General features: G+C 64.8%; 56 protein-coding genes and 1 pseudogene (1 of these 57 running past the window's edge). 29 read left to right on the top strand and 28 right to left on the bottom strand.

Going from position 1 to position 54,652, the window contains the following annotated elements; all coding sequences use genetic code 11:
• From AC1RQP_RS22010 to AC1RQP_RS21985, 6 genes are all read left to right on the top strand, one after another.
• Positions 1-629, top strand: the 3' end of a protein-coding gene (locus AC1RQP_RS22010; protein ID WP_492938731.1) for a DUF3300 domain-containing protein. Its footprint begins 1,030 nt before the window's first position; only the last 629 of its 1,659 coding nucleotides appear in the window; the start codon falls outside the window, past its left edge; the stop codon is at positions 627-629.
• A complete protein-coding gene (locus tag AC1RQP_RS22005; RefSeq protein ID WP_492938503.1) occupies positions 626-1,540 on the top strand; it encodes a DUF2950 domain-containing protein in 915 nt (304 codons plus the stop codon). Before AC1RQP_RS22010 ends, AC1RQP_RS22005 begins: the two co-directional genes overlap by 4 nt.
• Positions 1,524-1,991 (top strand): hypothetical protein, encoded by a 468-nt coding sequence (locus tag AC1RQP_RS22000; protein ID WP_492938502.1) that lies wholly within the window; start codon positions 1,524-1,526, stop codon positions 1,989-1,991. The genes AC1RQP_RS22005 and AC1RQP_RS22000 overlap by 17 nt, the downstream gene beginning before the upstream one ends.
• Before the next feature lie 392 nt (positions 1,992-2,383).
• Positions 2,384-4,138 (top strand): glycoside hydrolase family 17 protein, encoded by a 1,755-nt coding sequence (locus tag AC1RQP_RS21995; protein WP_492938501.1) that lies wholly within the window; start codon positions 2,384-2,386, stop codon positions 4,136-4,138.
• A 213-nt stretch (positions 4,139-4,351) separates the two neighbouring features.
• Positions 4,352-5,173, top strand: a complete 822-nt coding sequence (locus AC1RQP_RS21990; RefSeq protein WP_492938500.1) for a universal stress protein — start codon at positions 4,352-4,354, stop codon at positions 5,171-5,173.
• 25 nt (positions 5,174-5,198) lie between these two features.
• The gene (locus tag AC1RQP_RS21985; protein ID WP_492938499.1) at positions 5,199-5,381 is read left to right on the top strand and encodes a hypothetical protein; all 183 of its coding nucleotides are present in this window, start codon (positions 5,199-5,201) and stop codon (positions 5,379-5,381) included.
• Between the two features lie 96 nt (positions 5,382-5,477).
• On the opposite strand, the gene ppsA is transcribed toward AC1RQP_RS21985, so the two are convergent.
• The 3 genes from ppsA to AC1RQP_RS21970 all read right to left on the bottom strand — a co-directional run bounded on the left by ppsA (position 5,478) and on the right by AC1RQP_RS21970 (position 9,233).
• Positions 5,478-7,898: a phosphoenolpyruvate synthase gene (gene ppsA, locus AC1RQP_RS21980; RefSeq protein ID WP_492938498.1), complete on the bottom strand. Its 2,421-nt coding sequence runs from the start codon at positions 7,896-7,898 to the stop codon at positions 5,478-5,480.
• Positions 7,899-8,044: 146 nt separating this feature from the next.
• Positions 8,045-8,986, bottom strand: coding sequence for a 1-phosphofructokinase family hexose kinase (locus tag AC1RQP_RS21975; RefSeq protein WP_492938497.1), 942 nt, complete (start codon positions 8,984-8,986; stop codon positions 8,045-8,047).
• A gap of 4 nt (positions 8,987-8,990) precedes the next feature.
• Positions 8,991-9,233 carry a family 1 glycosylhydrolase gene (locus AC1RQP_RS21970; RefSeq protein ID WP_492938496.1) on the bottom strand — a complete coding sequence of 81 codons (243 nt, stop codon included), beginning with the start codon at positions 9,231-9,233 and terminating at the stop codon, positions 8,991-8,993.
• A 313-nt stretch (positions 9,234-9,546) separates the two neighbouring features.
• On the opposite strand from AC1RQP_RS21970, the gene AC1RQP_RS21965 reads away from it, so the two are divergent.
• Positions 9,547-10,305, top strand: a complete 759-nt coding sequence (locus AC1RQP_RS21965; protein WP_492938495.1) for a CBS domain-containing protein — start codon at positions 9,547-9,549, stop codon at positions 10,303-10,305.
• A gap of 50 nt (positions 10,306-10,355) precedes the next feature.
• Here AC1RQP_RS21965 and AC1RQP_RS21960 read toward each other — a convergent pair whose 3' ends face one another.
• The 5 genes from AC1RQP_RS21960 to AC1RQP_RS21940 all read right to left on the bottom strand — a co-directional run bounded on the left by AC1RQP_RS21960 (position 10,356) and on the right by AC1RQP_RS21940 (position 12,527).
• Positions 10,356-10,520 (bottom strand): hypothetical protein, encoded by a 165-nt coding sequence (locus AC1RQP_RS21960; protein ID WP_492938494.1) that lies wholly within the window; start codon positions 10,518-10,520, stop codon positions 10,356-10,358.
• A gap of 29 nt (positions 10,521-10,549) precedes the next feature.
• Positions 10,550-10,750 (bottom strand): hypothetical protein, encoded by a 201-nt coding sequence (locus AC1RQP_RS21955; RefSeq protein ID WP_197968401.1) that lies wholly within the window; start codon positions 10,748-10,750, stop codon positions 10,550-10,552.
• Positions 10,751-11,002: 252 nt separating this feature from the next.
• Positions 11,003-11,182: a hypothetical protein gene (locus AC1RQP_RS21950; protein ID WP_239622053.1), complete on the bottom strand. Its 180-nt coding sequence runs from the start codon at positions 11,180-11,182 to the stop codon at positions 11,003-11,005.
• A gap of 23 nt (positions 11,183-11,205) precedes the next feature.
• Positions 11,206-11,928 carry a CBS domain-containing protein gene (locus tag AC1RQP_RS21945; protein ID WP_492938493.1) on the bottom strand — a complete coding sequence of 241 codons (723 nt, stop codon included), beginning with the start codon at positions 11,926-11,928 and terminating at the stop codon, positions 11,206-11,208.
• Positions 11,929-12,005: 77 nt separating this feature from the next.
• Complete coding sequence (locus AC1RQP_RS21940; protein WP_492938492.1) at positions 12,006-12,527, bottom strand: Hsp20/alpha crystallin family protein; 522 nt, start codon at positions 12,525-12,527, stop codon at positions 12,006-12,008.
• A gap of 51 nt (positions 12,528-12,578) precedes the next feature.
• Between AC1RQP_RS21940 and AC1RQP_RS21935 the strand changes: the two genes are divergently transcribed.
• The 5 genes from AC1RQP_RS21935 (at position 12,579) to ftsH (ending at position 17,978) form a co-directional block, all read left to right on the top strand.
• Positions 12,579-12,734: a hypothetical protein gene (locus AC1RQP_RS21935; RefSeq protein ID WP_492938491.1), complete on the top strand. Its 156-nt coding sequence runs from the start codon at positions 12,579-12,581 to the stop codon at positions 12,732-12,734.
• A gap of 67 nt (positions 12,735-12,801) precedes the next feature.
• On the top strand, positions 12,802-14,076 hold the full coding sequence (locus AC1RQP_RS21930) for an efflux RND transporter periplasmic adaptor subunit (protein ID WP_492938490.1): 1,275 nt from the start codon (positions 12,802-12,804) through the stop codon (positions 14,074-14,076).
• Positions 14,073-15,299, top strand: coding sequence for an ABC transporter permease (locus tag AC1RQP_RS21925; RefSeq protein ID WP_239622057.1), 1,227 nt, complete (start codon positions 14,073-14,075; stop codon positions 15,297-15,299). Before AC1RQP_RS21930 ends, AC1RQP_RS21925 begins: the two co-directional genes overlap by 4 nt.
• Positions 15,292-15,978, top strand: coding sequence for an ABC transporter ATP-binding protein (locus AC1RQP_RS21920; protein ID WP_492938489.1), 687 nt, complete (start codon positions 15,292-15,294; stop codon positions 15,976-15,978). Before AC1RQP_RS21925 ends, AC1RQP_RS21920 begins: the two co-directional genes overlap by 8 nt.
• Before the next feature lie 155 nt (positions 15,979-16,133).
• Entirely contained in the window at positions 16,134-17,978 is a 1,845-nt protein-coding gene (gene ftsH / locus AC1RQP_RS21915) for an ATP-dependent zinc metalloprotease FtsH (protein WP_492938488.1), read from the top strand.
• A gap of 64 nt (positions 17,979-18,042) precedes the next feature.
• On the opposite strand, the gene AC1RQP_RS21910 is transcribed toward ftsH, so the two are convergent.
• Positions 18,043-18,381 (bottom strand): hypothetical protein, encoded by a 339-nt coding sequence (locus tag AC1RQP_RS21910; RefSeq protein ID WP_239622059.1) that lies wholly within the window; start codon positions 18,379-18,381, stop codon positions 18,043-18,045.
• 347 nt (positions 18,382-18,728) lie between these two features.
• Here AC1RQP_RS21910 and AC1RQP_RS21905 point away from each other — a divergent pair, with 347 nt between their 5' ends.
• Both AC1RQP_RS21905 and AC1RQP_RS21900 read left to right on the top strand, forming a co-directional pair.
• Positions 18,729-18,947, top strand: coding sequence for a DUF6894 family protein (locus AC1RQP_RS21905; protein WP_239622060.1), 219 nt, complete (start codon positions 18,729-18,731; stop codon positions 18,945-18,947).
• A gap of 201 nt (positions 18,948-19,148) precedes the next feature.
• Complete coding sequence (locus AC1RQP_RS21900; protein ID WP_239622061.1) at positions 19,149-19,346, top strand: hypothetical protein; 198 nt, start codon at positions 19,149-19,151, stop codon at positions 19,344-19,346.
• An 87-nt stretch (positions 19,347-19,433) separates the two neighbouring features.
• Here AC1RQP_RS21900 and mgtA read toward each other — a convergent pair whose 3' ends face one another.
• The 4 genes from mgtA to AC1RQP_RS21880 form a co-directional block, all read right to left on the bottom strand.
• Positions 19,434-21,974 carry a magnesium-translocating P-type ATPase gene (gene mgtA / locus AC1RQP_RS21895; RefSeq protein ID WP_492938487.1) on the bottom strand — a complete coding sequence of 847 codons (2,541 nt, stop codon included), beginning with the start codon at positions 21,972-21,974 and terminating at the stop codon, positions 19,434-19,436.
• A 190-nt stretch (positions 21,975-22,164) separates the two neighbouring features.
• Positions 22,165-22,371 carry a hypothetical protein gene (locus AC1RQP_RS21890; RefSeq protein WP_492938486.1) on the bottom strand — a complete coding sequence of 69 codons (207 nt, stop codon included), beginning with the start codon at positions 22,369-22,371 and terminating at the stop codon, positions 22,165-22,167.
• 144 nt (positions 22,372-22,515) lie between these two features.
• Positions 22,516-22,869: a hypothetical protein gene (locus AC1RQP_RS21885; RefSeq protein ID WP_492938485.1), complete on the bottom strand. Its 354-nt coding sequence runs from the start codon at positions 22,867-22,869 to the stop codon at positions 22,516-22,518.
• A gap of 584 nt (positions 22,870-23,453) precedes the next feature.
• On the bottom strand, positions 23,454-23,732 hold the full coding sequence (locus tag AC1RQP_RS21880; protein ID WP_239622065.1) for a hypothetical protein: 279 nt from the start codon (positions 23,730-23,732) through the stop codon (positions 23,454-23,456).
• Between the two features lie 975 nt (positions 23,733-24,707).
• Here AC1RQP_RS21880 and groEL point away from each other — a divergent pair.
• The 4 genes and pseudogenes from groEL to AC1RQP_RS21860 form a co-directional block, all read left to right on the top strand.
• A pseudogene (groEL, locus tag AC1RQP_RS21875) lies at positions 24,708-24,867 on the top strand (chaperonin GroEL); the annotation flags it as partial.
• 220 nt (positions 24,868-25,087) lie between these two features.
• Positions 25,088-25,450, top strand: a complete 363-nt coding sequence (locus AC1RQP_RS21870; RefSeq protein ID WP_061878327.1) for a copper resistance CopC family protein — start codon at positions 25,088-25,090, stop codon at positions 25,448-25,450.
• A gap of 7 nt (positions 25,451-25,457) precedes the next feature.
• Positions 25,458-27,113: a copper resistance D family protein gene (locus AC1RQP_RS21865; RefSeq protein ID WP_492938484.1), complete on the top strand. Its 1,656-nt coding sequence runs from the start codon at positions 25,458-25,460 to the stop codon at positions 27,111-27,113.
• Between the two features lie 67 nt (positions 27,114-27,180).
• Entirely contained in the window at positions 27,181-28,368 is a 1,188-nt protein-coding gene (locus AC1RQP_RS21860) for a CaiB/BaiF CoA transferase family protein (RefSeq protein WP_239622069.1), read from the top strand.
• 2 nt (positions 28,369-28,370) lie between these two features.
• On the opposite strand, the gene AC1RQP_RS21855 is transcribed toward AC1RQP_RS21860, so the two are convergent.
• The 5 genes from AC1RQP_RS21855 to AC1RQP_RS21835 all read right to left on the bottom strand — a co-directional run bounded on the left by AC1RQP_RS21855 (position 28,371) and on the right by AC1RQP_RS21835 (position 34,248).
• A complete protein-coding gene (locus tag AC1RQP_RS21855) occupies positions 28,371-29,093 on the bottom strand; it encodes a DUF72 domain-containing protein (protein WP_492938483.1) in 723 nt (240 codons plus the stop codon).
• Between the two features lie 99 nt (positions 29,094-29,192).
• Entirely contained in the window at positions 29,193-30,341 is a 1,149-nt protein-coding gene (locus AC1RQP_RS21850; protein WP_492938730.1) for an amidohydrolase, read from the bottom strand.
• 267 nt (positions 30,342-30,608) lie between these two features.
• Complete coding sequence (locus AC1RQP_RS21845) at positions 30,609-31,697, bottom strand: mandelate racemase/muconate lactonizing enzyme family protein (RefSeq protein WP_492938482.1); 1,089 nt, start codon at positions 31,695-31,697, stop codon at positions 30,609-30,611.
• A gap of 79 nt (positions 31,698-31,776) precedes the next feature.
• A complete protein-coding gene (locus AC1RQP_RS21840; protein WP_061878321.1) occupies positions 31,777-32,970 on the bottom strand; it encodes a M20/M25/M40 family metallo-hydrolase in 1,194 nt (397 codons plus the stop codon).
• 33 nt (positions 32,971-33,003) lie between these two features.
• On the bottom strand, positions 33,004-34,248 hold the full coding sequence (locus AC1RQP_RS21835; protein WP_492938481.1) for an MFS transporter: 1,245 nt from the start codon (positions 34,246-34,248) through the stop codon (positions 33,004-33,006).
• A 723-nt stretch (positions 34,249-34,971) separates the two neighbouring features.
• Here AC1RQP_RS21835 and AC1RQP_RS21830 point away from each other — a divergent pair.
• A complete protein-coding gene (locus tag AC1RQP_RS21830) occupies positions 34,972-35,154 on the top strand; it encodes a hypothetical protein (RefSeq protein ID WP_239622074.1) in 183 nt (60 codons plus the stop codon).
• A 60-nt stretch (positions 35,155-35,214) separates the two neighbouring features.
• Here the strand turns inward: AC1RQP_RS21830 and AC1RQP_RS21825 are convergent, their stop codons facing one another.
• Both AC1RQP_RS21825 and AC1RQP_RS21820 read right to left on the bottom strand, forming a co-directional pair.
• Positions 35,215-35,490 carry an HGGxSTG domain-containing protein gene (locus tag AC1RQP_RS21825; protein WP_492938480.1) on the bottom strand — a complete coding sequence of 92 codons (276 nt, stop codon included), beginning with the start codon at positions 35,488-35,490 and terminating at the stop codon, positions 35,215-35,217.
• Complete coding sequence (locus AC1RQP_RS21820) at positions 35,487-36,134, bottom strand: hypothetical protein (protein WP_492938479.1); 648 nt, start codon at positions 36,132-36,134, stop codon at positions 35,487-35,489. Before AC1RQP_RS21820 ends, AC1RQP_RS21825 begins: the two co-directional genes overlap by 4 nt.
• Positions 36,135-36,584: 450 nt before the next feature.
• On the opposite strand from AC1RQP_RS21820, the gene AC1RQP_RS21815 reads away from it, so the two are divergent.
• Entirely contained in the window at positions 36,585-37,568 is a 984-nt protein-coding gene (locus AC1RQP_RS21815; protein WP_492938478.1) for a Bug family tripartite tricarboxylate transporter substrate binding protein, read from the top strand.
• Positions 37,569-37,858: 290 nt separating this feature from the next.
• Here AC1RQP_RS21815 and AC1RQP_RS21810 read toward each other — a convergent pair whose 3' ends face one another.
• A complete protein-coding gene (locus AC1RQP_RS21810; protein ID WP_492938729.1) occupies positions 37,859-38,326 on the bottom strand; it encodes an NUDIX hydrolase in 468 nt (155 codons plus the stop codon).
• Positions 38,327-38,471: 145 nt separating this feature from the next.
• The gene (locus tag AC1RQP_RS21805) at positions 38,472-39,434 is read right to left on the bottom strand and encodes a lytic transglycosylase domain-containing protein (protein WP_492938477.1); all 963 of its coding nucleotides are present in this window, start codon (positions 39,432-39,434) and stop codon (positions 38,472-38,474) included.
• Between the two features lie 182 nt (positions 39,435-39,616).
• On the opposite strand from AC1RQP_RS21805, the gene AC1RQP_RS21800 reads away from it, so the two are divergent.
• On the top strand, positions 39,617-40,648 hold the full coding sequence (locus tag AC1RQP_RS21800; RefSeq protein ID WP_492938728.1) for a L,D-transpeptidase family protein: 1,032 nt from the start codon (positions 39,617-39,619) through the stop codon (positions 40,646-40,648).
• Here AC1RQP_RS21800 and AC1RQP_RS21795 read toward each other — a convergent pair.
• The 4 genes from AC1RQP_RS21795 to AC1RQP_RS21780 all read right to left on the bottom strand — a co-directional run bounded on the left by AC1RQP_RS21795 (position 40,645) and on the right by AC1RQP_RS21780 (position 43,457).
• Positions 40,645-40,920: a hypothetical protein gene (locus tag AC1RQP_RS21795; RefSeq protein ID WP_239622079.1), complete on the bottom strand. Its 276-nt coding sequence runs from the start codon at positions 40,918-40,920 to the stop codon at positions 40,645-40,647. The two genes, AC1RQP_RS21800 and AC1RQP_RS21795, sit on opposite strands and share 4 nt — an antisense overlap.
• Before the next feature lie 78 nt (positions 40,921-40,998).
• Positions 40,999-41,856, bottom strand: a complete 858-nt coding sequence (locus tag AC1RQP_RS21790) for a VOC family protein (RefSeq protein WP_492938476.1) — start codon at positions 41,854-41,856, stop codon at positions 40,999-41,001.
• A 149-nt stretch (positions 41,857-42,005) separates the two neighbouring features.
• The gene (locus tag AC1RQP_RS21785) at positions 42,006-43,208 is read right to left on the bottom strand and encodes a urate hydroxylase PuuD (RefSeq protein WP_492938475.1); all 1,203 of its coding nucleotides are present in this window, start codon (positions 43,206-43,208) and stop codon (positions 42,006-42,008) included.
• Positions 43,209-43,265: 57 nt separating this feature from the next.
• Positions 43,266-43,457 (bottom strand): hypothetical protein, encoded by a 192-nt coding sequence (locus AC1RQP_RS21780; RefSeq protein ID WP_492938474.1) that lies wholly within the window; start codon positions 43,455-43,457, stop codon positions 43,266-43,268.
• On the opposite strand from AC1RQP_RS21780, the gene AC1RQP_RS21775 reads away from it, so the two are divergent.
• Complete coding sequence (locus AC1RQP_RS21775) at positions 43,456-44,775, top strand: PQQ-dependent sugar dehydrogenase (RefSeq protein ID WP_492938473.1); 1,320 nt, start codon at positions 43,456-43,458, stop codon at positions 44,773-44,775. The two genes, AC1RQP_RS21780 and AC1RQP_RS21775, sit on opposite strands and share 2 nt — an antisense overlap.
• Before the next feature lie 242 nt (positions 44,776-45,017).
• On the opposite strand, the gene AC1RQP_RS21770 is transcribed toward AC1RQP_RS21775, so the two are convergent.
• Positions 45,018-45,818 (bottom strand): SDR family NAD(P)-dependent oxidoreductase, encoded by an 801-nt coding sequence (locus tag AC1RQP_RS21770; protein ID WP_492938472.1) that lies wholly within the window; start codon positions 45,816-45,818, stop codon positions 45,018-45,020.
• Between the two features lie 256 nt (positions 45,819-46,074).
• On the opposite strand from AC1RQP_RS21770, the gene AC1RQP_RS21765 reads away from it, so the two are divergent.
• From AC1RQP_RS21765 to cyoD, 4 genes are read left to right on the top strand one after another with little or no spacing between them, the layout of a single operon-like run.
• The gene (locus AC1RQP_RS21765; protein ID WP_492938471.1) at positions 46,075-46,908 is read left to right on the top strand and encodes a cytochrome ubiquinol oxidase subunit II family protein; all 834 of its coding nucleotides are present in this window, start codon (positions 46,075-46,077) and stop codon (positions 46,906-46,908) included.
• Positions 46,898-48,898 carry a cytochrome o ubiquinol oxidase subunit I gene (gene cyoB, locus AC1RQP_RS21760; RefSeq protein WP_492938727.1) on the top strand — a complete coding sequence of 667 codons (2,001 nt, stop codon included), beginning with the start codon at positions 46,898-46,900 and terminating at the stop codon, positions 48,896-48,898. Before AC1RQP_RS21765 ends, cyoB begins: the two co-directional genes overlap by 11 nt.
• Complete coding sequence (locus tag AC1RQP_RS21755; RefSeq protein WP_492938470.1) at positions 48,898-49,539, top strand: cytochrome (ubi)quinol oxidase subunit III; 642 nt, start codon at positions 48,898-48,900, stop codon at positions 49,537-49,539. Before cyoB ends, AC1RQP_RS21755 begins: the two co-directional genes overlap by 1 nt.
• Positions 49,536-49,922 (top strand): cytochrome o ubiquinol oxidase subunit IV, encoded by a 387-nt coding sequence (gene cyoD, locus AC1RQP_RS21750; protein WP_440638318.1) that lies wholly within the window; start codon positions 49,536-49,538, stop codon positions 49,920-49,922. The genes AC1RQP_RS21755 and cyoD overlap by 4 nt, the downstream gene beginning before the upstream one ends.
• A 319-nt stretch (positions 49,923-50,241) precedes the next feature.
• Here the strand turns inward: cyoD and AC1RQP_RS21745 are convergent, their stop codons facing one another.
• A complete protein-coding gene (locus AC1RQP_RS21745) occupies positions 50,242-51,030 on the bottom strand; it encodes a thermonuclease family protein (RefSeq protein ID WP_492938469.1) in 789 nt (262 codons plus the stop codon).
• A gap of 200 nt (positions 51,031-51,230) precedes the next feature.
• Here AC1RQP_RS21745 and AC1RQP_RS21740 point away from each other — a divergent pair, with 200 nt between their 5' ends.
• The 3 genes from AC1RQP_RS21740 (at position 51,231) to AC1RQP_RS21730 (ending at position 54,613) form a co-directional block, all read left to right on the top strand.
• Positions 51,231-52,829, top strand: a complete 1,599-nt coding sequence (locus AC1RQP_RS21740) for a GMC family oxidoreductase (RefSeq protein WP_492938468.1) — start codon at positions 51,231-51,233, stop codon at positions 52,827-52,829.
• A gap of 223 nt (positions 52,830-53,052) precedes the next feature.
• A complete protein-coding gene (locus AC1RQP_RS21735; protein WP_492938467.1) occupies positions 53,053-53,502 on the top strand; it encodes a hypothetical protein in 450 nt (149 codons plus the stop codon).
• A gap of 91 nt (positions 53,503-53,593) precedes the next feature.
• Positions 53,594-54,613 (top strand): S1C family serine protease, encoded by a 1,020-nt coding sequence (locus AC1RQP_RS21730; RefSeq protein ID WP_492938466.1) that lies wholly within the window; start codon positions 53,594-53,596, stop codon positions 54,611-54,613.
• Positions 54,614-54,652: the final 39 nt, after the last annotated feature.

Raw genomic sequence — 54,652 nt, 5'->3', positions numbered from 1 at the left:
GCGCCGGGGCCGGTACGCGAGATCGTCCCGGCGGCGGCGATCGCGCGGGCGCAAGCGATCGTGCCAAAGGTGCCGGCAATCGTGCCAAAGGTGGCGGCGATCGCGCCAAGGCGGCGAACCGCGCCGGTGGCGGTGCGGCAAACCGCGGCGGTGGTGGCAATCGTGGCGGCGCCATGAACGTCTCGTCGGGGCGGTCGGCGGCCGCGGCGTCAGCGCGCGGTCGATCCAGCATGGCGAGCATGCCGCGCGGCGGAGGCGGACCGAGCATGGCCGGCCGTGGTGGCGGCGGAATGTCGATGGGAGGTGGCGGCGGCTTCCGCGGCGGAGGCGGAGGAGGCGGCCGCGGTGGCGGCGGCGGCCGGCGCTCCGATGTCGCGCTAAAGCATGATGTCGTCCTGCTCGGCCATCTCGGCAATGGGCTCGGCTACTATCGCTTCAGCTATATCGGCAGCGACAAGGCATATGTCGGCGTCATGGCGCAGGAGGTCGAGCAGATCATGCCGAACGCCGTCATGCGCGGCAGCGACGGGTATCTGCGGGTCCATTACGAGAAGCTCGGCCTGAAATTCCGCACCTACCGCGATTGGCTCGCCGCCGGCGCAACGATCCCGGCGGAGGTGACGCCATGATCGGTCTGAAATCATGTCGTCGCGCTGTTCTGCCGAGCGTCATGGCGCTCGCGCTGATGTGCACCGCGGGCCTGGCACAGCAATCCTACCGGACGCCTGAGGAGGCGGGGTCCGCGCTCGCAGCCGCGATCAAGAGTGGTCCGCGTGAGATCCTGAAGGTCCTCGGCAGATCGGCGGCCGACATCGTCTCGTCCGGAGACGAGGTCGCCGATGCCGATATCCGTGCACGCTTCGTCTCCATGTATGACTCCAAGCATGCGATCAAGGCGGAGGGCAACAAGAAGGCCACGCTGATGCTCGGACCCGAGGACTTCCCGTTCCCGATTCCGCTCGTCAACACCAGAACGGGCTGGGAGTTCGACACCGACGAAGGACGCATCGAGGTGCTTCGTCGCCGTATCGGACGCAACGAGCTCGATGCGATCCAGACTTGTCTCGCCTATGTCGATGCCCAGAACGAATATGCCGACAAGGATCGCGGCGAGGGCGCAGGCGTCTACGCGCAACGCATTGTCTCCACGGCCGGCAAGAAGGATGGGTTGTTCTGGTGGGACGACAGCGACCCGAGCCCGCTTGGCGCGCTGGCGGCACAGGCCTCGGCCGAAGGCTACAAGCCTGGTGAGAGGCCGGCTCCGTATCACGGCTATTACTTCCGTATCCTCAAAGGGCAGGGGTCCGATGCGCCGGGCGGCGCGCTCAACTACGTGGTCAAGGGCAAGATGATCGGTGGCTTCGCGTTGATCGCCTGGCCCGCGGAGTACGGAAATTCCGGCGTCATGACCTTCCTGGTCAATCACGCCGGCACCGTCTACCAGAAGGACCTCGGCAGGCGGACAGAGTTCGTCGCGCAGCGCACCACGCTTTTCGATCCCGACCAGACCTGGAAGAAAGTCGATGCTGCCAAGCCTTGACCACATGCGCCCTTCACGGCAGGCGTTCGTCATTCGCCTGGCGGCGCTGGCGCTCCTGGCAGTTTCAGTGCCGGTGACGCCTTCGCTTGCCCAGGCATCCGGCCAGGTGCGCGTCAAGATCGTGAAGGCGGGCCTGCTGGTCGGTGGTGGCGCCGGCAGCGGCGTTCTGACCTATCGTGGCCGCAACTATCCGTTCCGCATGACTGGCGTCAGCCTGGGCATCACCGCTGGCGCGACGGTCGGTCGGCTCGATGGTTGGGCGTCAGGAATTCGCCACATCGGCGACTTCGCCGGCACCTACAGTTCTGTCGGTGGCGGCGCCGCTCTGGTCGGCGGCGTCAATGGCGTCCATCTCCGGAACGACAAGGGCGTCACGATGGTGCTGCAGGGACCCAAGGCTGGGGTGGAATTCGCCGCCAATCTCAGCCGCATCACGATCTCTCTGAGATGACGGGCGCGCATCGCAGCCCGGCAATCGTCATGTCTCATTTCGATCGGTCGTCCGTCGCGTGATCCGTGCCAGTTCAGGGGGCGGCATCTCCGCGGGGGTGATCGGCGGTTTTGCCGTTGGCATGCTGACAGGAGCCGCCGTGGGAGGGCCTTATTGGCGCCCATATCCATACTATCCGGCTCCGGTCTACTATCCTCGGGACCTTACTATGCGCCGTATGGGTTCATCCATTACGGGCCGTGCGGTCGCCGCACCGGAATTGGCCTGAATGAACCGGCTTGTGGAAATGCGAGCGATCCTATAATTCCTTCGGAAGCGACCGTCGAACAAGTTCAATTGCATGATCCCCTTGCTTCTCATGCAGTCGCGATCGCAGGCGCGCAACTGAAGCAATGCGGCGCGTCCGCGACATCGCGGCAGGTGAAAAGCGGCACCTCACGTGTGATCAGTTGGTCTATCCTCGGAAAGCAAGCTGGTTCTCCAGGCTGTTGCTCTCGCCAAGCGGGGAAGCCAGTCACGTCGCGCCTGCCGGAAGACCCCGGGATGCTGTGCGCGTTTCGCTCGCGCTCTTCCTGATATCGCTGGGCGCCATCGCCGTCGTGTGGTGGTGGTTGGGGACTCCGGTCCATCTGGTGCGCGCACCCATCGATCCGAACGACAAGGTCCAGTGCATCTCATACGCTCCATTCCGCAACCATCAGACGTCACTTTCGCCTGCGACGCAGGTATCGCGTGAGCAGATCGCGGAGGATCTTGCCCAGCTGGCGGAGATAACCGACTGCATCCGGACCTATGCGAACGATCTTGGTCTCGACCAGATCCCCGAACTTGCGGCCAGAGCGGGGCTGAAGGTCATCCAGGGCATTTTCCTCGACAAGGACAAGCAGAAGAACCGAACGCAGATATCGACGGCGATACGCCTCGCCAGGGAATATCCCGAGACCGTGATCGCACTCGTGGTCGGCAACGAGACGCTGCTGCGCAAGGACATAACTGTATCCGATCTCGCCGACACGATCCGCTCGGTGAAGGCGCAGGTCAGTGTCCCCGTGACCTATGCCGACGTCTGGGAATTCTGGCTGAGCAATCGTGAACTCTATGACGTCGTCGATTTCGTCACGATTCATATCCTGCCCTATTGGGAGAACGTGCCGATCCCGGCGGAATCCGCTGTTACGCACGCCGACGCAATACGCCGACAGGTCGCGGCGGCTTTTCCGGGCAAGGAAATCCTGATCGGAGAAATAGGTTGGCCGAGCCAGGGACGGATGCGGGAATCGGCGTTGCCGTCCCCTGTCAATCAGGCCCGGGTGGTCTCGGAGGTCCTCGACCTTGCCCGACGCGAGCATTTCCGCGTCAACCTGTTCGAAGCCTATGACGAGTCCTGGAAGCGAGAGATCGAGGGCACGGTCGGCGGATCATGGGGTCTGTTCGGAGGCGAGGAGCGCGTGCTCAAATATCCTGCCGGCATCCCCGTCAGCAACTTTCCGCTCTGGAAGCTGCAAATGTGCAGTGGAATTGCGCTGGCGACGCTGGTCTTCGGCGCGGCGTGGTTGACCTCGCGTCGTAAGCCCGGCAGCGCTGGCCTGGCTTCATGGTTTGGGGTCGCAATATCGGCGACGGCAGCCGGAATCCTGTTTGGCGTGGCCGCCCAAAAGGTGGTTCTTGAAAGTATCGGAATGGGTGGCTGGCTCCTGTGGAGCTCTCTGTTGGCGGCCGCCACGGTATCGCCGGTGCTCGGTGTCAACGCCCTGATGTCGGGGCGCCCACTGCCCAGTTGTCAGGAATTGCTCGGCCCCAAAGGCTACCGGACGGAGTCGATGCTCGTGACCATGCACGGGTTGGCCCTGATCGGAACGGTCGTGATCGGTACGGCCACCGCGCTCGGGCTTGTGTTCGACCCGCGCTTTATCGATTTTCCTTTTGCCGCGCTCACCATGGCAGCGTTACCTTTCGCGGCCGTCACATTGCTCAATCCACCCGGGAAGGGAAGCCGTCCTGTGGCGGAGACGCTGTTTGCGGGCGTGTTTGTCGGAGCGGCGGTCTATGTGGGGTTCAACGAAGGGCCGGCGAACTGGCAAGCGATGTGGACTTGCGCCGCCTATCTCCTGCTTGCCGCGACGCTGTGGCGGGTGCGCGCCTCCTGATCGCCATCAAGGTCGCCTCGGAGCCGGAGCACGCGATGATCGCACACGCTTGATCTGACACTCCTCGAGCGGGAGCTGGCTCTCGGCATCTTGCCGCCTTTCGTGCCGGCGGGATTGATCGGGACCAGGGAGCGGATGAACCGCTTGATTTGCGTCAACGGGACGATTGGGAAACGCGGGATAAAGGTTCCATTCGAGCAATGGAGCAATGACATGTCTCTTGCCAGCGTCATGGTCTACGTCGATGCCGAGCAGCAGGACGAAGGGCAGATCGCCGTTGCCGAGGCGGTCGCGAACGGCTTTGAAGCCGCCTTGCTCGGCGTCTCAGCCATCGCAATCGATCCACCGTTCGTCGCCGAAGGCGTGATCATCGAACAGACGAGTGCGGAGGATCTCGAGCGCATACGCGCAACGTTGTCGGACAAGGAGGCGTGGTTCAGGCGCATCGTTCGCCTGCCGAGTGAAAAGGTGGAATGGCGCTGGACGATCGGTTTCCCGACCGAGTTCCTGGTCGAGCAGTCCAGGGCGGCGGATCTCGTCGTGGTGAGGCGCAGCCAGCTGAAGCCGAATTACTCCCGTCACCTCGATGCGGCGGGAGCGATGTTGCGGCTGGGCCGTCCGATCCTCTCGGTGCCGGACGGCGTCACCCGATTTTCGGGCGATCGGATCGTGGTCGGCTGGAAGGATGCCCGGGAGTCGCGCCTGGCCGTTCGGGACGCGCTGCCATTTCTGACTCGGGCCTCGCAGGTCACGGTCGCCGAAATCTGCACGTCGAGCGAACAGGATGCGGCGCGAGACCGGGTGCGGGACGTGACCAGATATCTTCAGCGTCACGGCGTGAGCTGCCAGCACGAGGTGCGCGTGCATACGGCGGAGCCTGACGCGGGCTACCTCGTTCGGCTGGCCGCCGATGTCGGCGCCGACCTCATCGTGACCGGAGGCTACGGGCACAGCCGGTTGGGCGAGTGGGTTTTCGGCGGCATGACGCAGAGCCTTCTGCGGCACGCTCCGGTCTGCCTGCTGATGTCGCACTGACGTCCACGTCCCAGGAGAGTGTGCAATGGACAAGGATGGCCAGGCGGCGAAGAAGAGCGCGGCCGAGCGAAAGGCGGAGGTCCCCGCGCCGGATCGGAGCGCGCCGGTGCTGGAGACCAGGCCGGCCGACCGCGCGATCAGGGATGTCCTCGAGGACGACGAGGTGCGTGAGGCGCTTGGCGTACATCGCAGGAACAAGCGCCCCTGAAGCATGATCCCGAGAAGCGCGCGGCGGTTGTCCCGTCGCGACAAACGCGGAGCGCGTTTGCGCGGAGATCATGCTCAAACAACAACTCATCGCACTCTAGCCCACAGCCCGCCGGCCTTCCCCACTGTCGCGCTCTGCGGTGCGGACGATCTCGATGGTCCGCAACACGCTCGACGGATTCACGCTGATCGAGTCGATCCCGAGTTCAGCCAGATATCTCGCGATCTCCGGATAATTGGCGGGAGCCTCGCCACAGATGCCGACGTGGCGCCGGTTGCGCTTGGCGCCAAGCACGGCCATCGACAGCATCTGCAGCATGCCGGGATCGCGCTCGTCGAAGTCGAAGGCGACGATCTCGGAGTCCCGGTCGACGCCGAGCGTCAGCTGGGTGAGATCATTGGAGCCGATGGAGAAGCCGTCGAACAATTGCGCGAACTGGTCGATCAGGATGACGTTGTTCGGGATCTCGCACATCATGAATATCTCCAGGCCGCTCTCGCCTCGCTTGAGGCCATGACTTGCCATGGCTGCAATGACCTTGCGCGCCTCCTCGACACGCCGGCAGAACGGAATCATGATCTTGAGATTGGTGAGGCCCATCGCCTCGCGCACCCGCTTCAATGCGGCGCATTCCAGCGCAAAACCCTGCGCATAGGCGGGGTGCGCGTAGCGCGCGGCGCCCCGAAAGCCGAGCATCGGGTTCTCCTCGTGAGGTTCGAAATCGGCGCCGCCGAGGAGGTTCGCATATTCATTGGTCTTGAAGTCGGAGAGGCGCACGATCACCGGCCGGGGATAGAACGCGGCGGCGATGGTGCCGACGCCCTCCGAAAGCCGCTCGACGAAGAATTCGGACGGCTGTTTGTGACGTGCGGTCAGCAGCTTGATCTTCCGCCGGTCCCGCGCTGAGGTCACCTTGTCTGGGCAGGCGAGCGCCATCGGATGGATTCCGATATGCTGGTTGATGATGAATTCCATGCGGGCCAGGCCAACGCCATCGCTCGGCAGGGATGCGGTCTTGAACGCGACCTCGGGATTGCCGAGGTTCACCATGATTTCGGTGCGCGGCTTCTGCACGCTTTCGGCCGCGGTCCGTTCGACCTCGTATGGCAGGGTCCCCTCGAAGACGTGGCCGATATCACCTTCCGCGCAGGATACCGTCACCGCCACGCCCGTCTTGGCTCTCTTGCTGAAACCGCCTGTTCCGACCACCGCGGGCACCCCGAGCTCGCGTGCGATGATGGCGGCATGGCAGGTTCGGCCGCCATGATCGGTCACGATCGCGGCGGCGAGCTTCATGACGGGCTCCCAGTCCGGGCGCGTGGCCGTCGCGACAAGCACCTCGCCCGGACGGAATTTCTGGAGATCCCGCTCGTTCCTGATCAGTCGGATGCGTCCTGTCGCGATCTTTTCCCCGACGGCGCGGCCTTCGGCCAGCGCCGTACCGGACGATTTCAGGACATAGTTCTCGAGCGCCTCCGGCTTCCGCCGCGAGGCGACCGTCTCGGGCCGGGCCTGGATGATGTAGAGCGAGCCGTCCTTGCCGTCCTTGGCCCATTCCACGTCCATCGGGGTCGGCTTGCCGGATTTTTGCGAGTAGTGCTTCTCGACGAGCATCGCGCATTCGGCCAGCGTCAGGACTTCGTCGTCATTGATGCAGAATTGCCGGCGCGCATTCGCCGGCGTTGCCACGTTCCTGGTCGTATTGTGCCCGCGGCCGTAGACCATCCGCTTTGCCTTCGATCCCAGGCGGCGCGACAGAACCGCGCGGAAGCCGGCGTTGAACGTCGGCTTGTGAACGTAGAATTCATCGGGGTCGACGACACCCTGCACGATATTTTCACCGAGCCCGTAGACGCCGGTCACGAATACGACGTCGCGAAACCCGGTCTCGGTATCGAGCGTGAAGGTGACGCCGCTTGCCGCGAGATCCGAGCGGACCATCTTCATCACGGCAACCGACAGCGCGACCTTGAAGTGATCGAAACCATTGTCGATCCGATAGGAGATCGCACGATCCGTGAACAGGGAAGCAAAGCAGCGGCGGCAGGCCTCCATCAGCCCGTCTGCGCCCCGGATGTTGAGAAAGCTGTCGTGCTGACCGGCAAAGCTTGCGGTCGGAAGGTCCTCGGCCGTGGCCGAGCTGCGGACCGCGACCGCGACGTTGCGTCCGTATTCCTGCTCCAGCAGCCGATACGCCTGTCTGACCTGATGGCGCAGATCCTCCCGGTCGGTCGCCGCGTAAACGATCGCGCGCGCGGCGGCGGCGCGGCGGGCAAGATCGGCGATCCGCCGCTTGTCCAGCCCGGCGAGGAGCCGGCCGAGCTTGTCCCATGCGCCCGCCTCGGTCAGGGCGTCCCGATACGCGGCCGCGGTCAGCGCAAAGCCGTTCGGGACCTTGACGCCCTCCGGCGTCAGCGCCGAATACAATTCGCCCAGGGATGCCGTCTTGCCTCCGACCAGCGGCACGTCGGCGAGACGTATGTCCCTGAACCAGCGAATGTAGCTCGATGCGTCCATCGCGCATTCTCCCGCGCTGCAAATTGGGTCTGAATGGCGACAACTTTCGCGCATCTCCACGCCGTCGGCTTGCGAAAGATCAAGTGCGCAGCACATGCCGCTCTGCCGATTGGATGTCGTCGCTCCGGCGCTTCCGACTGGCTCGGTCAAATTGCCGTAGAGAGAATGACCTGCTCGGCGAGACGCTTGATGTCGTCGGGCCGGCAGAGTTCTGTGCCGGGATTGAGCAGGGCGGCGGCGCCGGCGGCGACCGCTTGTCGAAAGCAGTGTTCGAGGCTGGCTCCAGATGCCAGCCCGTAAACCAGCGCGCCGAGAAAACTGTCACCTGCACCAACGGCGCCGACGGGCACGATCGCCAGAGGTTTGGCGCGCCACACGCGGTCGCTCGTCACCAGCGCGGCGCCGAGATGTCCCATCGTAAGCGCGACCATCGCCGCTTTGCGGCTGCGCACCAGCGTTCCGGCGGCGGCTTCCCATTCGGCGGAATCAGACGGCTCGTGGCCGACCAGCTCGCGCATCTCCCGCAGGTTCGGCTTGACCAGTTCGACCCCTTCCGCCACCGCAGCAACAAGGGCCTGACCCGAGGTATCAAGGATCATCTTGGCGCCGCGCTGTTTGACGATCCTGGCGACCCTTGCATAGAAGTCGTCGGGCACCCCTGCCGGCAGGCTTCCGCTGGCAACCACGAAGCTGGGAAACGGCTGCAGCGCCGACAGCAGGGCAAGGCATCTCTGCCATTCGTCCTCGGCAAGAGGCGGCCCTGGCAGGATGAAGCGATAGGGCTGGCCCGTGCCGATCTCGCGGACGAAGAAGTCTTGCCGGGTCTCGCCCGCGATCGGAAAAGTCAGGCTTTCGACGCCCTCCTTGTCCAGCAGTTGACGCAGCAGGTCTCCCGTGAGGCCGCCCACCGGATACAGCGCGGTGGCATTGCCGCCGAGGCGCTTGACCACGCGCGCAACGTTGATGCCGCCGCCGCCGGGATCGCGACGCTGCCCGATGCCGCGCAGCTTGGCGACAGGAACGATCCTGTCCACCGCCGTCGACACGTCGACCGCCGGATTGGGCGTGATCGTGAGAATCCCGCTCATCGGCCTAGCTGGGGACCGTGGAGGCGGCCTTCGCGCCGGGCGTTTCCGTCACGTCGTCGAGCCCCGCACGGTCTGCGGCAATCTGCGATCTTCGCGCCGACCGGATGAGATCCGAATACCAGTTCGCCGACGCTTTCGGGGTTCGCTTCTGCGTGGCAAAATCGACATGAACGAGACCGAAGCGTTGCGGATTCGCTGCCGGCACGCGCGTCTGAGGTGGAGGAGCGGCTCGGTCTGTCGTCGTCATGTGCCTGCCTTGCGATGGCGCAGTTCAGATCGTGTTTAGTCCACAATGCTGCTCTTTCCCCTTCCTGGCTTGACCGAGATCAACCGCCGGGCAAGCAACGCGCGAGTGGAGCGGGACGGGTTCTGGCACAGCGGGCCGGCTCTCAACATTTCGAGATACGCCGCGACCTCGTCGATCTGGTACTCCGCGAGCTGCGGGTTCGGGATCGCCTGGTCAGTCCGAGCCTGCGGTACTCGATCGCGGCCGGGCGGTTGATCTCGATCAAGACCCTGTTGGGGGCGGCAACTACCTGTGAGTTCTCTGGAGTTAAGACATGCGCGCGCACCAGATCATGTCCCGGCGGGTGATGACTATTCGGCCCGAGGCTTCCATCGCCGATGCCATCAGGGTCATGCTCGCTCACCACATCAGTGGACTGCCGGTCACGGATGCGGCGGGAAAGCTCGTTGGCATCATTTGCGAAAGCGATTTCCTCAGGCGGGCGGAGCTCGAAACCGAGCACAAGCGTAGCCGGCTGCTGACCGTCCTGCTCGGAACCGACCGAATCGCGTGCGAATTCATCAAGGAGCACGGGCGCAAGGTCGAGCAGGTGATGACGCGAGATCCGGCGACGACCAAGGAGGATACTCCCCTCGAGGAGATTGCCGATCTGATGGAGCGTCGAGACCTCAACCACGTTCCGGTGATGCGCGACGATCGCGTCGTCGGCATCATCACACGGTCCGACTTCCTGTCCGCCGTTGCCGGTCCGCTGACCGGCGCACCCGGCTATTCGGAAGACGACAATCAGATCCGCCGTACGGTCCTTGCGGCCATGGCCGGGATGCCCTGGCAGCCCGTCGGCTTGAACGTGAGCGTCAGGGATGGCGTGGTGACGCTGCACGGTGTCGTCAAGGGCGACAACGCCCGCCGGGCGGCGATCGTGGCCTGCGAGAACGCTCCAGGCGTTCGCGGCGTCGATGACCGCCTGTGCCTTCAATCGACCAGCGCCGATCCGGAGGACGATTACGGCGGCGGTGACTTCGTCTCGCTGCAGGCAGAGCCTTCCCCGCGCGATGACGAACCATTGTGACGATCGTCCCTGACGCCGCGGTCTCGCGACGGGCGACCGCGTGGATCGACCTAGTCCTCCGCCACGGGACGGGTGAAATCGGGATTCGCAGTCCGGCCGGGTGTCGAACGCACCGATTGCTTGGCAGATCTGGCCATCGACGAAAAATAGAGCGCGAGTTCGAGGATGCCATACATCGCGAATATCATCAGCGCTTTGATTGCTTCGTTGGTCATCTGAATATCCTCCAACAGCCCGATCTCGACTAGCGCTGGGCCATTTCGGTCAGTGCGTGCATCGGACGTGCCTGGTGAACGGCCAGAGTCTTCGCCTTCTGCAAGCTCAATTCGGGCTGGGCCAAGTGCACGGTCAGCGTGGTCGCTACGACGGCGATGCCGGCCAGCAATCCGGTAACGGCCACTTTCAGATGCGTTGTCCTGTCCGCAGTGTAGATCGAGTGGTTCATTTGCAGTCGCCGGTGCGTGCTGACAAACCCTTACTAGCGGATAAACTGTCCGGCCGAAATTTGGGAGCTTCACCTAAGGTGATGTCCGGAGCCACACGGCGAACACCTGCACTCCCGGAGTACCGGCCCACCGCGTTACCTTTGCTGTGCCTTGCCGGTGCCATCGGGCGGCTTCGCGCATCGGTTCGGCAGGAGCGGGCGAGCCGGTCGGCGGTGGCTTCAGGGGCCCCGGCCACCGTGTCGCGTCGGCAGCTAGCGCGGGGCCTGTCGGTCCCGCCCGGTATAGGCTGCGACCAGCCCGACCAGGGCAGTCACGAGCAACATGGTCACGATTGTCTGGATCAAGCCGAAGTTCAGCGCGTCACGTGCCACGAACAGCGCCGTGATCGGCGCTGCTATGGCGAAGAGAATCCGAACGAACCATCCGAGCATGGCAGCCTCGATTTGCAGGGAGTTCAGCCGGCGGCCTTCATGTCTTCGGGCGATTCCACATAGAACCCGCTATAGGTGTCGACGAAGCAGAGATGGTCGTGAACTTCCTTGACCCCGGCGGTGCTCTCGGCGGCAACGATTGCGGCCCGACGCGCCTCGTCGGTGGTGACGAGGCCGTGCAGATGCACGACGCCATTGCGGACATTCACCTCGAAGCCGATCGGACGCCAGTCCGTGGCGTTGACCGCGCGCGTGATGCGCTCGCGAACGTGCTCGTCATCGGCGGTCGGATCGGGAATTTCGTGCAAGAGGCTCGCCACGGCCTGCAGCAGGTTCGACCTCGTGACGATCCCGACGAGCGTCTTGCCCCGCATCACGGGGACGCGCTTGATGTCGTTCTTCTCCATCAGGTCGACCAGTTCGGCCAGATCCGTGTCTTCCTCCACCGCGACGACCTGCTTCGTCATCACGTCCTCGACCTTGCGGCCTCGCTCGTGAACGAACTCGGAGGCCGCGCGTCCTGGTCCCATGAAGAACTTCAGCCAGGCGGCGTGCCTGCGGCCGGTGCCGATCTCGCTACGGCGGAGGAAGTCGCTTTCCGAGACCACGCCGACGAGATTGCCGACATCGTCGATGACGGGCAGGCCGCTGATGTGCATTCGGAGCATGATCTTGGCCGCCTCCTCGATCGTCGTGTGCGGCGTTACGGCAACGACGTCCTTCGTCATGATATGATGCGCGCGCATGGTGTGTCCTCGAATTCGCTGGCGAATGTCCTGGGTGAGGCGAGGCTGCGGCGGCCGCAGCCTCGCGTCGGCGGCCGTCAGGCGGCCTTCACACTGATGGTCTTGGCCGCCTTCTGGGCTTCTTCGGTCTTGGGAAGGACGACCTTGAGCACGCCGTTCTTGAACGTCGCCTCGATCTTGTCGGTGTTGACCCCGTCGGGGAGCGCGAAGTAGCGCTCGAACGAGCCGTAACGGCGCTCGGAGACGTAGTAGTCCTTCTTCTTCTCTTCGGTCTCTTCCTTCTTCTCGCCTTTGATGGTGAGACCTCCGTTGACGAGCTTGACGTCGATGTTCTTCTCGTCGAGGCCGGGAAGCTCAGCCGTGATCTCGTAGGCCTTGTCGCTTTCGGCGACGTCGACGGCCGGCGCATTGAAGTTCTTGGACAGGTCGCGCTCCAGCCGTGCGAGCGAGCGGAACGGCCGATTCCAGAAGCCGTTGCCGAAATCGTCGAAGATCTGGTCGATCTCGTTTCTCAGCGTCTGGAACGGCTGCCATGCCTCGCCGGCGGCTGCAGGTGCGGTGGATGTCTTGGTGACAGGAAGCTTGGTTTCGGTTGCCATGATCATTGTCTCCATCGAGCTTGACCATCCCGGTCGCCGGAAAGAATAGTCATGGCGCATCGCGTACTGGTTGATTTCGCTCAAACTCGGGAGCATCGCGATGCGAGATCGGGTGTGTCGGCAGGTCATCGGATGATCATGCCCGATGCGGGCCCGGCGCTGGTCAATTCCCATTCCGACGTCGCGCATTTGCTGGCAGCGCGTTGACCTGGCGCAATCTGGAACCGGTGCGGTGCGGTATTCAGTTCGGGGGAATTCGCAACAGCGCAGAGTCATGGACGAGCAAACACTATCTGTTCCCAAGCAGGAGCATGTGAGCCGGCTCTCCGCCGCGTCGGCGTGGTCGGGAGTCCTCGCTCACAAATGGTTCGTGCTCGCGATCCTCGTTCTGCTCGCCCTTGGTGCCTGGCAGGGAGTCCGTATCCTGTTCGGACCTGCCGTTGTGGTCGACCAGGTCGCGCGCGGGCGATTGATCGAGACGGTGGTGGCGAGCGGGCATGTCGAGACACCGTACCGCGTCGAGATCGGCAGCCAGATTACCGGCACGGTTGCGGACGTGCTGGTGCAGGAAGGCGAGAAGGTCAGCAAGGGGCAGCCGCTGATCTCGCTGGAGGCACGGGAACTCAAAGCGAGCGTGATCCAGGCGCAGGGGGCGGTAGCCCAGGCGGAGGCCCGGATCAGGCAGCTCGAGGAGCTGACGCTGCCTTCCGCGAAGGAGGCTCTGACACAAGCACAAGCGACGCTTCTGAACGCCCAGCAGACCTATGACCGCACGGCGCAGCTCGAACGGAATGGCTACGCGACCAGGGCGGCCTTGGATGACGCGCAGAAGACGCTCGACGTCGCGCGCGCCGTGAAGCGCGCGGCGGAGTTCCAGGTCTATACGGCAAGCCCCGGCGGCAGCGACTATGTCATGGCGCAGACGCAGCTCAACCAGGCGCGCGCCAATCTGGACACGGCGGACTCCCGCCTGGGCTATGCGACGATCGTGGCCCCTCGCGACGGCGTTCTCATCACCCGGAACGTCGAGCGAGGCACCGTGGTGCAGGCTGGGAAAGCGCTCCTGGTGCTGGCGCCGTCGGGTGACCTGCAGCTGGTCTTGCAGATCGACGAGCGCAATCTCGGCAAGCTCGCGCTCGGACAGAGCGCGCTGGCCTCCGCGGATGCCTACCCGGACCGGCGTTTCGCCGCAAAGGTCTCCTACATCAATCCGGGCATCGACATTTCCCGCGCGACCGTCCAGGTGAAGCTGACGGTGGTGGAGCCATCCGACGATCTGCGCCAGGACATGACCGTCTCGGTCGACATCCAGGTTGCCGCGAAAGACAATGCGAAGGTGCTTCCCGTCCGCTCGGTCCATGACGTTCTCTCCGGACAGCCCTGGGTCCTGACCGTGGAGGGCGGTCGTGCGGTCAAGCGTCCGGTGAAGCTCGGCCTGCGCGGCAACAGCAACATCGAGATCGTCGAGGGGCTCGAAGCCGGTGATGTCGCGATTCCGCAAAGCTCCGGCGTCGTGACCGGGCAGCGCTTGCGGCCCGTCCGGCCATGAATCGCTGGCTTCCATTCGAGTGGATCGCTGCCGTGCGCTTCCTGCGTGAGGGGAGATTGCAGACCGCCTTCATCATCGGCGGCATTTCGATCGGCGTTGGCGTCATTGTCTTCATGTCGGCGATGCTCGCGGGCATGGAGGCGAATTTCATCAAGCGCGTGCTGACCTCGCAGCCTCAGATCCAGCTCCTCACGCCGGATCAGGTCGCGCGCCCTTTGCGCAACGCCGCCGGCGAGATCGAGGACGCGGTGGTGCAGCGGCCGAGCCAGCGGGTGATCTCGATCGACCAGTGGCCGAAGATCCGAGTCCAGATGCTGGCGATGCCCGAAGTCACCGCGGTCTCGCCCACCATCACCGGATCCGCGCTGGCGATCCGCGGCGACGCCAACCGGGCGGTGACGCTGACCGGAATCGAGCCGGACACCTATTTCGACATCGTCAGGGTGCCGGACTACATCGTCGCCGGCAGCGCGCGGCTGACCAGCGAGGACATCATCATCGGCACCGAACTCGCCAAGAATCTCGGCGCCACCGTGGGCGACAAGCTGAACCTCCAGGCGGCAAGCTCCGCCAACCGGGTGCTGACGATCTCCGGCCTGGTCGATTTCGGCAACAAGGGCGCCAATCAGCGGGTGGCCTTCATCGCACTGCGGACGGGACAGTCTCTGCTCGGCATGATCGGCGGCGTCACCACCATCGACATGACGATCAAGGACATCTACGCGGCCGAAACCATCGCCAAGCGGATCCAGGCCGCGACGGCCGTCGAGGCCGATAGCTGGATCGCCACCAACGCGCAGTTCTACACCGCCGTCCGGGCGCAGATCTACACGAACACCTTGATCCGTGTGTTCGTGGGCCTGTCTGTGGCCTTTGGCATTGCCGCGGTGCTCATCGTGTCGGTGATCCAGCGCTCCAGGGAGATCGGCATCCTCAGGGCAATGGGCACCTCGCGCGGCCAGATCCTGCGGGTGTTCCTGCTCCAGGGTGGTCTGCTCGGCTTTGTCGGCTCGCTGTTCGGCGCGACGATGGGCGCCCTTGCGCTGATCTATTGGCACGCTGTCGCCCGTCAGGCGGATGGAAGCGAGTTCTTTCCGTTGATCCTGGAGCGAAATCTCTTCATCTACACGGCGGTGCTCGCCACGGTCACCGGCCTGTTGGCTGCGACAGCGCCGGCGGTGCGCGCCGCGAAACTCGATCCGGTGGTAGCGATCCGTGGCTGACGAGATCCTGAGGCTCGAGCGCGTCTGCAAGACCTACAATGTGGGCCTGCCATCGGAGGTCGAGGTATTGCACGACATCGATCTCGAACTCGGCCATGGCGAGTTTCTGGCCTTGATGGGTCCGTCAGGCTCCGGCAAGAGCACGCTGCTCAACATCGTCGGTCTGCTCGATCGGCCGACGTCCGGCCGGCTCCTCATCAAGGGGCGCGACACCGGGCTGCTGGACGACAACGAACTCACGCATCTCAGAGGCCACACCATCGGCTTCGTGTTTCAGCATCATTTGCTGATCTCTGCCTTCACCGCGCGCGAAAACATCATGATGCCGATGCTCGCGGATCGCGGATTTCCGAGCGCGGAGATCGCGGCCCGGGCCGATCATCTCCTCGCCGAGGTCGGTCTCGAGAGATTCGGAAACAATCTCGCCAACAACATGTCGGGCGGCCAGCAGCAGCGGGTGGCGGTGGCCAGGGCGCTTGCGATGAATCCGGATCTCGTGCTGGCGGACGAGCCGACCGGAAATCTCGATTCGAAGTCGGCCGATGCCGTCTTCGAACTGATGCGACGGGTCAATCGGGAGAGCGGCACGAGCTTCCTGCTTGTCACACATAATCTGGACCTCGCGCGTCGCTGCGACCGCATCATCGAGGTGGTCGACGGCCGGATTGCGCAGCATTGAACGCTGGGACTCCGGCGCAAGCGTCGACATGTTCTTTCAGTCCCGTCGAGTTCGCCGGCCCGGCAACGGGGCCACCGCGTTGACCTGAATCAAGCAGAGGCCGCCGCTCCCCCATTACCATTCATAGCGCAGCCGACGGCGATGGGAGAAGCAGAGTGGAGTCCGATCAAGTTTCACGGAAGCAGGCCCTGGTCATGGCCGCCATCTTGGCAGGCGGCCTGCTGCTCGTCGTGCTGCAGTTCGGTCTCACGACGTACAATTCAGTCGAAACCATTCCCTACAGCCAATTCGAGCAGCTGCTGGCGCAGGACAAGCTTGCCGAGGTGTCCGTCGGCTCGGACATGATTCAGGGGAAATTGAAAGAACCGCTTCCGAGCGGCAAGTCCGCATTCATCACCGCGCGCGTCGATATGGCTTTGGCCGAGAAGCTCGCGGCAAAAGGCGTGAGTGTGATCGGTGTTCCCAGTGCCGGCGGGCTGCAGAGCTTGCTGTCCTGGATCTTTCCGGTCGTCGCCTTCTTCGTGATCTGGTTCTGGATCGGCCGTCGCATGGGCGGCGGTCAAGGCTTGGGCGGGCTGATGGCGATCGGGAAGTCGCGCGCAAAGGTCTATGTCGAAAAGGACATCAAGGTCACCTTCGCGGACGTAGCCGGAGTGGACGAGGCGAAGTTCGAGCTCCAGGAAGTCGTTTCTTTCCTCAAGGACCCCAAGAGCTATGGCCGCCTGGGGGCGCATGTGCCCAAGGGAATATTGCTGGTCGGACCGCCGGGAACGGGGAAGACGCTGCTGGCCCGCGCCGTGGCGGGAGAGGCCGGCGTTCCGTTCTTCTCGATCTCGGGCTCGGAATTCGTGGAGATGTTCGTTGGTGTCGGCGCAGCGCGCGTCCGGGATCTGTTCGAGCAGGCCCGAAAGGCGGCACCGTGCATCATCTTCGTCGACGAGCTCGACGCGCTGGGACGCAGCCGCGGGCCGCTGTCGTTCGGAGGCTACGACGAGAAGGAGCAAACCCTGAACCAGCTGCTGTCCGAGCTTGACGGCTTCGACCCGAGCGCCGGCGTCATCCTGCTGGCGGCCACCAATCGCCCTGAGATCCTGGACCCCGCGCTGTTGCGCGCGGGCCGGTTCGACCGCCAGGTTCTGGTTGACCGGCCGGACAAGAACGGGCGCGTTGCCATCCTCAAGGTCCATGTCCGCAAGATCCGCATGGGCAACGACGTCGACCTCGACAAGGTGGCGGGACTCACGACCGGCTTTACCGGCGCCGACCTCGCAAACCTCATCAACGAAGCCGCGATCGCCGCGACCAGACGGAGCGGTGAGGAGGTCACGTTCGACGATTTCGTCACGGCGATCGAGCGGATCGTCGCCGGCATCGAGAAGAAGAGCAGGGTGCTCAGCAAGGACGAACGGCGCAGGGTTGCCTATCACGAGATGGGCCATGCCCTCGTCGCGGCCAGCCTGCCCGGCGTCGACCCGGTGCAGAAGGTCTCGATCATTCCGCGCGGGATCGGCGCACTGGGATACACCATCCAGCGTCCGACCGAGGACAGATTCCTGCTGACGATCGAGGAGCTCAAGAACCGCATCGCGGTGCTGATGGGGGGGCGCGCATCGGAGCGCCTGATCTTCGACGGTGCGATCTCCACCGGCGCCGCCGACGATCTTCAGCGTGCGACCGAAGTCGCGATCGAAATGGTGACCAAGTACGGCATGGACGAGACGGTGGGGCAACGCACCTACGCGCCCAAGCCGCAGGCGTTTCTCGGGGCGGCCCAGGACAAGATCGTCGGGGCTGCCGAGGCAACGGGCCGCGAGATCGATCTCGCCGTCCGCAACCTGATCGAGGAGGGGGACCGCCGTGCCCGGGACATCCTGCAGCGCCGGCGTGGTGACCTGGATGCCGGTGTAGAGCTGTTGATCGCGAACGAAACGGTGACGTCCGAGCAGTTCGCGCCGCTGCTCGGCCAGCGCAGCGAGGAGAGCAAGCCGGTCGCCGCGTGATCGCGGCCCGCATCAACGGCTGCGGCTCGCTTTGCAGGAGCGCGCGTCAAGCCTACCGATGCGATCAAACGCCGCGCGAGTGGATCTTCCGGCGCAGGCGATGACACGTATCTTCCAGGAGAGTTTGAAGATTCTCGACGTTCACCAGCAGCTCTTCTCCGTGCCGCCGTTCGAGCGTCCCGAAAGCCAAACCGTCGCGCTGATGTGCGACGTGTTCTACGCGTTTGCGTCCGGCTGCGGCTCGATTTTCGAAGAACTCGAGTTGCTCCAGATCATGTTCGAGCTCGTCCACCTCGGTGATCAGCATCTTGGTGATCGCGCTCCGGCGGTCAGGCATGAGATCGGCGCCGGTCAACAGCGCGATGTAATGGTCAACATTCGCCCGAGCGATGTAGTGGTGCATGGCACGCTCCCACCCGATAGTACCACCGCAGGGGCAGGCGGGGAAGATAAACCTCTTTGGGCAGGTGGGTCGTTGCGGTATTATAGTAGTTGAAGGCGAAGGCGCAGCCCATCCAGGATGTACATGATCTTCTGGATGGCAATCGAGGTCGCGAAACAGATGTCGCGGCCAATCGGGCTTGATCCGGATCAAGCCCGGGATGCGCGGGCTCATTAATGCTTGGCTTGCGTAACACGACCCCACGGTTACGTCTTCAAGTCGCCGCTGAGTCCATCCCACCGCATCTCGGCGGCTTTTTTTCTGGATGATGATTTCAGCCAAGCTGTGTGGGCTGCGGGAATGAGCCGATGCCAACCTACTACTTCGATATCAAGGACGGCGTGCCCGTCCGGGACAAGTCAGGACTGGAGCTTGTAAGTGATGGTGCCGCCATCGCACACAGCAAGAACCTCGCCGACAAGGTGCGCAGAGAGAAACCGAAAGGCCATCCCGCGCTCCAGATCGTCGTCATCGACGAGAGCGGCCGGGAAGTTCACCGCGAACGAATTTATGGAGACGCGACCTGAGCACCGGTAATGCGATGTGGTGCGGCTCTCTCTGCCTGAGCCGATAGCTGCTCCAGATCGCGGAATTCGGCCGCCTCATTGATTTGGCGCAAAGCCGCAGGCCGTTCGGCTTCTAGCTTAAGTCAAAGCGCCGGGTCGGAGTGCTCGTGTCCCTCGCCCAACAGGTGCTGAACGGAAGGTGCCTGGGAGGGGCGAAGCACCGTGAAGCCGCATCAGATCAAGCAAACCGTATCGTTTCAGGACCGCCTTTCGGCGTGGGCCGAACAGCTCCGTAAGCAGGCCGCCAGGCTGAAGCCCGGCCGCGAGCGGGACGACCTGCGCGCGAAGGTTCGTCAGGCCGACGTCACGGCTCACCTCGACGAATGGATCAACTCTCGCGGTCTTCAGCCGCCAAAGTAGGGTTGCCTTGCTTCCAGCTGGATGCGGGCCAGACGGCGCGCTGTCGCCTTCACGCACGGCGTCGAACCCGTTCGATCGTCTCGAGTGTCAAGGCTCCGGGATTGCGAGGCGCTTGGCGGCGTTCGCCGAGATCAGATAGGCGGCTGCGATGGCAATGATCGCCGCCAGTATTCCTCCGGAAAGCGCGGTAAAGCCGAACAGCCCGCGCCACGGACCAAGCGCAAGCGCCAGCCCGGCGAGAAGGGCGCCGATAGACGTCGCGATCAGGATGTTGTGGGGGCGGTTCGCGCGCCATGGCATGCGGCGAGACCGGATGACGAAGATGACCAGGATCTGGGTGCAGATCGATTCCACGAACCATCCGGTTTGAAACAGTGCTGCATCCGCCTCGAACACCTCGAGGAGAACGACGAAGGTGATCGCATCGAACAGGGAAGACGCCATTCCCATGATGATGGAGAAACGCATGATGCCGGCCATGTTCCACGTTTCGGGCTGGGCCACGTCTTCGCGGTCGACCTCGTCGAACGGGATTCCGATTTCGGAGAGATCGTAGATCAGATTGTTCAGCAGGATCTGCAGCGGCAGCAACGGCAGGAATGGAAGAACGATCGACGCCAGGGCCATCGAAAGCATGTTGCCGAAATTCGAGCTCGTTCCCATTCGGACATATTTCAGGATGTTGGCAAAGGTTCTGCGGCCCTCGCGCACGCCGGCCGCAAGCACTGACAGGTCGGGAGTCACCAGGATCATGTCGGCGGCAGCGCGGGCGACCTCGGTCGCGCCCGTGACGGATATGCCGACATGTGCTGCGTGGATCGCCGGCGCATCATTGACGCCGTCTCCCATGAAACCGACGACGTGATTGCGGCGCCGGAGTGCGGCAATGATCCGCCGCTTCTGATCGGGGTCGATCCGGGCAAACAGATCGACGTCATCGACCCGGGCGACGAGCGCGGCATCGGTGAGCTCTGAGATCTCGGCTCCGGTCATGACTCGTCCCGACGGGAGCCCGACCGCTCGCGCGACATGGGAGACCACGGCGTCATGGTCACCCGAGAGGATCTTTATCGTCACGCCGAGCGTGGTGAGCGCTTCAATCGCCGAGGCCGCATCCTGCTTCGGCGGATCGGCGAAGACACAGAAGCCGAGCATGGTCAGACTGGTCTCGTCACCGACGGCAATCGTCCGTTGCCCAACGGGAATGGACCTGATCGCGACGGCAAGAAGCCGGAATCCGTCGCGGGCATATCGAGCCTGGATGTCTGCCATTTTCTGTTGCCACGCGGCGTCGAGCGGATGGGCCAGGCCATCGATCTCCACGGCAGCGCAGCGGGCCAGGATGGATTCCGGAGCCCCCTTTGCGATCAGCATGTGCTCGTCGTGCCGTGCGGCGAGAACGGACAAGCACCTCCGCTCGAAGTCGAACGGGACTTCCGAAAGCCGGACCCAGCCGTCCGCGCCATCGCGGCCCGCTGACAGGATCGCGTCGTCGAGAGGACTTCTGACCCCGGCCTGGAACGTGCTGTTCAGGCGCGCGAAGCTCAGGACGCGATCACTGGACCGATCCTGCGGATCGATATGCGACTCCAGCGTGATCCTGGCTTCCGTCAACGTGCCGGTCTTGTCGACGCAAAGCGTGTCCATCGCGCCCAGGTCGTGAATGGCGGACAATCGCTTGACGATGACTTTTCGCCTCGCCATGCGCAGCGCGCCGCGGGCGAGGGTGACCGTCATCACCATGGGCAGCAATTCTGGCGTCAGGCCGACGGCGAGTGCGACGGCGAAGAGGAAGGACTCCATTGCGGGACGATGCGCGACGAGATGAGTCATCAGCACAAAGAGGGTGAGAAAGAGCGTCAGTCGAAGGATCAGCACGCCGAGCCTTCGGACGCCTTCCTCGAGAGCCGTCGGCGGTGCGTCGGCGGCCATTGCCGAGGCGATCGCGCCGAAGCGCGTCCGGCCACCGGTCTTCACGACCAGCATCCTGCCGCTTCCGCCCACGGTGCTGGTGCCTGCGAACAGGGCGTTCGTGGCGTCCGCCGGCAATGCCGCCGCGCAAGGAGCGTCCGTCTTGAAGGCCGGAAACGGCTCGCCCGTCATCAGGGCTTCATTGACATGTAATTCCTGGGCATCGAGGACGATGCCATCGGCCGGTATCAGATCGCCGATGCGGAGCTTCACGACGTCCCCGGGGACGAGAGCCGTCACCGAAACGGTCATGTCCCTGCCGTCCCTGATGACGTCGGCCTGAATGGCGACGGATTCCCGCAACGCTTCGGCCGTCCGCTCGGCGCGATGCTCCTGAACGATATCGAGCGTGATGGACAGGGACAGCACGGCCGCGATGATGGCAAAACTGCCGACGTCGCCGCTCAGCCCGGATACGAGCGCAGCTGCCAGCAGCATCGCAACCAAGGGATTCCAGAGGCGTTGGCCCAGCTTGCGCAGGGCTGACCGGCTTTGGGAGGCGTCAGCGCGGTTTGCTCCGAAGATTGCTTGCCTTCGTTTCGCTTCGGTTTGTGTCAGGCCTTCCGGACCTGAGCCGAGCGCGCGGCAGAGCTCGTCCTTTGGTGTTTGCCAGAACTCGGCAGTAAAAGCTTCCGCCGGAATGGATTGCGCGATCATTGGAAGGGCTCGCCGGTCACTGACATCTGGGCCAGGCGAGGGTAAGAGGCTGCTCGATCCCTGGGTTGACGCAGCTCAATCCGGTTTCGGGGTGACACGGGCTGTGGTCCGTCGGGGAGAGGCGAGCCGCGGCCACGAAAGCCGAGAGCCGCGCGCACCCGACGCCCTGGACCGACCGCGCCTCGCATTCCTAATAGACGGACACAGCACGACCTGCGTCTGCGTGAGAACCATCGTGATGCGGCCGCTCGACGGCGGCGAGGGCGGCCTGCTCGTGCGACAGGCGCCATTCGATGTAGTTGCGCTCGACATCGGTGAGACGCGTCTTCAGCAAGCGGTGATAGCGCTCGATGTTCCTGCTGTGGGCGCGACTGAGCGCAAAGCTGGCTGCCGGCATGTCACCCTCTCGTGCTGATGTTCTGAGCCGGAGCATGATCCGGAAAAGTGTGCAGCGGTTCTCCGAATAGACCATGCTCAATGATGACCTGAAGCGTGATGACGATTCATCCGGATCTCATCGCGCCTCAGGCGCTTCGGCGCATCATTTCTTCCGGCTGTTCGCCGATGGCGCGAATATCTGGTTGGCAGGTGGTTGCCCGCCGGTCGGAACGGCGATGGTCACGAAGCCGCGGCCCATCGCGGTGTGGCAGGCGTTGCAGCCGTCGGTCAGCGCGCGCATGGAAGCGACGAACTTGCGATCATTTCCCGCCGCGATCGCGTCGGCGACCGAGACCAGCGGCTCCCTCATCGTGGTCACGTTGCTGATGGGCACCGCCGGATAGAAGACGGCTGCTTCGGCCAGGCTATTCGTCAGCTGCCTGAGCTCATACGCGGCCAGGTCCCAGTTCTTCGCCTTGCCTGCATACCACAGCTTGAGATGCTCAAGCTGCGCCATGCTCATGACCTCGACGAGGCGAGGGACCTCCTGTTTCGCGCTCGCGGACGGCGGAAAGTCGGACTGAGCAATCGCGGATGTGACCGCACCGGCCGAAATCGCGAGAACCACGCACCAATGTTTTAGCGTCATCCGAGCATTCCCTGTCAGTTTCGCCCTTTACTATCAGGCTCCTGTTCCAGGCCCTTGCGCTGAATCAAGCTTTCGCGTTCCCGCCGCCGGATCTCGGCAGGAAGAGGCGCAGCGAACAGGGTCGAGAGAAGCAGCGGACGGTCAATTCGAATTTGGTGCCTCGGCGCGAAGCGCCCGAGCGGGATCAATTCAGCCTTCCAAGAAGTCTGCGGATGATCTTCCTCAAATTGTCGGCGTACTCGTCGATGACCTGACGCCTCTCGGCCGATGGCGAAAGCCGACAATCATCGCCTTCATCCGCTGACGGAGTATCCGTCCGGGATCCCCCGCGGATGATGGAGGCAGGGGGCTTTGTCGGCTTCACGGGAATTCTGGCCTCTGGATAGAGCTGCGCGCACCGTTCAGGATAAGAGCCAGTTCCATCCGCCTGATCCCTTCCACTCGCGCCGGGCTCAACGCCCCGGGGCCGTCGGATCGCATTTGGGGCAGCATCCGTCGGCGGCTGCTCCGAGCTGGCGGCCAATCTCCGTCCTGAGAGTTTCTTTCTCCCATTTCGTGCCGTCACTTCGGGCCATTCGCTTCACGCGTTCGAAGGCGTGGCTCTCGGCAGCGTCATCTCCGATGCGGACGATCACGTCGCGGTGGAAGGGGCAAACAGTCGTCGCACGGGTCGTCTCCAGTGCGTAGCGCACGACCGCGGTGAGATCGTCGGTGTGAGTGTCGGTAAGCATGTCGGCTCTCCTGATCAGCGTACTCCTTTGCCCGGACGATCCCAAGGGTTCGACGAAAATCGGCCCCGGGCTCCATGGGAGCGCCGAGGCCGATTGTTCGCTTGGTTCTTCCATTCAGGGTCCGAGCCCGTCCAACAAACCCGCGTTGCCGACTTTCGTTCCATTGAACTCTCCGGCGGAGCCGCGCTCCGGCCTGCTCCATGCTCGCGGTTTTCTGTACCTGTCTATGAAGGCGCCGCCCGGAATGCCTGAAAATCCGAACTTCGCTTCCTCCGGCAACGGTACCTCAGCAAGCGTTCCCGATGCCGTTATGACGCTACAATCAGGGTCACCAACATGCCTTGATCCAGCTCAAAGGCGCGATCAGGCGTTCATGTCCCTGAGGTGCCGACGATTGCGCAGCACGATCTCTGATGGAGCTCCCAATACGCTAGCGCATCGTGCCCGGACATTTCGGGAGGATTCGTAAGGCAATCTCCTTAAGTATGTTTGCGTAAGTCGGCTTGGTCGGAAACGCACGACTGACCGCTCTCGATTGGCGACTTGCGCGCCAGCGCTGCGCGATATCCTCGCCACTCCCGTGTGGATCCGTCCAGGACAGTTGCCTAAGTATTGGTCCGCAATTTCAATGCCGGCGCGGCGGGCGCATATTGTCAACATGGAGCGCAACATCATCTTCAAGTGCCCGCGCACTGGCATGAACGTGCAGCACTGGCTTTCCGGCGCAATCTCCGACGCCGCGGATGCGCACGTCTCCGTCCGATGTCCCGCTTGCGGCTCCCTGCACTTCGTCAACATTGCCACTGGCAAGATGCTGAGTGAAGGAAATCGTCCGGCGTCGAACGACTACGGCTCCAGCCGGTCTTGGCGCCCAGCCTGATCCCTCACATGCTTGACGCGGTGAGAGCCGCGCCCGCGATAACGCCATCACTCCACCGGCCGGAGCGGCCGTTACGCGTCCGTCGCTGCGCCGTCCGCCGCGCTCACCTTGCGGTGGACGCGATCGTCTCCGATCAAGTCGCACGCCAAGAAGATCACCTCCAACGATGAGATCGCCCAGGTCGGCACCATCTCCGCCAATGGCGACACCGAGATCGGCTGCTTCCTGGCGGACGCCATGCAGAAGGTCGCGTCGACTTCAGCCTCCGTGCTTGGCTCGACGCGTGACTCCCGCATCGGCATTTTGCCGCGGCCGGTGTGTCGCAGCGGCAACAGCCGATCCTTTTCCGTCGATTGTAACCGGCCCGGCGCTCGCGCGCCCTTGGCGAACTGCGCCGCGGTTCCAACATAGGCACGGACCACGCGCCGGGGGGCGGTGCGGTGGCGGGACGGCTGCCGACAGCGAGTGACCAACCATGCGCGTATTCGTTCGAATCGCGATCCTTCTATCCGCCATCTGGTGTCTTGCCGACCCGAATGCAGCCTCGGCACACGCCATCATCGTGTCGTCCTCGCCGGCGGCCGGTGCGACCGTCTCGGGGGACGCCGTCGCGATCAGCCTGCATTTCAACAGCCGGATCGATCGCGCCCGTTCCAAGCTGACGCTGCTGGCGCCGAACGGCGCCACGCAGGCGCTGACGCCCGCGGCCAATGCGCCGGCCGACGAGCTCAAGGCCGAGGCGACGCGGCTTTCCGGCGGCGCATGGCGCCTGCGCTGGCAGGTGCTGAGCGTCGACGGACACATCACGCGCGGCGACATTCCGTTCATCGTTCATTGACCTCGCCTTGTACCTGTTTCTCGACATCTTCGGCTATCTGTCGGTCGTTCTGCGCGGCCTGATCCTGATCGCCCAAGCCTTCACGCTCGGCGGTCTTGCCTTTCAGATGCTGTTGTGGTGGCCGTTGCAGCCGCAGCTGTCGGTGTTCGGTCTCACGATCGAGGAGAAATGCCTGACGGTGCTGAAGGTCAGCGCCTTCGCCTGGGCGCTCCTCACCATCGCTTCGCTGGGTCTCAATGCCGCCGCGCTGGTCGGGACGCTTCAGGTGTCGTGGCGCGAGGCGATCAGTGCCGATTTCGCCCGGGCTGGTCTCATCATTGCGGCGAGCGCATTCGGCCTCGCCATGCTGGCAAATGGACGCGCGCAGGGCCCGCGATCCCTGGCACTCCTCGCGCTTGCGCTGCTCGCGCTCGCGATGCAGACCCGGCTGACCCACGCGGCGAGCCGGCCGGTCCTCAGCTGGCCGCTGCTCCTGTCCGATGCCGGCCACATGCTGGGCGCAGCGATCTGGATCGGCGGGCTTCCCTATTTCCTGATCGCGCTGAACGGCTGCAAGGAGCCCTCCGACTGGCGCCTCATCGCACGGCGCTACTCGCTGATGTCCATGGCCGCAGTCGCGGCCATCGTCGGCGGCGGCCTCCTCATGGCTTTCGATTACATCGGCTCGATCGAGGCGATCTACGGCACCGCCTATGGCGTCATGATCCTCGCCAAGATTGGGTTGCTGCTGATGCTGCTCGCGCTTGGCGCGGGCAATTATCTCTTGGTCGAGCGGCTGCGGCGGGATCCCGCAACGCCGATCCTCCGCCTCAAGCGCTTCGCCGAGGTCGAGGTCGGCATCGGTCTCACCGTTCTGCTCGCGGCTGCGTCGCTGACGTCGCTACCGCCCGGCGTCGATCTGTCGCGCGACCGACTGAGCTGGCAGGAGATCGTCGAGCGCGCCACGCCGCAATGGCCGCCGCGCCTGACCAGCCCGGACTACGACAAGCTGACCATCGCGCAGCTCCAGGCCAGGATCACCCTGGCCGATGCCGGGCGCAGCAGCGCACCGGCCGCCTACGTTCCCGGCGAAGGCACGATCCTGCCGCGCAACGCCGAGGACATCGCCTGGTCCGAGTACAATCATCACTGGGCCGGCGTCTTCGTGGTGCTGATCGGCCTGCTCGCTTTGATCGAGCGTTTTCGCTGGGGCCGCTGGGCGAGGCATTGGCCGCTGCTGTTTCTCGGCATGGCGGCCTTCCTGTTCCTCCGCGCCGACGAGCAGGCCTGGCCGCTCGGGCCGGCCGGATTCTTCGAATCGTTGCGCGATCCCGAGGTGGCGCAGCACCGCATCTTCGTGCTGCTGATCGCAGTATTCGGACTGTTCGAATGGCGCGTGCGGCTGCGCGGCGACAAGGCCGGCCGCGCGGCCTTGGTGTTTCCCCTGACGACCGCGCTCGGCGGCGCGCTCCTGCTCACGCATTCCCATGCCATCGCCAACATCAAGGACCAGCTCCTGATCGAGATGAGCCACACGCCGCTTGCGCTGTGCGGGATCGCCGCGGGCTGGGCGCGGTGGCTCGAATTGCGGCTAGACGGTCGCGTCCGCAGCGTCGCGGCGTGGATCTGGCCGGTCGCCTTCATTCTGGTCGGGTTCGTCCTGCTGGACTACCGCGAGGCCTGAGCGCCGGCGCCATCTTGCCGCGGCAATCATTCCCTGTAATCTGAGCAAAACGCTGGGGAAGAAGCCGATGGGAGGAGTTCTGGAGGGCGTGCGCGTGCTCGATTTCGGGCGCTATATCGCCGGGCCCTATTGCGCCACCCTGCTGGCGGAGTTCGGGGCCGAGGTCATCCGCGTCGAGAAGCGCGACGGCAGCGAGGACCGTTTCGTGGCGCCGGTGGGTGAAGGCGGTGAGGGCGCGCTGTTTCTCCAGGTCAATCGCAACAAGAAGTGCATCACGCTCGATCCGATGAAGGCCGAAGGGCAGGAGGTGATGCGCCGCCTGGTCGCGACCGCGGACGTCGTGGTCGCCAATCTGCCGCCGCAGACGTTACGTGCGATGAAGCTTGACTACGAGTCCCTGAAGGCGATCAAGCCGGACATCATCCTCACCACGGCCACCGCGTTCGGCGGGCCGGGTCCCTGGTCCGACCGCGTCGGCTTCGATGGCGTCGGGCAGGTGATGTCGGGCGCGGTCTACATGACGGGCGCGGGCGATCCGCCGTACCGGGCCGCGGTGAACTGGGTCGATTTCGGCACCGCGCTGCACTGCGCGTTCGGCACGCTGGCCGCCCTGATCGAGCGCGGCAAATCCGGACGCGGGCAGATCGTCGAGGGCGCGCTGCTTGCAACCGCTTTGTCCTTCACCAATGCGACACTGATCGAGCAGGCCGTCATCAACGTCAACCGCGTACCCACCGGCAATCTCGGCCAGACCGCGGCTCCCGCCGACATCTACCGCACCAGGGACGGCTGGGTGCTGTGCCAGGTGACGGGGCATCCGCTGTTCAAGCGCTGGGCCAGGCTGATGGGCGAGGAGGCGTTTTGGCTGAACGATCCGCGCTTCGCCGACGATATCAGCCGCGGCAACAACGGCCGCATCATCAGCGAGCGGATGGCGCGCTGGTGCGCCGAGCGCACCACGCAGGAGGCCGTCGATGCGCTGGGTCAGGCCATGATTCCGACCGGCCCCGTGCTCTCACCGCAGCAGGCGCTGGATCATCCGCACATCCGCGCCGCCGGCTTCATGCAGGACGTCGATTATCCGGGCCTGCCGAAGCAGGCACCGGTCGCGCGCGCCGCGGTGCGCCTGTCGGAAACGCCGGGCGAAATCGTGAACCGCCCGCCGACGCTCGGCGAGCACACCGATGTCGTTCTGACGGAGCTCGGCTATGACGAGGCCGCGATCGCCGCGCTTCGGCAAGGCGGCATCATCTAGCGTCACAGCAGCTGCTTCAGCGCCAGCGCATCGGCCGGTGCTGCGCTCTTCTGGTCGTTGTCGAAATAGACGTAGACGTTGCAGCCCTGCCGCTTCCAGGACTTGATGCGCTTCGCCCATTGCCCCAGCGTGGCCTTGGTGTAGTGGCCGTGATAGCGCCCGCCGGGCCCGTGTCCGCGCACATAGACGAAATCCGCCGTGCGCTTCCACGGCGCCGGCGCATCGTGATGGTCGGACAGGCACAGCGAGATGTTCTCGTCGGCCAGCATCCGCAGGATGCGCGGCTGATACCAGCTCGGATGGCGAAACTCGAAACTGTAACGCCGCTTTCGCGACAACAGCTTGAAGAAGGAGGCGAGCCGGTCCGCGTTGGCCTCGAATTGCGGCGGCAGCTGGAACAGGATCGGGCCGGCCTTGCCGCCGAGACGCAAGATGCGGTCCTCCAGCAGCTCGAGGCTGTTGACGGAGCGGTCCGACAGCCGCTTCCAGTGCGTGATGAACTTGGACGCCTTCCAGGCGAACACGAAGTCGCGGCCGGTCTGCTCGCGCCAGCCCTTCACCGCCTCCGGCGTCGGCGTGCGGTAGAATACTCCGTTCAGCTCCGTGGTGTCGAACTGCCCGGCATAGTAGCGCAGCTGCTCCTTCAGCGTCACGCCCTCGGGAAAGAACGGGCCCCGCCAGGAGGCGTAGTGCCAGCCGGAGGTTCCGATCAGAACGCGCGCCATCGATCTGCCATCCGTTGGGCGCAGCGGGAGGCCGCGCCTTGTTGGAGGCAACGTTCGTGCGCGAGATATGTTGCTGTCGGCGTGGCGGGCGCGCGTGGGTCAGTTCGAGGCCAGCGCCGCCTTGGCGACCTCGGCCATCCAGCTCGACGCCACGGGCAGGATCCCATCGTTGAAATCGTAGCGCGGCCCGTGCAGCTCCGCGCCGTCGCGCAACTCGCCATTGCCGATCCAGACGAAGGCGCCCGGACGCTGCTGCAGATAATGGGCAAAATCCTCGCCGGCCATGCTCGGCGCGAGGTCGCGCCGCACCGGCGCCTGCACCTTCTCCGCAGCGATGCGCGCGAGCTCCGCTTCGGCCGGCGAGTTGATCACGACGCCCACACCCCAGACGATCTCGGGCGTGACCTTGACGCCGAAGCTGGTCGCAATGCCGGCGCAGGTGCGCTCGATGCCGTCAAGGATGGTGTCCTTGACCGCCTCGCGATGGTAGCGCAGCGTGCCGCGGATGGTGACGCGCCCGGCGATCTGGTTCGGCGCGGTGCCGCCTTCGATCGTGCACAGCGACAGCACGGCGGTGTCGAGCGGATCGACGCTGCGCGATGCGATCGATTGCAGCGCCACGATCAAATGCCCCGCCGCCACCACCGGGTCGCGCGTCAGATGCGGCATGCCGGCGTGGCCCGCATGGCCCTCGATGGTGATGGTGATGCGCCCGCCGGAGGCCATGACGACGCCGTCGTGCACCGCGATGGTGCCGGCGGCAAGGCCCGGCCAGTTGTGGAAGCCGAACACCCGCTCCATCGGAAAGCGGTCGAACAGCCCGGCCGCGACCATCGCGCGCGAGCCGCCAAAGCCCTCCTCCGCGGGCTGGAAGATGAAATCGACCGTGCCGCTCCAGCCGGTATCGGCGGCGAGCAGCGCGGCCGCGCCAAGCAGCGCGGCGGTGTGCCCGTCATGGCCGCACGCATGCATCACGCCGGGAGTCTTTGAAGCATAGGGCAGGCCGGTGTCCTCGGTGATCGGCAGTGCATCCATGTCGGCGCGCAGGCCGACCCGGCTTCGTGCATGGCCACGCGTCAACGTCGCGACGATTCCGTGCCCACCGATACCAGCCTCGAACGGAATGCCGAGCTCGGTGAGCCTGTCCTGCACGAAGGCGGCGGTGGCTTTTTCCTGGAGCGACAGCTCCGGGTGGGCGTGGAGGTGCCGACGCCATTCGGTCAGTTTCTGGTGCAACTCGGGTGTCAAGGCAACGCTCTCTCGCAAGGTGTCGGTTGTCGACACCATAACGGATTATCCGCGCCATGCATCACGCGCCTTGGAATGCCTCGCGTGCAGATCGGCGATCGCGGGGGCACCAACAGTGCCGAAGTGCTCCACTTCACCTCTCCCGCTTGCGGGAGAGGCCGGGAGAGGGCTGGATCGTCATTGGGAGTCTCACTGCGGAGACACCCTCTCCCCAACCCTCTCCCGCAAGCGGGAGAGGGGGCGCACCTCGCTTGTTGTCGCATCTCTCTAAGCCATCAGCTTCGCCAGCCCCGCCCAGTCGAAGTTGATGCCGTGCCCGGGCCTATCAGGCGCGAGCGCAAGCCCGTCCTTCAGCACCAGCGGATGCTCGATATATTTGTCGAGCCCGAAGCCGTGCGCCTCCAGATAGGAGCGGTTCGGGCAGGCCGCGAGCAGATGCACGGTGATGTCGTGCGCGCCGTGGCTGGTGACGGGCAGGTTGAACGCTTCCGCCAGCCGGGCGATCTTCATGAAGGTGCTGACGCCACCGCAATTGGTGACGTCGGGCTCGGGATAGGACACCGCGCCTGATGCGATGTAGTTCTTGAACTCCCACAGCGAGCGCAGATTCTCGCCTGCCGCGATCGGCACGCCGCCGGCCTGCATGATGCGCACGTGTCCCGCGACGTCGTCGGGGATGATCGGCTCCTCGAGCCAGGTGAGGTCATAGGGAACGAACGCGCGGGCGGCCCGGATCGCCTCCTCGACCGTCCATTTCATGTTCGCGTCCACCATCAGCGGAAAGCCGTCGCCGAGATGCTGTCGCATCGCGGAGACCTTCGCGACGTCGGATTTCAGGTCGGGCCGGCCGACCTTCATCTTGATGGCGCGAAAGCCCTTGGCGAGATTGCCGTCGGTCTGCTTGAGCAGTGCATCGACGGAGAGATCGAGATCGATGCCGCCAGCGTAGCACGGCACGCCCGCATCGAAGCCGCCGAGCAGGCGGAACAGCGGCAGCTTGGCGCGCCGCGCCTTCAGATCCCACAGCGCGATGTCGAGCGCGGAGAGCGCCAGCACCGTCGGCCCGCCGCGCCCGCCATAATGCAGCGCCCACCAGACATGATGCCAGATCGCTTCGGTGTCGTCGGCCTCGCGCCCTTCGACCAGCGGCGCAATCTCGCGTGCAAGGATATCCGCAGTCGCGCCGCCATTGCGCCCGACCGTGTAGGTGTAGCCGACGCCCTCGGCACCGTCGGCATCGCGAATGCGGCAGGTGATCAGCTCGAACGCGGCGATCTCGCCATGGGTGGAGTCGGACAGCGTGACGGGGAGGGGAATCCGGTAGAGTCCGGTCTCGGTGTTCGCGATGCGTGCCATGTTTTCTCCCGGCTTTTCTTGTTCGTAGGGCGGGTTACGCCTTCGCCTAGCCCAGCCTGCGAACTCCGGGTGAAACAACTCATCGCATCGTCGCGAGTTGCACCGCCAGCGCGCAGGCGCGGTCATATTCGTCGAGATTGATCCATTCGTCGACCGTGTGCGCCTCGTTCTGCCCTGCGCCGAAGGTCACGGTCGGAATGCCGTGGCGGACCATCCAGTTGGCGTCGAGGCCGCCATTGGCCGTGCGCACGTTCGGCGTGCCGCCGACCGCGGACACGGCCTCGACCGCGCGCTTGATCACGGGCTGGCTGTCCTTCATGCGGAACGGATAATAGTCGGTCTCGGCCTTGAACTTGACCTTGCCGGACTTGCCTTGCGCATTCGTGACTTTCTTGGCCGCCTTCTCGAACGCGGCCTTGTAGGCCTTCGTGATCTCCTTGAAGAACTTGCCGTCATGGCTGCGGCTTTCGCCGCGCACATGCACGTAGTCGGTGACGACATTGGTGGCATCGCCCGCCGGGCGGCCCTCGCCGCCGGTGACGGGGCCGACATTGCTGGTGCCTTGCCGCTTGCCCTTCACCACCTTGCCGAACCAGCCGCCGGCCTTCACGTCCGCAAGCGCCAGCGCCATGATCATGGTCGAGGAGATGCCGCGCTCCGGCGCAACGCCGGCATGCGAAGCGCGGCCGAAGATCTCGACGCTCCAGCGGTCGGCGCCGACGGCACCGATGACGACGTTGGAGGCGGCGCCGCCGTCATAGTTGAACGCCATCACCGGCGAGCCGAGCTCGTCCAGCTTGACGTGGCGCGCGCCATAGAGCCCGCTTTCCTCGCGCACGCAGAACAGCAGCGTGATCGGCGGGTGATCGAGCTTCTGCCTGGCGAGCTCGGCGGCCAGCGTCACCAGCACGCCGCACCCGCAGCGGTTGTCGCCGCCGAGCGCGGTCCTGGCTTCGTTGACGATCTTGCGTCCCGATTTCTTCGGCTTCGCTCCGGCGCAGAGCGGCACGGTGTCCATGTGGGTCATGAACATGATGCGCGGCTGGTTGTGCAGCGCGCCGCGGCCGGGCAGGTCGACGATGAGGTTGCCGGTCTCGGTCGGCACCGGAATGCGAGTGTTGGCATCGTCAAGCCGGATCGCCTTCGCCGGCACGCCGGCCTCCTTCAGTGCGGCGGCAAGCTCGCGCCCGATCGCCGCCTCCTGTCCGGTCACGCCCTCGACGGCGAGGAAGCGCATGAGACGGTCGGTGGCGGCCTTGGTGTCGACGGGCATGAGTGATTCCTTTGGCGAGCGGGGCGCGTCATCCTATGGGCTTGGCGAGGTGTAAGCCAAGAAGATCAGCACGCCGAGCGCCAGCATGGCAGCCATGAACAGCAGCACCGCCGGCAAGCCCGCGAGCGCCGCCACCGCGCCGGTGACCGACTGCATCAGCGCCGCGCCGAGGAAGAAGGCGAGGTTGACAGCCGCGAGGGCCTTGCCCGCGACTTGCGCGTCCACCAGCTGCCTGGACATGCCGAACAGCAGCGGCTGGGCGGAGGTGGCCAAGCCGATCAGCACGAACAGCGCGAGGTCGTATTGCGGCGGCATCACGGGCAGGCCGAACAGCGTGGAGACCGCATAATGCGGCGCGCCCAGCGCCATCAGCGCCAGCAGCACCGCCCCGGCCATATGCGAGCCCGCCACCAGCGCGCGGCGGCGGCCGAGCCTGCGGTCGATCATGCCGATGCACAGGGGGCCCGCGATCATCGCCAGCGTGAACGCGCCGAGCTGGTTGCCGGCCTCGACCCGCGAGAGTCCCTTGACGTCCATCAGCCACGGCCCGCCCCACAGGCCGCGCAGCACCAGCGAGGTCGCCAGCGACACCAGCGCCAGCGCGATCAGCCCGCGCAAGGGCCGCGAGAGGCCGAGCCTGAGCACTTCGATCATCTGCGTCAGCGGCGAGGACTCGTCCTTGTGCTCGGCCGGCTGGTGTGGGACCAGCGCGAACACCGCAAGCGCCACCGCGATTCCGCCGATCGCGGACATCCAGAATCCGGCGCGCCAGCCGTAGGCGTCCACCACGAAAGCGAGCGGGCTCGACGACAGCAGCATGCCGATATTGCCGATCGAGAGGATTGCGCCCGACCACAGCCCGAAGCGGGCCGCCGACAATTGCTTGGCCGCCAGCGTCATCGGGCACATCAGCATGCCCGAGGTGGCAACGCCCAGCAGCAGCTGCCCGACGGCAAAGCTTTCCGGCCCTGTCGCAAACCCCGACGCGACCGCGCCGAACACGGTCCCCGCGAGCAGGCTCAGCGACACCGGCCGCACGCCAAACCGGTCCATCGCCGCCCCGACCGGAATCTGCGCCGCCGCAAAGGCGAAAGGATAAATCGAGGTGAGGCTGGCGAGGGCCTGCGGCTCGATATGGAAATCCGCCGCCATCAGGTCGAGGCTCACGGCCGGAATGGTGCGCAGCAAGGTCGAGAGCATGTGCCCGCAGGCGAGCGCCACCAGCGCGAAGATCAGCGCGCGGGTGGTCGTGCCCGCGTCGTTGGCGGCTTTGGTCATGAGCGTTCCGTCCCGAGCAGGTTTTGGATGGGGTTACATGATGGCGAGGCGGGCGCCAATGGTGGGAGCGGGACCCCCTCATTCCGATTTGTGGGCCTCTCGGGATCGCCGCATGAAAGACCAGATTCGGGCAGCCGGCGATCAGCTCGTGAGGCGGCTCGCCGAGAGCGGACAAGGAGCATTCCTGCTTCGCTCCGGGATCGGCTCGGCCGGTGTCTGGTTGCGCCGCTATTGTGCTGCGACGACAGGGAGGTGAGGCCTTCCGGCCGGCGGACGATAGGAACAAAAAAGACATATCGCGCTTACCCCGGTCAGGAGGCCTGCTCATGCTGTGCTCGAGACCGCCGCGGCCCATTCGCACGACGCTCGATCTTGCGAATGCGGAGCAGGTAAAGTCCGTCCGAAGACGGCTTCGCATCTCCGATACCGATTTGGCCAGGATCGTTGACAAGATCGGTAATTCTCTGGCCGCCATAGAAAAGGAAGTGGAGCTCGAAAGGCTGGCCATTCAGCAGTGTAATGCCAAGAACGCGCCCGCGAGCCCCGAATAGATTCAACTCATTCTCCTAAGGAGAATTGCAATGAACGGCCTGATTTATCTCGTAGGACTAGTCGTTGTGATCGCGGCCATTCTTTCGTTCTTTGGCTTGCGATGACCGTCTCCGTTCTGCACGCTGACGCACCGCCGATCAGGTGAAGAAGTCTGCGATTCGCGAGCCGCAGATGGTTGATGCGCACCAGGTCAACACCATCATCGCAACGACGGTTTGCGCCTTCTTCAAGGAACATCCCGACGCTAAGATCGGAATTGAAGAAGCGAAGCTGCTGGCGAAGCAGATCGCTGATGCGCTGAACGAGGCCGGGCTGCAGATTGCTGCCGTCGATCCTGAGAGCTCGACGCGCTAGCTCTGCCGCGGGCGATCGGATGATTTATTTCGATCAAGTCGCCGCGTCGCTTCTCCGCCGTCAGCCTGACTTGATTTCGGCCAACAGCTTCTGCGTCTCGCCCAGCAACTCGCGTATGGCGCGCCGTTCCGCAATCCCATCCTGGGCGAACACGCCGTGCTTCCGCGCATTCTGATTCCCTATTGGCGCGCCTGATCTCCACGCGCCGCCGTGCATACGGCAGCGGGGGCTGCCGTGCACCGCCGGCGCGCGGCAGGCGGTGCCGTTGCGCGTCGCGGCCCCGCAGCGTGGGCTTGCCATCATCGCGCCGGTGTTGCGGATGTGATTGCCGCTCACGGGACATTGCCCCGGCTGGCGGGGGTCTGTTCGCGCTCGCCGGCTTGGGACGGGATCTGTCCCGCCTCCGTTGCGGTGCCGGGCTCGCCCACGATCAGATGCGCATGCTGAGTGACGTTGCCCATGATTGCGCTGCCGCCATCCTGCACCGACAAATTCTGCACCGTGATCGGACGCTCGCCGTTGCCGCGGTGGCGGTTGAGGGCCTCCATCTGGGCAGCGAAGGTGCGTGCCAGCCGGGTCAATGTGCGGGTGATGCCTTCCTGCTGCGAGAGGTCTTCGGTGCAGGCGAGGCGGCAGGCGGCGCGCATTGTGGCAACGTGAACGGACACCATCTGCGCCACCAGCATGGCTTCGAGCGAATCCCTCGGCGCGATGCTCTTCATCATCGAGATCATGAAGGAAAGATTGGGTTCGTCGGGCTTCTGCAGGACCACGCTGGCCTTCATCAGCTGCTTCAGGATGCCGTGCAGCGCGTCGTGATCGACGGCGCCGAGCGCGTCGGCCAGCAGGCGCTCGCCGGCCTGCGCGTCGGGATGCTGGATCACGATGCGCCGCCGGCTGAGCTTGATCCGCGGGCTTGGACTGCTGCCATGATACTTGGTGACGGGTGTCGTGCTGTTGCGTGTCAGGGCTGTCGTCATGTCGATATGTCCTTGGGCCCACGGCAGGCGCGAGGGGACTCGCTGGGCGAGGCCGACCCGCGCAGCTGCCGTGCGGCGGCTGCGATTTTCAGATGTCGATGAAGGGCTTGGTCGCGATCGGAGCGAGGCGCCATGGCCGGGCAGGCCAGGTTGCTCACGGCTCTCGCGATGTTGCCATTATGCCCCTGTTTTGCCCGACGAGTCAAAATACATTTCGTAACATCCGAATATCGTTTCCCCAGCGCAAGTCCTTGTTTCGACAGGGGCCGTCTACTGTGCATGGGGTTGTTTTCGCATTTTTTGTTTGGAAGGGGCGCGCACGTGCCGTGCGGCGGAATGCCGGCGCCCGAACGCGATTGCGAAATCCGGCGTGGCCGCTATTCATGATCCTCGAATGCGTCGCACGAACAAACATGCACAAGCGGCGCTGTGAGGCCTGGGAGAGAACGAATGCAACGAACGGTCCGCCTGCTGGCAGCCATCGCCGGATTGTGCGCTTCTGCGCTGTCGACGCAGGCCCTGGCTCAGAAATACCCGGTGCGGCCGGTCAAGGTCATGGTCGGCTTCAGCGCGGGCGGCCCGGTCGATGTGGTCGCGCGCATCATCGGCGATCGCCTCGGCAGCAAGCTCGGACAGCCCTTCGTGGTCGAGAACCGCGCCGGCGCCAACGGCATGATCGCCGCCGAAGGCGTCGCGCGCGCGGACGCGGACGGCTACACGATGCTGGCCTGCAATTCGTCCACGATCACGCTCAACAAGACGCTGTTCAAGGACGTCCGCTATGACCCGCAGGGAGACTTCGCGCCGCTGACGACCGTCGTCTCGGCGCCGCTCGTGCTCGTCGTCAATCCCGAGAATCCCAAGACGGCCAACATCAAGACCGTCGCCGATCTCGTCGCCGCGGCAAAGGCCGCGCCCGGGGCGCTCGCCTACGGCTCGGGCGGCAACGGCAACCTCGCCCATCTCGCCATGGAGCTGCTCGGCCAGAAGGCCGGCATCAAGATGATCCACGTGCCCTATCGCGGCGGCTCGGCCGCCGAGGTCGGCATCCTCGCGCAGGAGGTGCTGGCGGTGTTCGATCCGCTCTCCGCCGTGCCGCTGGTGAAGGCCGGCAAGCTGCGCGCGCTGGCGGTATCGTCGGCCGAGCGGTTGCCGGCGCTGCCCGACGTGCCGACGGTCGCGGAAGCCGGCTATCCCGGCTTCGACATCTCGTTCTGGGTCGGCTTCTTCATGCCGAAGGCGACGCCCGCGCCGATCCTGGAGACACTGCACCGGGAGATCGTCACTGCCGCCCAGGATCCCGCGGTCGCGGAGAAGCTCGGCTCGCAGGGCGTCGTCAGCGTGCTCAGCCCCGCCGACTACGCCGCGAAGATCGCGAAGGAGACGAAGGAGCTCGCCGAGGTCGTCGCGGCCGCGAACATCAAGGCGGAGTAGGGCTCGCTCGAATTCGAGCCTGATCGCGCCGCGGGATCTTTCGCCTCTCCCGCAAGCGGGAGCGGCGGATCGCGACAGCCTATCCGCTGCTCGAACGTGATGAGATGAGGCTTGATCGCTGCAACGACGGAGGTGCTCTCCCTCTCCCTCTCCCGCGCGCGGGAGAGGGTCGGGGAGAGGGTATTTCCGCACTGGGACAATCCCCAAGAGGAGAAAGCCCTCACCCGACGCTTCGCGCCGACCTCTCCCGCAAGCGGGAGAGGTGAAGGAGCCGCGGCAGCCGATTCAACCTAAAGCCGTTCCGCCTTAGCCAGCTGCGCCAGCCGGTCAAGCAGCGGACGTTGTCCAGCGTTGATCTTCTGCTGCGCCGCTTCGAGCGTGAACCATGCGGCGCGGTCGACCTCCGGGAACGTCTGCCGTTTGCCGCTGCGAGGCGGCCATTCCATCTCGAACGTGTTGCTGCGAATGCTGGCCGTGTCGATGTCGAGCTCGGCCGCGAACGCGGTGACGACCTTTCCGCCGCGTTGCTTGACCTGACCCAGCGCGGTCAGCGGCATCGTCACCTCGAGGCCGAGCTCCTCGGCAAACTCCCGTCGCGCGGCGGCCTCCGCATCTTCCGCGTCCGCATACTCGCCCTTCGGAATCGACCACGCACCGAGATCCTTGTTGCGCCAGAACGGGCCCCCGGGATGAACGAGGAGAACCTCGATCTCCCCGCGCTTCCGATAGGCGATGATCCCCGCACTCTTCGATGGCATCTCAGGTTCCGCAAGAAAGGGGCGCGGCCTTCGCCCGGGAAGAAGAACCGAGCGTTTGGCGCATCGAGCCCCGTGAACGTCGGGTGATCGAGTAGCCGCACGCCGGTCGGAGGCCGCTCCATCGAGCGGCTTGTCCATCTTCATATCAGATCGCAGAGCGTTCCCGAGCGGCGATGCGAACGGCGCGCGCTTTTGCGCTCTTTCCGGCGGCGCGTGCCACGATCTGGCTGCGTGCCTTGCGGTGGACCGTGGCATTCTTCCGCAGCAGGGTTGCGAACCGCTTGCGCGCCCGGCTGGTCGCCACCGGGGTGGCGAGTTGCTCGGCCTTGTGAATGATGCTCGCGACCGAAGGCGTCAGGTTGACCGGCACCCAGGCGACGTCCTTGGCCTTGGAGAGACTGCCGATGCCTTCGCACGGCGCTTCGCGCGGCAGGTCGATGCGGATCGCAAGCGCCTCGGAGCGTTCGATCCAGTCTTCGGCTTTGGTGCCGGTGATGATCCGGACATAGTCGCGCGTCTCGCGCGGCAGCTCGCTCTCCCTGGCAAGCCATTTCTGGATGCGGCCGGGACCTGCGTTGTAGGCGGCGGCAGCAAGGCCGAGATTGCCGAAATCGTCGCGAAGCTTGCGCAGGAATTTTGCCGATGCCGGCAGCGCCTTCATGGGATCGAAGGGATCGTCGAGTCCGACCTCGGCGGCTGTCCCCGGCATGAACTGCGCGACGCCCTGCGCGCCAGCATGGCTGACCTCGTTGGACTTGAAGCGGCTCTCCTGCCAGAGCAGGCGGGCGAAGAAGGGCACCGGAATGCCGCTGGACTCGGCGGCTTCACGAAGCGCGTGACAGAATTGTTCGGTCGGTGAATCCGGCGCCTGTACCGCCGGCTCGACGGAGCGCGGCGGCTCGATCACCTGCTCATAGGCAGCGTGCGCGTTCGTAAGCTCGATGGCCTGCACGCTGGCGACGAAGAGCTCGACCACCGGAACAAGTCGTGAGGCATGATTGTTCTGAAGAATGGTGCTGTGGAACGGTGATGCTTGCCGGGATGACGACGGATCGAGGTCGCACATCAGAATCAGGAATGCGGCGCAAGCCGCGACGACAAATCGCATTTGCGGAGACAACCTCGAACTGTGGGATGAATGGTCGGCGATGCGCCGGCGACAGCGAGTTCTTAACCGTCCGATTGCGGCAAAGCTGCGATCTCGCCGGTTCCTTCGGTGTTAGTACGGTGTTCCCGAAGTGAAACTCTCCGCGGCCCTCGGGCCGCTTGCGAGTGGGATGCGCGATGACGATGCGATCGATGCTTGGCGCGGTGCTTTCGCTGTGGCTCATCGGCCCGGCGTTCGCAGGCAATCTCGATCCGGTTGCGGTGAATGACGCTGTGCGTCCTGCGAAACCGCCGGCTAGCGACAAGCTCAATCCGGCGGTGGTGAAGCTTCAGGTCCTGCTCGACCGCGCGCAATTCTCGCCCGGCGAGATTGACGGCAAGTTCGGCGAGAATGCGCAGAAGGCGCTCAGGGCATTCGCGGAGCAGAACGGCATCGCATCCGACAAGGCCATAGCGCCGGAGCTCTGGGACAAGCTGACAGCGGCGAGCGAGGGTCCCATCGTCGCCGACTACAGGATCGTCGACGCCGACGTAAGAGGCCCGTTCCTGAAGGAGTTGCCGGGCAAGCTCGAGGACATGAAATCGCTGAAGGCGCTGAGCTACACCAGCCCTCTCGAAGGACTTGCCGAGAAATTCCACATGAGCGCGGATCTGCTCAAGGCGCTCAACCCGGGCAAGGCCTTCGACAGGGTGGGAGAGACGATCGTCGTTGCCAACGTTCAGGCACGGAGAGAGCTGCCGCGCCTGGCCCGGCTCGAGGTCGACAAGAAGAGCGGGACGTTGAAGGCGTTCGACGCAAGCGGCGCTCTGCTGGCGTTCTATCCGGCGTCAGTCGGCAGCCCGGATCGTCCGACGCCGAGCGGCACGCTCAAGGTGACCAGTGCACACGAGAATCCGACCTATCGCTACAATCCCGACTACAAGTTCAGGAGCGTCAAATCCAAACGGCCGTTCGACATCGAGCCGGGTCCGAACAATCCCGTCGGAGCGTACTGGATCGGCTTGTCGGCGCAGGGCTATGGCATCCACGGAACGGCAGAGCCCGACAGGGTCGGCAAGTCGGCGTCTCACGGCTGCGTCAGGCTGACCAATTGGGACGCGCGTGCGATCGGCGAGAACGTCAAGCGCGGCACCCCCGTCGTCTTCCTCGACGCGCCGACGGATACTTCCGCGAAGCAGCAGGGCGGGCCCGCGGCGAAGCGGGCCTCGAACTAGTCCTTGGGGAAATCCTTGCGCATCGCGATCTCGGCGGCATCGCCGGGCGACAGCACGGTCTGGTCGAACGCCGGTTGCGGCGTCGTCATGATGTCGTAGAGCGAGATGCCTTTGATCGGCTTGCCCATGAGCTCGCGGACGCATTCGGCGAGCGTGCCGTTGTAGACGAGATAGGGCGGGCCCCGATCCTTCAGCCTCTCGCCCTTCAGCGACGGCCACTTCTTCAATTCGGCCGGCGCGTCATAGGCGATCGGCGATTCCTCTTTGAACATGCGTATGGTCCCGGCGACTTGGATTGCCGGGAATCCTAGAGCCGCCGGGGTAAACACCCGTTAAAGAATTAGTTCAAATCAGCCGGCAACGAAGGCGAGCAGCGTGCCGTTGGCCTTGGCCGGCGGCACGCAGATCGCATCGCCGCTTCGGACAGCGGCTGAACCCAGCGCCTTCCCGGTTGCCGCGAGATCGCCGCTGACCAGCACGAGCGCGGCGCCGCCGCGCTCGGAGAGACCGGTCAGCGGCACGCCGGGATAGCGTTTGCCGAGCTGGTCCAGCGTCAGATAGACGAAGTCGGCGCGATCGCCGCCGGAAGGTACGGTGACCGCGCCGTCCGCCTCAGTTTTCGGCGCGCGGTCGATGAGCCCGCCGAGATGCGCGGCTTCCTGGGCCGGCTCGGGCGTTGCGATCAGCGTCTGCTTGATCCGCCTCGCCGCATTGGCGTGCTGCATCAGCTCGGGAATCCACACGGTCTCGCGCGTCTTGTGCTGGCACGCGAAGATGCGCACGCCGCCGGGCGCTTCCGCAGTCGGCCACATGAAGGTGCGGAATTTCGCTGCCGAGACCGTGCCGTCAGGCAGCGTCACCGGCCGCTCGAAATCGGTCGGGCCGATCGGCGCCAGGCCCCGTGCGCGGATCTCCTCCGCGCCGGCGGCGGAATCGACCGCAGTGAACGCGATGCGCTCGATGCCCTCTCCCTGCTTGTCGAGGAACGCGCGCGCCGGCGCGTTCTGCTCGGTCGCGGCGAGCACGCCGAGCAGCTCCATGTAGTCGGGATCGAACATGATGGTGTAGTTGCCGGTGCCCATATGCACGCTGTGAGTGCCGCGCGGCGACACCGTGAAGCCGAGCTGCCGGTAGTTCTCGGCGGCCTTGTCGAGGTCCTTCACCATGACCACGGCGTGGTCGATACCGATGACGTTCTTGAGGGCCACTGTTCTTTCCCCGATTGCAAACTGATCTTGCGCCGCGCCGGCGGCCACGGCTCCTGTCTACGCCGGTTAGGCGGTCAAGTCATTTTCAATTCAGCAGGGCAAAGCGGAAATTCATTCCGCCGAATGGTCTGGCCGCGCAAGTCGGCGCGTCAGCGCGCCTGCGCGATATAGGCCGCGAGGACGGCGCGCTCCTCGCTGGTCATCTCCGTGATGTTGCCCGGCGGCATCGCGTTCGACCAGGCCGCGACACGGCCGATCAGGCGGATGTTGCGATGGATGTGCTCGGGCGCGTCGAGCAGGATGCCTTTCGGGGCGGTCACGATGCCGGCCCAGACCGGCTCGGCCGCGTGGCACATGCTGCAGCGGGCCATCACGATTTCCTCGACATTGGCGAGCGTCGGCTGTGCGGGCAGCGCGCCGGTCTTGACATCGCGCGGGCCGGCCGCGGAGAGGAACAAGATCGCGACCACGCCGGTTGCCGCCACGCCCCACACCCACCACGGCGATTTGCGCCCCGCGTGTCGCTCGTTGAAGAAATGGCGTATCACCGGGCCGAGCGCCAGGATGATCGCGACGATGATCCAGTTGAAGCGCGTGGCGTAGAGCAGTGGATAGTGGTTGCTGATCATCAGCACGACGACGGGAAGCGTCAGATAATTGTTGTGGACCGAACGCTCCTTGCTCGCCTTGCCGAGCTTCGGATCGGGCGCCTCGCCCGCGATCAGACTGGCCACGATCTTCTTCTGGTTCGGGATGATCAGCGCGAAGACGTTGGCGACCATGATGGTGCCGATGATCGCCCCGATCTGGTTGAAGGCGCCGCGGCCGCTCAGCACGTGGGTGAAGGCGTAAGTCAGCGCGACCAGGAACAGATAGCCGCCGATGGCGAAGGGCAATTCGTGCTGCGCAAGCCCGCTGCGACAGGCGGCTTCATAAAGCAGCCACGCCAGCGCGAGGCTGCAGAAGCTGAACAGCCCGGCCTGGAATGGCGTGATGTCGAGGATCGCCTTGTCGACCAGGAACAGGTCGGCCTCGAGATAATACACCACCACCATCAGCGCGAAGCCGGACAGCCAGGTGGTGTAAGCCTCCCATTTGAACCAGGTCAGCTCGTCCGGCATCCGGCTTGGGGCCACCAGATACTTCATGATCCGGTAGAAGCCGCCGCCATGAACCTGCCAGGCCTCGCCCTGCACGCCATCAGGCAGGTCGCCCGTCAGGTTGCTCCTGGGCTTGAGGCTGAGGTCGAGGGCGATGAAATAGAAGGAACTTCCGATCCAGGCGATCGCCGCCACGACGTGGAGCCAGCGCAGCAGCAGGCTCGCCCATTCCGATATCACGGATCCCCACATGATCTTCCCATCAGTCGCGACGGCGATGTCGCAGCTTTCATGACCGCAGCCACACCCTTACAATGTGTCGCATCTATCTGCGGTGTTTTCCAGTACGGTGGGTGCACCGGATGCATATCGTGCGGGCATGAGCTGACGTCGAATGCGGCGGGTGTTTGACCTGCCGCAGAACGTTTGCGGATGAACGGCGTTGACGCCCTGTAGGTACAGGTGGGGAGAAGGCGACGTGAAGAACAGGATTTCGTTCATGGCAATATCCGCGGGGCTGCTGGTCGCGGTTGCGGCCGGCGCGCAGGCCGAGCCGGTGTTGCAGGGCAAGGACGCCTATGGCGACTGGCGGGCCGACAAGCCCGGCACGGTCAGGCTGATCCGGCCCCAGGATCTGGTCAGGCCCGGCGCCACGCGGTCGGTTGCGAGCTCGTCGCGCGTGGTGCCGCGTCCACCGGAGGCGGCGCTCCAGGTGCCGGCCGGCTTCAGGATCGAGCTGTTCGCCGAAGGCCTGCGCGCGCCGCGCATCATACGCGTGGCGCCGAACGGCGACGTCTTCGTCGCGGAGACACGGGCCGGTAACATCCGCGTGTTGCGCGCCGGGGAGGGCGACAAGGTCTCGCCCAACGAGGTGTTCGCCAGCGGACTGCGGCAGCCGTTCGGCATCGCCTTCTTTCCGAACGGCGACAATCCGCAATGGGTCTATGTCGCCAACACCGACGGCGTCGTCCGTTTTCCCTACCAGGCCGGCGATCTCAAGGCGCGCGGCAAGGCGGAGACGATCGTGGCAAGCCTGCCGCATGACGGCGGCCATTCCACGCGCGACATCGCCTTCACGCTCGACAACAAGCGCATGCTGGTCTCGGTCGGTTCGCTCAGCAACGTCGCCGAAGGCATGGGCACGCCGCCGGGCGGATTGGAGGCGTGGTCGAAGGCGCAGCCGCTTGGCGCGGCCTGGGCGAGCGAGACCGAGCGCGCCACCGTGCTGGCCTTCAATCCTGACGGCAAGGAGCGGAAGATCTTCGCCACCGGCCTCCGCAACTGCGTCGGCCTCGCAATCCAGCCGCAGACCGGTCTGCCCTGGTGCTCGACCAACGAGCGCGACGGCCTCGGCGACGACCTCGTCCCCGATTACGTGACCAGTGTGAAGGAGGGCGCGTTCTACGGCTGGCCCTGGTTCTATGTCGGCAGCAATGAAGACCCGCGCCATGCCGGCGCGCGGCCGGACCTGAAGGACAAGGTGACGGTGCCCGACGTGCTGATCCAGCCGCACTCGGCCTCGCTCGGCATGACCTTCTATCATGGCACGCAGTTTCCGAGCGAATATCAAGGCGACGCCTTCGCCGCTCAGCACGGCTCCTGGAACCGCTCGAAGCGCACCGGCTACAAGGTGATCCGCATCAAGATGAAGGACGGCAAGCCGACCGGCGAATACGAGGATTTCGTCACCGGGTTTGTCGTGAGCGACACAGAGGTGTGGGGCCGTCCGGTCGGTGTCGCCGTGGCGAAGGATGGATCGCTGCTGGTGTCGGAGGATGGGAATGGCACGATCTGGCGGGTGACCAGCGTTCGGCAATGACGGTGCACCCTCTCCCCTTGCGAGCAGGGCAATCGCATATGAATTGCACGGTGACTGTCTGCAGGCTTGCTCCGCCTCTCCCGCTTGCGGGAGAGGCCGACGCGCTCGCAGAGCGCGGCGGGTGAGGGCTCTCGCCGCACAGGGAGGTCCTCTCAGTTATTCTCAATAATCCCTGCGCGGAGACACCCTCTCCCCGACCCTCCCCCGCAAGCGGGGGAGGGAGCCCACCGCACTCGCGGCTTCTAACCCCGCCGCACGCTTGCGCCGCCGTCCACCGGCAGCGTCACGCCGGTAATGAAGTTCGCCTCGTCGGACGCCAGAAACAGCGCGGCGTTGGCGACGTCCCATCCGGTGCCCATCTTCCTGCGCAACGGCACCTTGCTGTCGCGTTCGGATTCGACCTCGGCGCGGGTCTTGTGCCATTCGCGGGCGCGGGTGTCGACGGCCATCGGGGTGTTCATCAGGCCGGGCAGGATGACGTTGGCGCGGATGCCGTATTCCGCGTTCTGATAGGCGAGCTGTTCGGTGAAGGCGATCATCGCGGATTTGGTGGCCTTGTAGGCGACATAAGGATACGTCGTGATCGCGGCCATCGAGGAGATGTTGATGATGGCGCCGCTTCGTTGAGCGCGCATGATCGGGATCACTTCCTTCGCGGCGAGTATGCAGCTCTTCAGATTGATGGCGACGACGCGGTCGAACGCCTCCTCGGTCAGTTGCAGCAGCTCGGCGTCGCCGCCGGACAGGCTGACGCCGACATTGTTATGCAGCACGTCGACCCGGCCCCAGCGCGATTGCGCGTCGGCCACCATCGCCTTGATGTCGGCAGCCTTGGTCACGTCGGCCTTGAAGGCCGCGCCGGTGCCAAGTTTCGCGGTGATCATCGCCACCGTTTCCTGCGCCGACTCCAGATGATGGTCGACGCACAAGACCTTCGCGCCCTCGCGCGCGAAGGTGAGCGCGGTGGCGCGGCCGTTGCCCATGCCTTCGCCGGGACTTTGCCCGGCCCCGACGACGATCGCGACCTTGTCCTTCAAGCGCATCTCAGTTCACTCCCCGGCACGGGCACCATTCGTCCCATTATTTTCGTGCAGATTAGCAATCGCCCCGACCGGAGAGAAGGGCGTGGCTCCTGCGTGCATGTCATTGACATCACATGGAATTGCATGTTGCGGCCGGCCCGTCGCGCATGACTGAGCCTTGCGGTGCAGGAACCGTTCCGAGGTCGCAGCGTTTGCTGCCGGAGCCTTTCCCGCGCTAGGCTCGGTCCGGGGGCTCCCAACCGCCAGTGGCTTGCCGATGAATCTGCTCGATCCGCAAGGGCCCGTGGCTGCGGGCAACACCACCATCCTGGTCGATTCCGTCTTCATCATGCTCGTGATCGTGGTGCCCACCATCATCGCGATCCTCGGCTTTGCTTTCTGGTTTCGCGCCTCGAATCCGAGAGCGCGCTACCAGCCTGGCTTCGTCTATTCCGGCCGCGTCGAAATGGTGGTGTGGTCGATCCCTGCACTCACGGTCATCCTGCTCGGCGGTGTCGCCTGGATCGGTTCGCACCAGCTCGATCCGGCCGCGCCCGTGCCGGGCACCGGAAGCCCGGTGCGGATCCAGGCCGTGTCGCTCGACTGGAAATGGCTGTTCATCTATCCGGACCAGCGCATCGCCACCATCAACACGTTGACGGTGCCCGCGGGCGCCGAGCTGAATTTCCAGCTGACATCGTCGAGCGTGATGAACACGTTCTTCATCCCGCAGCTTGGCAGCATGATCTACACCATGAACGGCATGGTGACGAAGCTCAACCTGCGCGCCGACAATGAAGGCAAGCTCCAGGGCCTGTCCGCGCATTTCTCCGGCGACGGTTTCCCCGACATGATGTTCGACGTCAACGTCGTCTCGCCGCTCGCCTTTCCGGAATGGGTGGCGAATACCGCGAAGACGGATGCGGTGCTGAACGCGGACAGCTACAAGAAGCTGATGCAGCAGGGCATCGAGAAGGGCCGACCTGTCTACCGCCTGGACGATCCACGGCTGTTCGACCTGATCGCGACCCAGCACATTCCGCCGGGACCAGGGCCGGAGCTCGCATCCGAAGCAGGCCGGGCGCACAGTGGAGGCCATGATGCTCGGTAAGCTCGATTGGTCGGCCATTCCGTTTGATCAGCCGATTCCGCTCGTCGCCGGCGCGCTGGTGCTGGTCGCCATCCTCGGCGTCCTGACATGGGTCGTGGTGAAGGGACATCTGCCCTATCTCTGGAGCGAATGGATCACCAGCGTCGATCACAAACGCATCGGCGTCATGTACATCCTGCTCGCCTCGGTGATGCTGCTGCGCGGCGGCAGCGATGCCATCATGATGCGGATCCAGCAGGCGGTCGCCTATCAGTCGCAGGGCTATCTGCCGCCGGAGCACTACAACCAGATCTTCTCCGCGCACGGCACCATCATGATCTTCTTCGTGGCGATGCCGTTCGTGATCGGGCTGATGAACCTCGTCGTGCCGCTCCAGCTCGGCGTGCGCGACGTCGCATTTCCGACGCTCAATTCGGTCGGCTTCTGGCTGACCGCGACCGGCGCACTGCTGGTCAACGTCTCGCTCGTGGTCGGGGAGTTCGCGCGCACCGGCTGGCTCGCCTTTCCGCCGCTGTCGGGGCTGGCCTACTCGCCCGGCGTCGGCGTCGACTATTACGCCTGGTCGTTGCAGATCTCCGGCGTCGGGACGCTGGTCGCCGGTATCAATCTCGTCACGACCGTGCTGAAGCTGCGCACGAAGGGCATGAACTATTTGCGCATGCCGATGTTCTGCTGGACCACGCTGGCCTCGAACCTTCTCATCGTCGCGGCCTTTCCGATCCTCACCGCCACGCTCGCGATGCTCTTGCTCGACCGTTACCTCGGCTTCCACTTCTTCACCAACGAGGCCGGCGGCAACGTCATGATGTTCATGAACCTGATCTGGGCCTGGGGCCATCCCGAGGTGTACATCCTGGTGCTGCCAGCGTTCGGCATCTTCTCGGAGGTGGTCTCGACCTTCTCCGGCAAGGCGCTGTTCGGATATCGTTCCATGGTGCTCGCGACCATGGCAATCTGCGTCGTCTCGTTCATGGTCTGGCTGCACCATTTTTTCACGATGGGGGCGGGGCCCGACGTCAATGCCATCTTCGGCATCGCCAGCATGATCATTGCGATACCGACCGGCGTGAAGATCTACAACTGGCTGTTCACGATGTATGGCGGCCGCATCCGTTTTGCGACGCCGATGTTGTGGTCGGTCGGCTTCATGGTCACCTTCATCATCGGCGGATTGACGGGCGTCCTCGTCGCGGTGCCGCCGGCCGACTTCATGCTCCACAACAGCATGTTCCTGGTTGCGCACTTCCACAACGTCATCATCGGTGGCGTGCTGTTCGGCGCCTTCGCCGGCTTCGAATACTGGTTTCCGAAGGCGTTCGGTTTCCGCCTCGACGAGCGCTGGGGCAAGGCCGCGTTCTGGTTCACCTTCCTCGGCTTCTACGTCACCTTCATGCCGCTCTACATCGCCGGCATGCTCGGCATGACCCGTCGCCTGCAGCACTATGACGTCGCGGCCTGGCGGCCCTGGATGATCGTTGCAGCGTTCGGCATGGCCGTGCTGACCATCGGCGTGATCTGCCAGATCGTGCAGCTCGTGGTCAGCATCCGCAATCGCGAGGCGTTGCGCGATCGCACCGGCGATCCCTGGGACGGGCGCTCGCTGGAATGGGCGACCTCGTCGCCGCCGCCGGTGTTCAACTTCGCCTTCAATCCCGATGTGCGCGGCGAGGACGCCTATTGGGAGATGAAGGTCCACGCCCGGCAGCAATCGCTCGAGCACGAACGGCCTGAATATCAGGACATCGAGATGCCCCGCAATTCGCCGACCGGCTTCGTCTGCGCGTTCTTCGCCACCATCATGGGCTTCGCGCTGATCTGGCACATCTGGTGGATGGTGATCCTCGGCGGCATCGGCGCGTTCGCGACCTTCGTCGTGTTCGCCTGGCGCGACCATGACGAGTACGTCATTCCTGCCGAGGAGGTCGCCCGGATCGACCGCATCAACGTCGAGGAGCGGCGCGGCCTCGTCAGCATGGCGGGAGCGGTCTGATGGCGATGACCGCGACTGCCGACCACGCCCGGGCCGATCCCCATCACATCGGCGTCGTCATCGAGCATCCCGGGCCCGCGCCGAAGCGGATCGTGACCGCCTACGGCTTCTGGATCTTCCTGCTCTCCGACATCGTGATGTTCTCCTGCTTCTTCGCGGCCTATGCGGTGCTGTCCGGCCAGACTGCCGATGGCCCGAAGGGCTCGGAGATTTTTGAGCAGAAGACCGTCGCGATCGAGACGGTCTGCCTGCTGCTGTCGAGCTTCACCTGCGGCATGGCCAGCATCGCTGCCGATGTGCGCAACCGGTTCTGGTTCTATCTCGCCATGACCGTGACCTGCGTGCTCGGGCTGATATTTCTCGTGCTCGAGTTCCGCGAATTTGCCGATCTCATCGCGCGCGGCTACGGTCCGTCGCGCAGTGCGTTCCTGACCGCGTTCTTCTCGCTGGTCGGCTGCCACGGCCTGCATGTTTCCGCCGGCGTCCTGTGGCTTCTCACCATGATGGCCCAGGTGTTCGCAAAAGGCTTTCGCGCCGACATATTGCGCCGGATGATGTGCTTTGCGCTGTTCTGGCATGCGCTCGACATCATCTGGGTCGCGGTGTTCTCGGTCGTTTACCTGCTCGGGAGTGCACCATGAGTGAGCAGACGCATGGGATGGTCAAACACGACCTCGCACCGGGCGAGGAAGAGCAGCATAGTGTCGGCGCAAGGATCCTCGGTTACGTCGTCGGGCTCGTGCTCGCGCTGCTGCTTACGGCGACCTCGTTCTTCATCGCCGGCACCGATCTGGTCTGGCAGCCCTCGATTCCGGTCGCGCTGATCGTGCTTGCGATCGCACAGATGGGTGTGCATCTCGTGTTTTTCCTGCACATCACCACGGGGCCCGACAACACCAACAACGTGCTGGCGCTCGCCTTCGGGCTGCTGGTCGTCTTCCTCGTGGTGGGCGGGACGGTCTGGATCATGGCGCATCTCAACGCGAACATGCCGCCGATGGACCAGATCATGCGGATGCAGTGATCACGCGCAACGATCGCATCAGGGCGTCACGGTGCATCCGGAGCGCTGACGTTGCCGCGGCGTCGTCGCTCGTCCCGGGCACGACGCCTCGGCCTGCACGGCGGCGCACAGAAAAGAACGGCCGCTTGCTCGTGACAAGCGGCCAAGTCTAGGGAGGAAACGCCCGAGCAAAGACAATCGGGCCGAAGCCGGATTGTTGCCAAGGAAACGCTCGCGCAAGGCGCTCGCGTACGCATACACATGCAGCAACTGCCGATGAAATTCAATTCCGGATCAATACGGAGCCGGAATACTACTCACGGGTGCGGAACCCGCCCATTCATTTTGGCCGGCGGCAGTTATAGGCCTTGCGGAAGCCGGCGGCCTGGGCGTCGTCCTCCGAGCAGAACCAGCGGTCGGGTCTGGTGGTCGCGGGATAGCTCGGGCAGCCGCGCAGATGATAGATGCCGATATTGCCGGTGACGCGGGCGCGCACCGCAAGCTTGCCCTTGATGCTGCAGCTGGGCGGCATCGTCAGTTCCTCCGGGAACAGCACGGCGCGAATCTCCTTGTCGCGGTCGGGCCGGCAGGCGGCGCCCAGGAGTGTGCCGTCCTTCTTGCCGGCGCGAAAATCTTGCGGTGCAACAAAACAGCCCTTCCAGATCCCGGCGGCGGCTGTCTTGGCTTCGGCCGCGGCGGGCTTGACGTTGGCCTTGATCGGCTCCCGGGCGACGGCAAAGCCGAGCTTGACCAGCTGTTCGTTCAAGGTCGACTTGTCGCCCTCGGCCGTGCAGAGCGCCCGGTGTCGCTTGCCGAAGCTCTTTTCCGGACCGACGTCGTCGCAGCGCACCACGCGTCCCTTGATCAGCTTCGTGAGCTGATCGCGGGCCTCGATGCCGCAGGTCCAGGCATCGGCGTGATCGTCGATGCAGACCTGGTCCAGCTCGGGCGCATCGACGCCGTCCAGCCGATACGTCACGTCGCCAAGCTGGATGGAGTTGGCGTCGCGGGCCGTCGCGGCGCCGGTCAGCGCCGAGGCAGGGGAGGAGGTGCCCAGAAATCCGGACAAGGCGAAAAACGAAACGAGCGCAAAAGCGCGGGCGCTGGCAAAGTAATTTCGGAAGGACATACGGTCTCGCTATCGATGGCTCGTGCGTCTCGTTCCTAGCATCGGGATGTGGCGATACCAATGGTCTGCACCCCGCGAAGTGCGACATTCCGGCCTCGCGGCTTTACTCGGCCGTCGCTCTGACCCTATCGTTCGCCGGCGTCGCCGAGCGCGAAAGGCCGAATCGCCCGGGAAGCGGCGAGGGGGAGGAAAAGCTTGCGATGAAAGAGCCCGTGGACGTCCTGATCATCGGCGCCGGCGCGTCCGGCGCGGCGGTGGCGTGGTCGCTGGCCGAGACCAAGATGCACATCCTCTGCCTGGAGCAGGGCGGCTGGATGAATCCGGCGGAATATCCCAGCACCGGCCGGGATTGGGAGGCCAAATTCTACGGCGAGTGGTCGTCGAGCCCCAACGTCCGGGGCCGGCCCGAGGACTACCCGATCAACGACGACAACGCCCCGATCAAGGTCGTTAATTACAATGCGGTCGGCGGCTCGACCGTGATGTACACCGCGCACTGGCCGCGGCTGCATCCCTCCGATTTCAAGGTGAAGACGCTGGACGGCGTCGCCGACGACTGGCCAATCGATTACGACGCGCTGACCCCGTTCTTCGAAGAGAACGACCGCATGATGGGGACGTCCGGCCTGTCAGGCGATCCACTCTCGCCGCTGACGCATCCGCCGATGCCGCAACAGCCGCTCGGATTGTCCGGCGCCATCATCGGCAAGGCCATGAACAAGCTCGGCTGGCACTGGTGGCCGTCGGACACGACGGTCGCGACCATGGACTATGAGGGCCGGGCACGCTGCATCAATCTCGGCCATTGCACGCCGGCCTGCGCGCAAGGCGCAAAGTCCTCCACCGACATCACCTACTGGCCGCATGCGGTCCGCGCCGGCGTCGAGCTGCGCACCCATTGCCGCGTGCGGGAGATCCGCACCGACGAGAACGGCATGGCTTCGGGCGTCGTTTACTACGACAAGGAGGGCGTCGAGCAGTTTCAGCCCGCGCATGTCGTCATCATCGCCTGCAACGGCGTGGGCACGCCGCGCCTGCTTTTGAACTCGGCCTCGGGGCGCTTTCCGAACGGGCTTGCAAATTCGTCCGGCCTCGTCGGCAAGAACCTGATGTTCCATCCCTATGCTCAAATCTACGGATTTGTGAAGGAGCCGACCGACAGCAATCGCGCGCCGCCGACCTGCCTGTGGAGCAAGGAGTTTTACGACACTGACCTGTCGCGCGGCTTCGTGCGCGGCTACGGCATCCAGTTCGGCCGCGGCGCGGGGCCGGTGTTCGAGGCGGTCGCGAGCGAGCAAAAGGGCATTCTGCCATGGGGCGCCGACCATCATCGCGTATTCCGTAAGCTCAACGGTCATCGGCTCGCGGTGTCGGCAATCTGCGAGGATCTACCCGAGGAGCACAACCGCGTCACGCTCGATCCCGTGCTGAAGGACAGTCACGGCATCCCCGCGCCGAAGGTCGACTATACGATCAGCGAGAACAGCCGGAAAATGATGGAGCACGGGTTGGCGCGCGGCCGGGAGATTCTCGAGACCGCCGGCGCGACCGACATCTGCATCAACAATCCGATTCCCTGGGGCGGCTGGCATCTGCTCGGCACCGCGCGGATGGGCACCGACCCCGAACGTTCCGTGGTCAACGAATGGGGCCGCTCGCACGACGTGAAGAACCTCTTCATCGTCGACGGCAGCATCTTCGTCACCTCGGGCGGCGTGAATCCGACGTCGACCATTCAGGCCCTCGCGCTCTACATCGCCGACCAGATGAAGCAGCGCCTCGCCAATTTGTTCGATTGAGAATGATGATGTTCAGACCCAGCCACGCGCTCGCTGCACCTCTCCCGCTTGCGGGAGAGGTCGGCACGTCCGGGCGATGCGAAGCATCGTCCCGCGTGCCGGGTGAGGGCTCTCTCCTCTTGGGGAATCCCTCTGTCGAGATACCCTCTCCCCAACCCTCCCCCACAAGCGGGGGAGGGAGCGCACCGGCAACTTGGCCGCAACGTTTCGATGCGAGGACGCCATGACTGATCAGCTCACCCTCACGCCGCGGCAGCGCCAGGACTTGCGCACCATCGCTGCGATGATCATTCCGCCAAGCGAGGAATACCGCGTTCCGGGCGCCGATGACGACATCATCCAGGCCGACATCCTCGCAACGCTCGGCCGCGACACCAAACAGGTCGTGGCGGCGCTGGATCACCTGTCGCGGCTCGCCGGCATGCCGCTGGCCGATCTCGAGCACGCCGCGCGTGACGGCGTTGCCCAGCAGTTCCGCATCTCCGGCGGCGTCGCCGCCGCAACGCTCGTCCGCGTGGTGCTGCAATGCTACTACCGCGACGACCGCGTGCTCGGTTCGCTGGGGCTCGAGCTCCGCGCGCCGTTCCCCAAGGGCCATGTGCTTCCCGATGGCGACTGGTCACTGCTCGACCCGGTCAAGGCAAGAGGCGGCTCGCTGAGGCGAGCGCCCTAGCCATCTGGGCAGTCCAGCCCTGCGCTCCAGGCGCGCATCTTGCGCGGCAGGAAACAGGCCACCATCTGTGTGAGCCTCAAGGACTCTTGCCATGTTGGACTTCACCTCAGAGATCGTCGATGACGCGCCGTCATCGCGAACGACGACATCTGCCCCTGTCGACGACGGGGCCCTGCTGGACGCCTATTCCAATGCCGTGATCGACGTGACCGACCGTGTCGGTCCCGCGGTCGTGCGCGTCGAGACCGGGCCGAAGGTGCCGAACGGCCGCGAGCGCGGCGGGCTCGGCTCGGGTATCGTGATCTCGCCCGATGGGCTCGTCCTCACCAACAGCCATGTGGTCGGCAGTTCGAAGGAAATTCGGCTGCGCGACGTCGAGGGCCATGTCGGCGACGCGCAGGTGCTCGGCGTCGATCCCGACACCGATCTTGCGCTCCTGCGCGCCAACGGCGTGCGCCACTTGCCCTATGCCGCGCTGGGCAACTCCAAGAGCCTGCGCCGCGGCCAGCTGGTGATCGCGATCGGCAATCCGCTCGGCTTCGAATCGACCGTGACGGCCGGCGTCGTGTCGGCGCTCGGGCGCTCGATCCGCTCGGTGAGCGGGCGCACCATCGAGGACGTGATCCAGACCGATGCCGCGCTCAATCCCGGCAATTCGGGTGGGCCGCTGGTGTCGTCGAATGCCGAGGTGATCGGCATCAACACCGCCATCATCAACGGCGCGCAAGGCATCTGCTTTGCGGTCGCCAGCAACACCGCGCAATTCGTGCTGTCGGAGATCATCCGCCACGGCTATGTCCGTCGCGCCTATATCGGCGTTGCCGGCCAGACCGCGCCGGTCCCGCGGCGGCATGCGGTGCTGGCCGGCGTCGAGAACAAGATGGGCGCGCTCTTGATGCAGATCGAGCCGGATGGACCTGCGGCCAAGGCGGGCCTGTTGCCCGGCGACGTCGTGATCAGGCTCGACGGCGTCGAGATCAACGGCGTCGACGATCTGATCCGCGTGCTCGACCGCGACCGGATCGGCCGGCGGCTCGCCATGGACGTGCTGCGGCTCGGCCGCCTGCGGGCGATCGATATCGATCCGATCGAGCGCAAACCGGCGCGCTAGTCTAGCGCGGAGCAGTGGCGAGCACGTCTCCACAATCTC

This window comes from Bradyrhizobium sp. GW821-FHT13H06 (assembly GCF_058803975.1).
Note: the sequence above shows the minus strand (reverse complement) of the source record. Positions and strands in the feature narration are given on the sequence as shown.

Excerpts from the sequence above, each read along its gene's own strand:
- AC1RQP_RS22005 (WP_492938503.1), top strand. The coding sequence starts at position 626 with ATGATCGGTCTGAAATCATGTCGTCGCGCTGTTCTGCCGAGCGTCATG.
- AC1RQP_RS22000 (WP_492938502.1), top strand. The coding sequence starts at position 1,524 with ATGCTGCCAAGCCTTGACCACATGCGCCCTTCACGGCAGGCGTTCGTC.
- AC1RQP_RS21995 (WP_492938501.1), top strand. The coding sequence starts at position 2,384 with ATGCGGCGCGTCCGCGACATCGCGGCAGGTGAAAAGCGGCACCTCACG.
- AC1RQP_RS21990 (WP_492938500.1), top strand. The coding sequence starts at position 4,352 with ATGTCTCTTGCCAGCGTCATGGTCTACGTCGATGCCGAGCAGCAGGAC.
- AC1RQP_RS21985 (WP_492938499.1), top strand. The coding sequence starts at position 5,199 with ATGGACAAGGATGGCCAGGCGGCGAAGAAGAGCGCGGCCGAGCGAAAG.
- ppsA (WP_492938498.1), bottom strand. The coding sequence starts at position 7,898 with ATGGACGCATCGAGCTACATTCGCTGGTTCAGGGACATACGTCTCGCC.
- AC1RQP_RS21975 (WP_492938497.1), bottom strand. The coding sequence starts at position 8,986 with ATGAGCGGGATTCTCACGATCACGCCCAATCCGGCGGTCGACGTGTCG.
- AC1RQP_RS21970 (WP_492938496.1), bottom strand. The coding sequence starts at position 9,233 with ATGACGACGACAGACCGAGCCGCTCCTCCACCTCAGACGCGCGTGCCG.
- AC1RQP_RS21965 (WP_492938495.1), top strand. The coding sequence starts at position 9,547 with ATGCGCGCGCACCAGATCATGTCCCGGCGGGTGATGACTATTCGGCCC.
- AC1RQP_RS21960 (WP_492938494.1), bottom strand. The coding sequence starts at position 10,520 with ATGACCAACGAAGCAATCAAAGCGCTGATGATATTCGCGATGTATGGC.
- AC1RQP_RS21955 (WP_197968401.1), bottom strand. The coding sequence starts at position 10,750 with ATGAACCACTCGATCTACACTGCGGACAGGACAACGCATCTGAAAGTG.
- AC1RQP_RS21950 (WP_239622053.1), bottom strand. The coding sequence starts at position 11,182 with ATGCTCGGATGGTTCGTTCGGATTCTCTTCGCCATAGCAGCGCCGATC.
- AC1RQP_RS21945 (WP_492938493.1), bottom strand. The coding sequence starts at position 11,928 with ATGCGCGCGCATCATATCATGACGAAGGACGTCGTTGCCGTAACGCCG.
- AC1RQP_RS21940 (WP_492938492.1), bottom strand. The coding sequence starts at position 12,527 with ATGGCAACCGAAACCAAGCTTCCTGTCACCAAGACATCCACCGCACCT.
- AC1RQP_RS21935 (WP_492938491.1), top strand. The coding sequence starts at position 12,579 with ATGGCGCATCGCGTACTGGTTGATTTCGCTCAAACTCGGGAGCATCGC.
- AC1RQP_RS21930 (WP_492938490.1), top strand. The coding sequence starts at position 12,802 with ATGGACGAGCAAACACTATCTGTTCCCAAGCAGGAGCATGTGAGCCGG.
- AC1RQP_RS21925 (WP_239622057.1), top strand. The coding sequence starts at position 14,073 with ATGAATCGCTGGCTTCCATTCGAGTGGATCGCTGCCGTGCGCTTCCTG.
- AC1RQP_RS21910 (WP_239622059.1), bottom strand. The coding sequence starts at position 18,381 with ATGCACCACTACATCGCTCGGGCGAATGTTGACCATTACATCGCGCTG.
- AC1RQP_RS21905 (WP_239622060.1), top strand. The coding sequence starts at position 18,729 with ATGCCAACCTACTACTTCGATATCAAGGACGGCGTGCCCGTCCGGGAC.
- mgtA (WP_492938487.1), bottom strand. The coding sequence starts at position 21,974 with ATGATCGCGCAATCCATTCCGGCGGAAGCTTTTACTGCCGAGTTCTGG.
- AC1RQP_RS21890 (WP_492938486.1), bottom strand. The coding sequence starts at position 22,371 with ATGCCGGCAGCCAGCTTTGCGCTCAGTCGCGCCCACAGCAGGAACATC.
- AC1RQP_RS21885 (WP_492938485.1), bottom strand. The coding sequence starts at position 22,869 with ATGGCGCAGCTTGAGCATCTCAAGCTGTGGTATGCAGGCAAGGCGAAG.
- AC1RQP_RS21880 (WP_239622065.1), bottom strand. The coding sequence starts at position 23,732 with ATGCTTACCGACACTCACACCGACGATCTCACCGCGGTCGTGCGCTAC.
- AC1RQP_RS21870 (WP_061878327.1), top strand. The coding sequence starts at position 25,088 with ATGCGCGTATTCGTTCGAATCGCGATCCTTCTATCCGCCATCTGGTGT.
- AC1RQP_RS21860 (WP_239622069.1), top strand. The coding sequence starts at position 27,181 with ATGGGAGGAGTTCTGGAGGGCGTGCGCGTGCTCGATTTCGGGCGCTAT.
- AC1RQP_RS21855 (WP_492938483.1), bottom strand. The coding sequence starts at position 29,093 with ATGGCGCGCGTTCTGATCGGAACCTCCGGCTGGCACTACGCCTCCTGG.
- AC1RQP_RS21845 (WP_492938482.1), bottom strand. The coding sequence starts at position 31,697 with ATGGCACGCATCGCGAACACCGAGACCGGACTCTACCGGATTCCCCTC.
- AC1RQP_RS21840 (WP_061878321.1), bottom strand. The coding sequence starts at position 32,970 with ATGCCCGTCGACACCAAGGCCGCCACCGACCGTCTCATGCGCTTCCTC.
- AC1RQP_RS21835 (WP_492938481.1), bottom strand. The coding sequence starts at position 34,248 with ATGACCAAAGCCGCCAACGACGCGGGCACGACCACCCGCGCGCTGATC.
- AC1RQP_RS21830 (WP_239622074.1), top strand. The coding sequence starts at position 34,972 with ATGGTTGATGCGCACCAGGTCAACACCATCATCGCAACGACGGTTTGC.
- AC1RQP_RS21820 (WP_492938479.1), bottom strand. The coding sequence starts at position 36,134 with ATGACGACAGCCCTGACACGCAACAGCACGACACCCGTCACCAAGTAT.
- AC1RQP_RS21815 (WP_492938478.1), top strand. The coding sequence starts at position 36,585 with ATGCAACGAACGGTCCGCCTGCTGGCAGCCATCGCCGGATTGTGCGCT.
- AC1RQP_RS21810 (WP_492938729.1), bottom strand. The coding sequence starts at position 38,326 with ATGCCATCGAAGAGTGCGGGGATCATCGCCTATCGGAAGCGCGGGGAG.
- AC1RQP_RS21805 (WP_492938477.1), bottom strand. The coding sequence starts at position 39,434 with ATGCGATTTGTCGTCGCGGCTTGCGCCGCATTCCTGATTCTGATGTGC.
- AC1RQP_RS21800 (WP_492938728.1), top strand. The coding sequence starts at position 39,617 with ATGCGATCGATGCTTGGCGCGGTGCTTTCGCTGTGGCTCATCGGCCCG.
- AC1RQP_RS21795 (WP_239622079.1), bottom strand. The coding sequence starts at position 40,920 with ATGTTCAAAGAGGAATCGCCGATCGCCTATGACGCGCCGGCCGAATTG.
- AC1RQP_RS21785 (WP_492938475.1), bottom strand. The coding sequence starts at position 43,208 with ATGTGGGGATCCGTGATATCGGAATGGGCGAGCCTGCTGCTGCGCTGG.
- AC1RQP_RS21775 (WP_492938473.1), top strand. The coding sequence starts at position 43,456 with ATGGCAATATCCGCGGGGCTGCTGGTCGCGGTTGCGGCCGGCGCGCAG.
- AC1RQP_RS21780 (WP_492938474.1), bottom strand. The coding sequence starts at position 43,457 with ATGAACGAAATCCTGTTCTTCACGTCGCCTTCTCCCCACCTGTACCTA.
- AC1RQP_RS21770 (WP_492938472.1), bottom strand. The coding sequence starts at position 45,818 with ATGCGCTTGAAGGACAAGGTCGCGATCGTCGTCGGGGCCGGGCAAAGT.
- AC1RQP_RS21765 (WP_492938471.1), top strand. The coding sequence starts at position 46,075 with ATGAATCTGCTCGATCCGCAAGGGCCCGTGGCTGCGGGCAACACCACC.
- cyoB (WP_492938727.1), top strand. The coding sequence starts at position 46,898 with ATGCTCGGTAAGCTCGATTGGTCGGCCATTCCGTTTGATCAGCCGATT.
- AC1RQP_RS21755 (WP_492938470.1), top strand. The coding sequence starts at position 48,898 with ATGGCGATGACCGCGACTGCCGACCACGCCCGGGCCGATCCCCATCAC.
- cyoD (WP_440638318.1), top strand. The coding sequence starts at position 49,536 with ATGAGTGAGCAGACGCATGGGATGGTCAAACACGACCTCGCACCGGGC.
- AC1RQP_RS21745 (WP_492938469.1), bottom strand. The coding sequence starts at position 51,030 with ATGTCCTTCCGAAATTACTTTGCCAGCGCCCGCGCTTTTGCGCTCGTT.
- AC1RQP_RS21740 (WP_492938468.1), top strand. The coding sequence starts at position 51,231 with ATGAAAGAGCCCGTGGACGTCCTGATCATCGGCGCCGGCGCGTCCGGC.
- AC1RQP_RS21735 (WP_492938467.1), top strand. The coding sequence starts at position 53,053 with ATGACTGATCAGCTCACCCTCACGCCGCGGCAGCGCCAGGACTTGCGC.
- AC1RQP_RS21730 (WP_492938466.1), top strand. The coding sequence starts at position 53,594 with ATGTTGGACTTCACCTCAGAGATCGTCGATGACGCGCCGTCATCGCGA.